The 46,914-nt window shown below is 61.8% G+C and carries 31 protein-coding genes and 1 pseudogene; 9 read left to right on the top strand and 23 right to left on the bottom strand.

All coding sequences use genetic code 11. The features are described from left to right. Positions 1–810: 810 nt before the first annotated feature. The 12 genes from ACR52_RS25545 to ACR52_RS25490 all read right to left on the bottom strand — a co-directional run bounded on the left by ACR52_RS25545 (position 811) and on the right by ACR52_RS25490 (position 17,349). On the bottom strand, positions 811–2,430 hold the full coding sequence (locus ACR52_RS25545) for a methyl-accepting chemotaxis protein (protein ID WP_048730693.1): 1,620 nt from the start codon (positions 2,428–2,430) through the stop codon (positions 811–813). Positions 2,431–2,499: 69 nt separating this feature from the next. Next, positions 2,500–3,195 carry an anaerobic ribonucleoside-triphosphate reductase activating protein gene (locus ACR52_RS25540; RefSeq protein WP_048730692.1) on the bottom strand — a complete coding sequence of 232 codons (696 nt, stop codon included), beginning with the start codon at positions 3,193–3,195 and terminating at the stop codon, positions 2,500–2,502. Continuing rightward, positions 3,192–3,347, bottom strand: coding sequence for an anaerobic ribonucleoside-triphosphate reductase (nrdD, locus tag ACR52_RS31540; protein WP_048730691.1), 156 nt, complete (start codon positions 3,345–3,347; stop codon positions 3,192–3,194). Before nrdD ends, ACR52_RS25540 begins: the two co-directional genes overlap by 4 nt. 31 nt (positions 3,348–3,378) lie before the next feature. Next, positions 3,379–5,379, bottom strand: coding sequence for a ribonucleoside triphosphate reductase (locus tag ACR52_RS25530; RefSeq protein WP_048730690.1), 2,001 nt, complete (start codon positions 5,377–5,379; stop codon positions 3,379–3,381). A gap of 615 nt (positions 5,380–5,994) precedes the next feature. Next, positions 5,995–6,981: a GTP 3',8-cyclase MoaA gene (moaA, locus tag ACR52_RS25525; RefSeq protein ID WP_048730689.1), complete on the bottom strand. Its 987-nt coding sequence runs from the start codon at positions 6,979–6,981 to the stop codon at positions 5,995–5,997. Position 6,982: 1 nt separating this feature from the next. Then, positions 6,983–7,894: a peptidylprolyl isomerase gene (locus ACR52_RS25520; RefSeq protein WP_048730688.1), complete on the bottom strand. Its 912-nt coding sequence runs from the start codon at positions 7,892–7,894 to the stop codon at positions 6,983–6,985. Between the two features lie 10 nt (positions 7,895–7,904). Beyond that, positions 7,905–8,585, bottom strand: coding sequence for a respiratory nitrate reductase subunit gamma (gene narI / locus ACR52_RS25515; RefSeq protein WP_048730687.1), 681 nt, complete (start codon positions 8,583–8,585; stop codon positions 7,905–7,907). After that, positions 8,578–9,333: a nitrate reductase molybdenum cofactor assembly chaperone gene (gene narJ / locus ACR52_RS25510; RefSeq protein ID WP_048730686.1), complete on the bottom strand. Its 756-nt coding sequence runs from the start codon at positions 9,331–9,333 to the stop codon at positions 8,578–8,580. Before narJ ends, narI begins: the two co-directional genes overlap by 8 nt. Before the next feature lie 3 nt (positions 9,334–9,336). Then, positions 9,337–10,875 (bottom strand): nitrate reductase subunit beta, encoded by a 1,539-nt coding sequence (gene narH / locus ACR52_RS25505; protein ID WP_048730685.1) that lies wholly within the window; start codon positions 10,873–10,875, stop codon positions 9,337–9,339. A 1-nt stretch (position 10,876) separates the two neighbouring features. Continuing rightward, the gene (locus ACR52_RS25500) at positions 10,877–14,650 is read right to left on the bottom strand and encodes a nitrate reductase subunit alpha (RefSeq protein WP_048730684.1); all 3,774 of its coding nucleotides are present in this window, start codon (positions 14,648–14,650) and stop codon (positions 10,877–10,879) included. A gap of 57 nt (positions 14,651–14,707) precedes the next feature. Beyond that, the gene (locus tag ACR52_RS25495) at positions 14,708–16,105 is read right to left on the bottom strand and encodes a NarK family nitrate/nitrite MFS transporter (RefSeq protein ID WP_048730683.1); all 1,398 of its coding nucleotides are present in this window, start codon (positions 16,103–16,105) and stop codon (positions 14,708–14,710) included. Between the two features lie 2 nt (positions 16,106–16,107). After that, entirely contained in the window at positions 16,108–17,349 is a 1,242-nt protein-coding gene (locus ACR52_RS25490; RefSeq protein WP_048730682.1) for an MFS transporter, read from the bottom strand. A gap of 326 nt (positions 17,350–17,675) precedes the next feature. On the opposite strand from ACR52_RS25490, the gene ACR52_RS25485 reads away from it, so the two are divergent. The 3 genes from ACR52_RS25485 to ACR52_RS25475 all read left to right on the top strand — a co-directional run bounded on the left by ACR52_RS25485 (position 17,676) and on the right by ACR52_RS25475 (position 21,583). Further along, positions 17,676–19,478 carry a HAMP domain-containing protein gene (locus ACR52_RS25485; RefSeq protein WP_048730681.1) on the top strand — a complete coding sequence of 601 codons (1,803 nt, stop codon included), beginning with the start codon at positions 17,676–17,678 and terminating at the stop codon, positions 19,476–19,478. Beyond that, complete coding sequence (gene narL / locus ACR52_RS25480; protein ID WP_048730680.1) at positions 19,475–20,122, top strand: two-component system response regulator NarL; 648 nt, start codon at positions 19,475–19,477, stop codon at positions 20,120–20,122. The genes ACR52_RS25485 and narL overlap by 4 nt, the downstream gene beginning before the upstream one ends. A 780-nt stretch (positions 20,123–20,902) precedes the next feature. Then, on the top strand, positions 20,903–21,583 hold the full coding sequence (locus ACR52_RS25475; RefSeq protein ID WP_048730679.1) for a Crp/Fnr family transcriptional regulator: 681 nt from the start codon (positions 20,903–20,905) through the stop codon (positions 21,581–21,583). 1 nt (position 21,584) lies between these two features. Here the strand turns inward: ACR52_RS25475 and ACR52_RS25470 are convergent, their stop codons facing one another. From ACR52_RS25470 to ACR52_RS25440, 7 genes are all read right to left on the bottom strand, one after another. After that, positions 21,585–22,100: a nitrous oxide reductase accessory protein NosL gene (locus ACR52_RS25470; protein WP_048730678.1), complete on the bottom strand. Its 516-nt coding sequence runs from the start codon at positions 22,098–22,100 to the stop codon at positions 21,585–21,587. 27 nt (positions 22,101–22,127) lie between these two features. After that, positions 22,128–22,958, bottom strand: a complete 831-nt coding sequence (locus tag ACR52_RS25465; protein WP_048730677.1) for an ABC transporter permease — start codon at positions 22,956–22,958, stop codon at positions 22,128–22,130. Continuing rightward, positions 22,955–23,878 carry an ABC transporter ATP-binding protein gene (locus ACR52_RS25460; RefSeq protein WP_048730676.1) on the bottom strand — a complete coding sequence of 308 codons (924 nt, stop codon included), beginning with the start codon at positions 23,876–23,878 and terminating at the stop codon, positions 22,955–22,957. Before ACR52_RS25460 ends, ACR52_RS25465 begins: the two co-directional genes overlap by 4 nt. After that, positions 23,875–25,122, bottom strand: coding sequence for a nitrous oxide reductase family maturation protein NosD (locus ACR52_RS25455; protein ID WP_048730675.1), 1,248 nt, complete (start codon positions 25,120–25,122; stop codon positions 23,875–23,877). Before ACR52_RS25455 ends, ACR52_RS25460 begins: the two co-directional genes overlap by 4 nt. A gap of 228 nt (positions 25,123–25,350) precedes the next feature. Then, positions 25,351–27,252, bottom strand: a complete 1,902-nt coding sequence (gene nosZ, locus ACR52_RS25450) for a TAT-dependent nitrous-oxide reductase (protein ID WP_048730673.1) — start codon at positions 27,250–27,252, stop codon at positions 25,351–25,353. Positions 27,253–27,263: 11 nt separating this feature from the next. Beyond that, positions 27,264–29,396, bottom strand: a complete 2,133-nt coding sequence (gene nosR / locus ACR52_RS25445) for a transcriptional regulator NosR (RefSeq protein ID WP_048730672.1) — start codon at positions 29,394–29,396, stop codon at positions 27,264–27,266. A gap of 300 nt (positions 29,397–29,696) precedes the next feature. Beyond that, positions 29,697–30,167 carry an Lrp/AsnC family transcriptional regulator gene (locus tag ACR52_RS25440; protein ID WP_048730671.1) on the bottom strand — a complete coding sequence of 157 codons (471 nt, stop codon included), beginning with the start codon at positions 30,165–30,167 and terminating at the stop codon, positions 29,697–29,699. A gap of 123 nt (positions 30,168–30,290) precedes the next feature. Here ACR52_RS25440 and ACR52_RS25435 point away from each other — a divergent pair, with 123 nt between their 5' ends. Continuing rightward, on the top strand, positions 30,291–31,535 hold the full coding sequence (locus tag ACR52_RS25435; protein ID WP_048730670.1) for a methionine gamma-lyase: 1,245 nt from the start codon (positions 30,291–30,293) through the stop codon (positions 31,533–31,535). 33 nt (positions 31,536–31,568) lie between these two features. Here ACR52_RS25435 and pvdP read toward each other — a convergent pair whose 3' ends face one another. Further along, positions 31,569–33,206, bottom strand: a complete 1,638-nt coding sequence (pvdP, locus tag ACR52_RS25430) for a pyoverdine maturation tyrosinase PvdP (protein ID WP_048730669.1) — start codon at positions 33,204–33,206, stop codon at positions 31,569–31,571. A gap of 142 nt (positions 33,207–33,348) precedes the next feature. Between pvdP and pvdM the strand changes: the two genes are divergently transcribed. The 3 genes from pvdM to pvdO are packed head-to-tail and all read left to right on the top strand — an operon-like array spanning position 33,349 to position 36,893. Continuing rightward, positions 33,349–34,698 (top strand): pyoverdine-tailoring dipeptidase-like protein PvdM, encoded by a 1,350-nt coding sequence (gene pvdM / locus ACR52_RS25425; RefSeq protein ID WP_048730668.1) that lies wholly within the window; start codon positions 33,349–33,351, stop codon positions 34,696–34,698. Positions 34,699–34,717: 19 nt separating this feature from the next. Then, positions 34,718–35,989 carry a pyoverdine-tailoring periplasmic protein PvdN gene (gene pvdN, locus ACR52_RS25420; protein ID WP_048730667.1) on the top strand — a complete coding sequence of 424 codons (1,272 nt, stop codon included), beginning with the start codon at positions 34,718–34,720 and terminating at the stop codon, positions 35,987–35,989. A gap of 31 nt (positions 35,990–36,020) precedes the next feature. Further along, positions 36,021–36,893, top strand: a complete 873-nt coding sequence (pvdO, locus tag ACR52_RS25415) for a dihydropyoverdine dehydrogenase (protein ID WP_048730666.1) — start codon at positions 36,021–36,023, stop codon at positions 36,891–36,893. 114 nt (positions 36,894–37,007) lie between these two features. On the opposite strand, the gene ACR52_RS25410 is transcribed toward pvdO, so the two are convergent. After that, positions 37,008–37,835, bottom strand: coding sequence for a N(5)-hydroxyornithine transformylase PvdF (locus ACR52_RS25410; protein ID WP_048730665.1), 828 nt, complete (start codon positions 37,833–37,835; stop codon positions 37,008–37,010). A gap of 200 nt (positions 37,836–38,035) precedes the next feature. Here ACR52_RS25410 and ACR52_RS25405 point away from each other — a divergent pair, with 200 nt between their 5' ends. Both ACR52_RS25405 and ACR52_RS25400 read left to right on the top strand, forming a co-directional pair. Beyond that, positions 38,036–39,688 (top strand): cyclic peptide export ABC transporter, encoded by a 1,653-nt coding sequence (locus ACR52_RS25405; protein ID WP_048730664.1) that lies wholly within the window; start codon positions 38,036–38,038, stop codon positions 39,686–39,688. 153 nt (positions 39,689–39,841) lie between these two features. Continuing rightward, a complete protein-coding gene (locus ACR52_RS25400) occupies positions 39,842–42,214 on the top strand; it encodes a TonB-dependent siderophore receptor (protein WP_048730663.1) in 2,373 nt (790 codons plus the stop codon). 66 nt (positions 42,215–42,280) lie between these two features. On the opposite strand, the pseudogene ACR52_RS25395 reads toward ACR52_RS25400, so the two are convergent. Both ACR52_RS25395 and ACR52_RS25390 read right to left on the bottom strand, forming a co-directional pair. Beyond that, positions 42,281–46,234, bottom strand: a pseudogene (locus ACR52_RS25395) (amino acid adenylation domain-containing protein); the annotation flags it as partial. 140 nt (positions 46,235–46,374) lie between these two features. Then, the coding region (locus ACR52_RS25390; RefSeq protein ID WP_048730659.1) for a phosphopantetheine-binding protein at positions 46,375–46,914 on the bottom strand (540 nt) is incomplete at its 5' end.

Below are 46,914 nucleotides of genomic sequence, written 5' to 3'. Positions count from 1 at the left end.
GGTGATGGGTGATGGTGTACATATCCGTTATTTGGGTAAGGGCTGATATGGGTTTCGCTCTTACAGCGACTCACTTTTGGAAGAGCCGGAATGCCGGCCCAGCCAAAAGTAAGCAAAAGGCTCTTGCCCCAACACTCGGTACCTCGCCTAGGCTCGGTATGCCCGAACGCAGGCTTGAATCCGTGGGCCGCCGTCATGGGCCATCCCCGGCCCAGGACGGCTAACCCGGCGTCCTGCCGGGTTACCCACGGATTCAAGCCTGCGTTCGGCCAGCGTGTTTAACGGGGCGCCTGAGATCAAAATCAAGAGCAAAAGCCAGAGCAAAAACAGGACGAGGTTTATCTGATCCATGGAGATCCAAATGTGGGAGGGGGCTTGCTCCCGATGGCAGTGGATCAGTCAACACATGTATCAACTGACACTGCCTCATCGGGAGCAAGCCCCATCCCACATTTCTAACCGAGTTCGGCACACACAAAACCGGTCGGCTCTAAGGCCGCCGTGCTTTGGCTTTGGCTTTGGCTTTTGATCTTCGGCGCCCCGTAAAACCACGCTGGCCGAACGCAGGCTTTGGAGCGTGGGCAACCCGGCAGGACGCCGGGTTAGCCGCCCTGGGCCAGGGATGGCCCATGGCGGCGGCCCACGCTCCAAAGCCGGAGTGAGGGCATGCCGAGCCTAGGCGAGGCACCAAGTGGTGGGGCGAAGACCTTTTGGTTACTTTTGGGTCTTTCCAAAAGTGACCCGCTGTAAGAGCGGAACCATAAGCAGCCGTTACCGCAGAAACGGATATGTACTCAAAAACCCTAAACCCTAAACCCTAAACCGCGCCACCGTCCCATGCAGCGCCCCCGCCATCCCCGCCAAATCATGCCCCGCCGTCTCCGTATGCATCGCCCCCTGCAACACCTGCTGCGACAAATTCCGAATCCCTACCAAATTCCGATCCACCTCCCGCGCCACCAACGCCTGTTCCTCGGTCGCACTGGCAATCATCAAATTGCGCTCATTGATCTGCGAAATCGACCGCGTGATCTCCTCCAGCGCCTCCCCCGACCGCTGCGCCACGCCCAAGGTCGCCTGCACCCGCTCACTGCTGCTGTGCATGGCCGCCACCGCGTGCTCAGTGTCCTGACGGATATTGCCAATCATCTGCTCGATCTCCTGGGTCGAGGACTGGGTGCGATGAGCCAGCGCACGCACTTCGTCCGCCACCACCGCAAACCCGCGGCCCGCATCGCCGGCACGGGCTGCTTCGATAGCCGCGTTCAACGCCAGCAAGTTGGTCTGGTCGGCAATGCTGCGGATCACTTCCAACACACTGCTGATGTCTTGCACCCGGCCGGCCAGTTGCTGGATACGCTCCGACGTTTCCACCACACCGGTGGCCAGGGCGTTGATCGACGCGACGGTTTCCTGCACCTGGGCACGCCCGTGCCGGGCCGACTGCTCCGAGAGGCGCGAGGCTTCGCTAGTGCTTACGGCGTTGCGCGCCACCTCGTCCACCGCAGCGGTCATTTCGTTCACTGCCGTGGCGGCCTGTTCGATTTCCTGGCCCTGCAGTTGCAGGCTGCTGCTGGTCTGGCTGCTGACCGCGCTTAACTCTTCCGACGAGCTGGCCACGCCATCCACCGACGCAGCGATATGTCGGACCATCTGGTTGAGGTTTTGCTGCATCTGGTGCAGGTTGCGCATTACGCTGCCGTCGGCACTGTTGCCCAGCGGTACCTCGATGGTCAGGTCGCCCTGGGCGATATGGCTGAGCACTCGCGCCACTTCATCCGGCTCGCCGCCCAATGGCCGGGTGACGCTGCGCGTGACGATCACCGCCGCCGCCACTACCAGGACCATGCACAGCAGGAACAGCCCGATCATCGTGCGGCGCGCGTCGTCGTAAAGCATTTGTGCAGCCTGTTGGCGCTCGGTAAACAGCCGCCCTTGCATGGCCATCAACGCATCCAGGCTCTTGAACACCTCAAGCTCGGCCGGCACCACTTGTTGCTTGAGCTGGGCCAGGCCCTGCTCGCGGGCGCCCTGCTTGATCAATGCCTGCACCTGGGTAAAGGCGGCGACATAGGCTTCACGATGGGTTTTCAAGGTGGCATACGCGGCCTTGCCCTCGGCGGTGTCGAACAGCGGCTCCAGGGTCGCAAACGCCTGAGTGATGCGCTGACGCGTGGTGCCGATGGCTTCCTGGGCCTGTTGGTTGTCCTGCTCGACCAGCAGGTCCCGGGTGTTGCGCCCGTTATCGCGTACGCCGGTGGCGATTACCATGATCGGCGCGATTTTCGGCCAGTCCTGTTGCACGATCTGCTCGGATTGTTGCTTAAGGGTTGCCAGGTTGTGCAAGGCGTAAAACACCAAGCCGACCAGGGCCAACGGCGCAATCGCGAAACCGATGACAATGCGTTGTGCCGTGGTTAACTGCTTCATTCTGATATTCCCTGATGAAAGCCTGCCCAACATGGGCAGCATCTATAAAAATTCCGTGGAGGGCGGACATCACCCTCGCAATACAAACGCGGGGAACAACTCCCGCAGGCGGTTCCATAACTCGGGCAGCAAAGCCTGTGCCGAAACGTCGGGGAGTTGTGGGTCGAGCATGGAGGCCGTGCGCACCATCTGCACGGCGAAGCGCTTGACTCCAGTTGCTTGCAAACGCTGGGCCAGCAGCAGCAGTCGGGCGGGGTCGATCAAATGCCAATGCACCGTGGTGCGGCATTCGTAATCCACACCACTGGCGAGCAAGGTCTCCAGGCTGCGCCAGTTGGCGGCGCCGCTGCCCCTGACCTGGGTGATCAAGTGGTAATCCTCGGCCAGGGCCTTCACGTCGAACCCCACCCAATCGGCATGGCGCAGCGCGTTGGCAAAGCCTGCGGGTTTGATCCCGGCGCTGTGCAGGCCGACGCGAAACCCCATCGCCCGTACTTCATCCATCGCCGCCGGCAAACCTTCCTGCAAGGTCGGCTCACCGCCGCTGAACACCACGGCGTCCAACAGGTCCTGGCGCCGCTGCAAAAACAGCAGGACCCGGCGCCAATCAATCTCCGCGCTACCACGCGGCGGGATCAGGTCCGGGTTGTGGCAGTAACGACAGCGCCAGGCGCAGCCCTGGCAGAACAGCACGCAGGCGAGCATGCCGGGGTAGTCGAGGGTGGTCAGGGGCACGAGGCCCCCGACCCGAAGTGCTCGACTCATTGACGCCCGGCCACGGCGGCCGATTCAGTAAAGTGCACACGCTCCTTGTGCTCGGACTGTTTGCCGGGGTTGAACGCCGACACCGGCCGGTGGTAACCCATCACCCGGGTCCAGACTTCGCAGCGCTGACGTTGTGGCTGGGATGCTTGCATGGTGAATCTCCTTGCGGGTTGGAAAATCGAATCAACGATGGGCAGCGAGTGCGAGGATTTCATCGCACTTGGGACAAAACTCATGCTCGCCGGCGAGGTAGCCGTGCACCGGGCAGATCGAGAATGTCGGGGTGATCGTCAGGTACGGCAGGCGGAAACGCCCCAAGGCTTTGCGCACCAGTTGCTTGCAGGCCTGGGCCGAGGAAATCTGCTCGGCCATGTACAGGTGCAGCACGGTGCCGCCGGTGTATTTGCATTGCAGTTCGTCTTGCAGTTCCAGGGCTTCGAAGGGGTCTTCGGTAAAGCCCACCGGCAACTGCGACGAGTTGGTGTAGTACGGTGCGTCCACGCTGCCGGCTTGCAGGATGTCGGGGTAGCGCTTGCGGTCTTCCTTGGCGAAGCGGTAAGTGGTGCCCTCCGCCGGCGTGGCTTCGAGGTTGTAGAGGTGGCCGGTTTCCTCCTGGAAACGCAGCAACGTGGCGCGCACATGGTCGAGCAGCCGCAGGGCGAACGCGCGGCCCTCTTCGGTGTGCGTGCCCTGCTCGTCCGCAGTGAAATTGCGCAGCATCTCGTGCATGCCGTTGAGGCCGATGGTGGAGAAGTGATTGCGCAAAGTGCCCAGGTAGCGCTTGGTGTACGGGTACAACCCGGCGTCCATATGGTGCTGGATCACCTTGCGCTTGACCTCCAGGCTTTCCATGGCCATTTCCATCAAGCTGTCCAGGCGCTGAAGCAAACCGCTGGTGTCGCCCTTGAACAGATAGCCCAGGCGCGCGCAGTTGATCGTCACCACCCCCAGGGAGCCGGTCTGCTCCGCCGAACCGAACAGGCCACCACCACGTTTGAGCAATTCGCGCACGTCCAGTTGCAGGCGGCAGCACATCGAACGCACCTGGTTGGGTTGCATATCGGAATTGAGGAAGTTCTGGAAATACGGCAAGCCGTAGCGTGCGGTCATCTCGAACAGCCGGTCGGCGTTCTCGCTGTCCCAGGGGAAATCGTGGGTGATGTTGTAGGTGGGAATCGGGAAGGTGAACACCCGGCCCTTGGCATCCCCGGCCTGCATCACTTCGATGTAGGCGCGGTTGATCAGCTCCATTTCGGTTTGCAGGTCGCCGTAGGCAAACGGCATTTCTTCACCGCCGATCACCGGGACCTGCTCGCGCAAGTCTTCCGGGCATACCCAGTCGAACGTCAGGTTGGTAAACGGCGTCTGGGTGCCCCAGCGCGACGGCACATTGAGGTTGTAGATGAACTCCTGCACCGCCTGGCGCACTTCGGGGTAACTCAGTTGGTCCTTGCGCACATAGGGCGCGAGGTAGGTATCGAACGAACTGAACGCCTGGGCGCCGGCCCATTCGTTTTGCAGGGTGCCAAGGAAGTTGACCATCTGCCCCAGCGCACTGCTCAAGTGCTTGGGCGGCCCCGCCTCAACGCGGCCGGGCACGCCATTGAGGCCTTCGTGCAGCAACGAGCGCAGCGACCAGCCGGCGCAATAGCCGGCGAGCATGTCCAGGTCGTGGATATGCAAATCCGCCTCACGGTGTGCGCGGCCGATCTGCTGGCTGTAGACCTCGTCGAGCCAGTAGTTGGCGGTGACCTTGCCTGACACGTTGAGCACCAGCCCGCCCAGGGAGTAGCCCTGGTTGGCGTTGGCCTGCACGCGCCAGTCTTCGCGGTCGAGGTATTCGTTCATGGAGGTGGCGACTTCCACCAGGGTCTTGCGGTCGCGACGCAGGCGGCCGTGTTGTTCGCGGTAGACGATGTAGGCGCGCATGGACAGGAAGTAGCCGGCGTCCATCAGCACGCGCTCGACGCTGTCCTGGATTTGCTCGACGTCCAACTGTTCGATGCCCCTAAGTCGGGCCAGGACGGCGCCCAGTAACAGGTCGACTTCGGCCTCTTGGTACTCGCCGGTTGCGGTGCCGGCGGCGATCAACGCTTGGTGGATTTTTTCGGCGTTGAAGGAGACTAGGCTGCCGTCGCGTTTGTGTAGGCGGGTACTGACCAGCGGGGTGAGCGTGTTTTGCATTTTCCGGGCTCCAGACACTACATATAGATGTTTTTAGATTTTCAAACACAAGATGCAGTGAGGTTACGGAGAATGGGGTGGGTTTCCCTTGATCGGGGTCAAGGTTTTTTGATTGGGGGGCATATCCGTTATTTAGGTAACGGCGACTTATGGTTCCGCTCTTACAGCGGGTCACTTTTGAAAAGCGCAAAAGTAACCAAAACGCTCTTGCCCCAACACTCGGCACCTCGCCTAGGCTCGGTGTGCCTGAGATCAAGATCAAAGGCCAGAGCAAAGCCAGAGCAAAAGCAGGCTGATACCTCCCTGATGTATGGAGATCAAACTGTGGGAGGGGGCTTGCCCCCGATAGCGCCGGGTCAGTTAACAAATAAGTGACTGACACTCCCTCATCGGGGGCAAGCCCCCTCCCACATTTTTTACCGAGTGCACCAGGCACAAAATCGGTCGGTTCTAAGGCCGTCGCGCTTTGGCTTTTGATCTCAAATCGCCCCGTCAACCATGTGTACGGTCCGTACAGGCCTTTCCAAAAGTGACCCGCTGTAAGAGCGGAACCCTAAGCCGCCGTTACCGAAGAAACGGATATGTACTCAGTACCACACCACACCACACCTCCCCTCACCCCCCACTCATATTCATAAACCGCACCACCTGCACCTCCCCCGCCCCACTGAAATCATGCCGCAACGGCTTCCCCCTCAACCCCCTCTGCAACGCCTCGACCAACGGCACATCCTCCAACGGATACCGCCGCAACAAAGCGCGAAAATCCACCGCGTCCTCCTGCCCCAAACACAACAACAACTGCCCCTCCACCGTCATCCGTACCCGATTACAACTCCCGCAAAAATTATGCGAATTAGGCGAAATAAACCCAATCCGCGTCCCCGGATGCCGCGCCAACCGCACATACCGCGCCGGGCCACCGCTGTTCTCGGTGCTGTCGATCAACCCATGCTCCCGGGCAATCACCGCGCGCACTTCATCACTGGCACAGAACGTCTCCCCTCGCGAACGCCCCACATCCCCGAGCGGCATTTCCTCGATAAAACTGATGTCGATGCCCTGGTCAATCGCGTACTGCACCAGCGCCGGCACTTCATCGAAATTGCGCCCTTTCATCACCACGCAATTGAGCTTGACCCGCTCGAACCCCGCATCCCGCGCCGCCTCGATGCCGTCCAGCACCTGACGCAAATCGCCGTTGCGGGTGATCGCGCGAAACCGCTCTGCATCCAGGCTGTCGAGGCTGATGTTCATGCGCTTGACCCCAGCGTCCACCAACGGCTGCGCCAGGCGTGCCAGCTGCGAGCCGTTGCTGGTCATCACCAGTTCGCGCAGGCCCGGCAGTGCTGCGATGTTGCGGCACAAACCGACGATGCCCGGACGAATCAGCGGCTCGCCGCCCGTGAGGCGGATCTTGCGCACGCCCTGGCCGACAAACAACGCAGCCAGGCGCTCCAGCTCCTCCAGGGTCAGCACCTGCTGGCGCGGCAGGAACGTCATGTTTTTCGCCATGCAGTACACACAGCGAAAATCACAGCGGTCGGTCACCGACAGGCGCAGGTAATCGATGGAGCGGCCCACACCATCCACCAGGCTCATGTCACTGCACCAACGGCGAGTCGGCGCCCTGCAGCGCGATACCGCGAATGTCCGCCGCGCCAATCAAGGTTTGCAGGTATTGCACCAACGCCTTCTGCCACACGCCCTGCTGCAACTGGGTGCGGATCGCGACCGCCACCGCTTCATACGGCAACGGTTGGCCTTCGATACGCTGGTCGACACTGATCACATGCCAGCCGTAACGGCTCTCCAGCGGTTTGCCGGCCAGGCCAGGGGCCAGGGTGAACAACTGGCGCTCCAGCTCGGGCACGGTCTGGCCCTTGCTCACTTGGCCCAACGAACCGCCCTGGGCCTTGGACGGGCACGCGGAATACTTCACCGCCAGCTCGGCAAAACGGCCGGGGTTTTCTTCCAGGCTCAGCAGCAGGACTTCCGCCTGGCCGTGCGCCTGATGGCGCGCCTCGGCATCGTCCGGCGCGCATTCGAGCAGAATGTGCCGCACCGCCAGCAGCGGCGCACTGTGGAAACGCCCACGGTTGTTTTCGAAGTAGCGCACACAGGTCGGCTCGTCACACTCCGGCACCTTGACCTCGCGCTCCAACAGCAGCCGTGTGGCGGCTTCCTCTTCGTTCTCCCCGGCGGCAATCTCCACCGCCAGGCCCAGCTCGGCAATCCGCTGCTGCAACAGCTCACGGATCACCAGCGCACGGGCGGCCAGGTACACCGCCTCCTCGCGGCTTTCGGCCGGGTGATATTGCAACTCCAGGGCCATCGACTCCGGCGTGACCGACACGCCATTGACGCTGATGATCGGCCATTCCTGTTCACTGCTGGCGATCAACTCGGGCTCCAGCGGCACCTCGACTTCGACTTCGATCACCGGCGCCTTGGCCGACGACCCGCAACCACCGCTACCGCCATTACCGCCGCCACATCCGCATCCAGTTGTCATGACGTTCTCCTCAATACTTCTGCCGCACGATTTGATAACGACGCCCCAGGTACCAGATCGGTGCGCTGATCATGTGCACCAAGCGAGTAAACGGGAACAACACGAACAGGGTCAGACCCAGCGCCACATGGGCCTTGTAGATCAGCGAAACCGGCTCGATCGACGCCGCCGCTTCCACCGGCCGCAACAGCACCACGTTCTGCGCCCAGTCAGCGAGCATCACCATCACCGAGCCGTCCATATGGCCGGTGGAGGCAACGATGGTCAGCAAGCCGAGCAGCAACTGCGCCAGCAGCACCAGCAGAATCAGGATGTCCGACGGGCTCGACGTGGCCCGCACGCGCGGGTCACCCAGGCGGCGCTTGACCAGCATCAGCAAGCCCACCAGGCACAGCAGGCCGAAAAACCCGCCGGAAACCATCGCCAGCAACTGTTTGTTTTCAGTGCTGATCACATGGTGGTAGATCGACGCCGGGGTGAGCAGGCCGACAAAATGCCCGGCGAGCACGAACAGCACGCCGATGTGGAAGAAGTTGCTCGCCACGCGCATGCCACGGTTGTTGAGCATCTGGCTGGAGCCGGCCTTCCAGGTGTATTGCGACAGGTCGAACCGCGCCCAACTGCCCAACAGGCAGATCGCCAGGGCGACATAGGGGTACACCCCGAATACCAGCAAATTCCACTTAGACATTACCCACCTCCCCGGCCGGCGCTGCGGCCCGGCCATCTTGCTGAAAATCCACCCAGTGCAACGGCACCGCGCTTTCTTCGCGGGCCTTGCCTGGTGAGCTGGGCATCGAGCTGCAACGGTCTTGCTGCTCGGCCTGCATAAAGTCCACGGCCTCCTCTTCCCAGATTTTGTCCAGGGCTTCGAGGGAGTCGTCACGCGGCTCGGCAGCGACCTGGGCACGCAGCTCGGCGACCGCCTGGTGCGGCTCGGCACCGGCAATCTGCAACAGCGCGCGGAAGCAACTGGCATAGCCGCTCTCACGCTCGTCCAGACGCGCAGCGAGCAAGGCCAACAGGTGCGCCACATCCGCCAGGCCCTCGCGGGCCTCGATGTCTTCGCGTGTGGAGAGGAACTCCAGGTACAACGGGATGTAGTCCGGCAGCTCCTTCACGCCGATGGCAAACCCGGCTTCTTCGTACTGGGCCATCATGTCGACCATGGCCTGGCCACGGTCTCGGGACTCGCCGTGCACGTGTTCGAACAGCAACAGCGACAACGAACGGCCCCGGCCGAACAGCGCGCCGTAGTGTTCCTGGCCGTCCATCAAGTCATTGGCGCAAATCAGCTCCAGCAACTCGAACAACGCACCGCGCTGCTTGGGGCTGATTTCCCGCGATTCGAGAATCGCCTGTTCCAGTTCGTCGCGGCCGTTCACCAGGGTCTCGGTGGGGTAGTCCAGCAGCAACGAAATCACTTTAAGAATGCGCATGGCTCAATCCTCCCAAATCTGTACGGTTTTCAGCACGTCGCGGCGGTTGGCCTTCTTGGCGCCAAACATGTTGGTGTCGGAACTGCCGCTGCAACCGCTGCCGAAGCTGAAACCACAGCCGGAACGCTCGGCAAACGCATCGCTCATCGCGTCTTCACGGTGGGCGCTCGGTACTACGAAACGGTCTTCGTAGTTGGCAATCGCCAGGTAGCGGTACATCTCTTCCACCTGTTCCACGCTCAGGCCGACGTCTTCGAGCACTTGCAGGTCCTGCACGCCATCCACTTGCTGGGAGCGTTTGTAGGCGCGCATCGCCAACAGGCGTTTGAGCGCACGCTTGACCGGTTTTTCATCGCCGGCGGTAAGCAGGTTGGCCAGGTAACGCAGCGGAATGCGCAGGCTGTCGACATCCGGGATGACCCCGTTCATGCCCACGGTGCCGGCCGCAGCAGCGTTCTGGATCGGTGACAGTGGCGGCACGTACCAGACCATCGGCAAGGTGCGGTATTCCGGGTGCAACGGCAGCGCGAGTTTCCAGTCGACGGCCATTTTGTACACCGGCGAACGCTGGGCCGAGTCGATCACCGACTGCGGCACGCCATCGGCCAGGGCTTGGCGAATCACGGCCGGGTCATTCGGGTCGAGGAAGATTTCCAGCTGCTTCTCGTACAGGTCTTGCTCGTTGGCGGTGCTGGCCACTTCGCTGATGCGGTCGGCGTCGTACAGCAGCACGCCGAGGTAGCGAATCCGGCCGACACAGGTTTCGGCACACACGGTGGGCATACCGGCTTCGATGCGCGGGTAGCAGAAAATGCACTTCTCGGACTTGCCGCTTTTCCAGTTGAAGTAGATTTTCTTGTACGGGCAGCCGCTGATGCACATGCGCCAGCCGCGGCATTTTTCCTGGTCGATCAGCACGATGCCGTCTTCTTCACGCTTGTAGATCGCACCGCTGGGGCACGACGCCGCGCACGCCGGGTTAAGGCAGTGCTCGCACAGGCGCGGCAGGTACATCATGAAGGTGTTTTCGTACTCGCCATAAATGTCGGCCTGGATCTGGTCGAAGTTCTTGTCCTTGCGGCGCTTGGCGAACTCGGTGCCGAGGATCTCCTCCCAGTTCGGGCCCCATTCGATTTTCTGCATACGTTTGCCAGAGATCAGCGAACGCGGGCGTGCGGTGGGCTGATGCTCGCCGAGCGGCGCGGTGTGCAGGTGCTGGTAGTCGAAGTCGAACGGCTCGTAGTAGTCGTCCAGGCTCGGCAGGTCGGGGTTGGCGAAGATGTTCGCCAGCACGCGGAACTTGCCGCCGATGCGCGGGTTGATCGAGCCGTTGGCGTTGCGTACCCAACCGCCCTTCCACTTGTCCTGGTTTTCCCATTCTTTCGGGTAGCCGATGCCCGGCTTGGACTCGACGTTGTTGAACCATGCGTATTCCATGCCTTCACGGCTGGTCCAGACATTTTTGCAGGTGATGGAACAGGTGTGGCAGCCGATGCATTTGTCCAGGTTGAGGACCATGCCGATCTGTGAGCGAATCTTCATCTCAGTTCTCCTCGATATCAGTCGGCAATGGGCGCGGCAAGTCATCACCGGTGGAGCCATCGAGCCAGTCGACCTTGGCCATTTTGCGCACCACGACAAACTCGTCGCGGTTGCAACCGACCGTGCCGTAGTAGTTGAAACCGTAGGCCTGCTGGGCATAGCCGCCGATCATGTGCGTCGGCTTGAGCACCACACGGGTCACCGAGTTGTGGTGGCCGCCACGGGTCTTGGTGGTTTCTGAACCTGGCACGTTCACGATGCGTTCCTGGGCGTGGTACATCATCACCATGCCTTCCTTGACGCGCTGGCTGACCACCGCACGGGCGGTCAGTGCGCCGTTGACGTTGAAGCACTCGATCCAGTCGTTGTCCTCGATCCCGGCGCGCTTGGCGTCGATTTCCGAGAGCCACACAATCGGGCCGCCACGGCTCAAGGTGAGCATCAGCAGGTTGTCGCTGTAGGTGCTGTGGATGCCCCATTTCTGGTGCGGGGTGATCCAGTTCAGCACGATCTCGGTCTCGCCATTGCTGCGCTTGCCCTTCACGCCTTCGATGGTCTTGGTGTTGACCGGTGGCCGGTAGCTCATCAGCTGCTCGCCGAACGCCTGCATCCACGGGTGATCCTGGTAGAACTGCTGGCGGCCGGTGATGGTGCGCCATGGGATGTTTTCATGGACGTTGGTGTAGCCGGCGTTGTAGCTCACGTGCTCGTCTTCCAGGCCTGACCAGGTCGGGCTGGAGATGATCTTGCGCGGCTGCGCCTGGATATCGCGGAAGCGAATCGCTTCGTGGGCCTTGGAAATCGCCAGGTGGCTGTGGTCGATGCCGGTGAATTCCGACAGCGCGGCCCAGGCTTTCAACGCGACCTTGCCGTTGGTTTCCGGCGCCAGGGACAGGATCACCTCGGCGGCGTCGATGGCGGTGTCGATCTTAGGCCGGCCGTGGCTGATGCCCGCATCACTTTCGTGATGGTTGAGCTCGCCGAGGAATTCGACTTCTTCATCGGTGTTCCAATTGATGCCCTTGCCGCCGTTGCCGAGTTTTTCCAGCATCGGGCCCAGCGACGAGAACTGCTTGTAGATGTTCGGGTAGTCGCGCTCCACCACGGCCATGTTCGGCGCGTTCTTGCCAGGTACAGGCGCCACGCCGGCGCTTTTCCAATCGGTGCCGCCGAACGGCTGGGCCAGTTCGCCGACGCTGTCGTGCATCAGGGGGACGGTGACCAGGTCTTGCTCGACGCCCAGGTGGCCGACCGACATGGCCGAGAAGGCCTTGGCGATGCCCTTGTAGATTTCCCAGTCGGAGCGCGACTCCCACGCCGGGTCGATGGCTGCCGACAACGGGTGAATGAACGGGTGCATGTCCGAGGTGTTCATGTCGTCTTTTTCGTACCAGGTAGCGGTCGGCAACACGATGTCGGAATAGACGCAGGTGGAGGACATGCGGAAGTCCAGGGTGGTCACCAGGTCGAGCTTGCCGATGGCGCCGTCCTCGACCCATTCGGCCTCGGTCGGTTTGCATTCGGTGCTGTGGCCGATGTCTTCGTTCATCACGCCGTTCTTGGTGCCCAACAGGTACTTGAGCATGTACTCATGGCCCTTGCCCGAGGAACCGAGCAGGTTGGAGCGCCAGATAAACATGTTGCGCGGGAAGTTCACCGGGCTGTCCGGCTGTTCGCAGGCAAAACGCAGGCTGCCGTCCTGCCAGGATTTGACCACGTAGTCCTTTGGCGTCATGCCGGCTGCAGCGGCGTCACGGCAGATGTGCAGCGGGTTGGTGTTGAGTTGCGGCGCGCTGGGCAACCAGCCGGCACGTTCGGCGCGGATGTTGTAGTCCAGCGCGTGTTCCGGGAATTGCGACTTGTCGGCGAGTGGCGAGAGCACGTCGTGCATGCTCATCTTCTCGTGGCGCCATTGCGAACTGTGGCCGTAGAAGAAGCTGGTGCCGTTCATCTGGCGTGGCGGGCGGTTCCAGTCGAGGCCGAAGGCCAGGGGTAGCCAGCCGCATTGCGGGCGCAGTTTTTCCTGGCCCACATAGTGGGCCCAACCGCCGCCGGTCTGGCCGACGCAACCGCAGAGCATGAGCATGTTGATCAGCCCGCGGTAGTTCATGTCCATGTGGTACCAGTGGTTCATCGCCGCGCCGACGATGATCATCGAGCGACCCTTGGTCTTGTCGGCGTTGTCGGCGAACTCACGGGCGATCTGGATGGCTTTCTCGCGGCTGACGCCGGTAATCGCTTCCTGCCACGCCGGGGTGCCCGGCACGGTGGCGTCGTCGTAGTCCTTGGCCACGTTATTGCCGCCCAGGCCACGGTCGATGGCCAGGTTGGCGGCCGACAAGTCGAACACAGTGGCAACCTTGGCCACGCTGCCGTCGGCCAGGGTCACGTTGTGCACCGGCACGCGGCGGTACTGCACCGCCTCGCCGGCCACGTGCTGGAAGTGCTCCTGGACTTCGCCGGCAAAATACGGGAACGCCACTTCGGCGACGTCGTCACCGATCAGGCTGAGTTTCAGGTCGATCGCGCGGCCTTCACCGCCCTCTTTGGCGAGGATGTTCCACTTGCCCTTCTCGCCCCAGCGGTAGCCGATGGAACCTTGCGGGGAAACCAGCTCGCCGCTCTCGTCGAGGGCGATGGTTTTCCATTCCGGGTTGTTGTCCTGGCCGAGGTTGCCGACGAGGTCCGATGCGCGCAGGAAGCGGTCGGGCTGGTAGCCTGCACCCGGCGCGAAACCGGTCATGGGCTTGAGCATCACCAGCACCGGCAAGTCGGTAAAGCGCTTGGCGTAGTCGGTGAAGTAGGCGCTCGGTTTGTCCAGGTGAAATTCTTTGAAAATCACATGGTTGAAGGCCTGGGCCAGTGCGGCATCAGTGCCCTGCTTGGGGTTGAGCCACAGGTCGGTGAGCTTGGCCACTTCCGAATAGTCGGGGGTAATGGCCACGGTCTTGGTGCCCTTGTAGCGCACCTCGGTGAAGAAGTGTGCGTCCGGGGTACGGGTCTGCGGGACGTTGGAACCCCAGGCGATGATGTAGTTGGAGTTGTACCAGTCGGCCGATTCCGGCACGTCGGTCTGCTCGCCCCACACCATCGGCGAGGCCGGTGGCAGGTCGCAGTACCAGTCGTAGAAGCTCAGGCACACGCCGCCGATCAGCGACAGGTAACGCGAGCCGGCCGCGTAGCTGACCATCGACATGGCCGGGATCGGCGAGAAGCCGACGATGCGGTCCGGACCGTATTGCTTGATGGTGTAGACGTTGGAAGCGGCGATGATCTCGTTCACCTCCTCCCAGTTCGAGCGAATAAAGCCGCCCATGCCGCGTTTGCTCTTGTAGGAGTCGGCCTTGGCTTTGTCCTCGACGATGCTCGCCCAGGCTTCCACCGGCGCCATGGTCTGGCGCGCGTCACGCCACAGCTTGAGCAGCGGCTTGCGGATTTTCGGGTACTTGAGCCGGTTGGCGCTGTAGATGTACCAGCTGTAGCTGGCACCGCGCGGGCAGCCACGGGGTTCATGGTTGGGCAGGTCGTTACGGGTGCGCGGGTAGTCGGTCTGCTGGGTTTCCCAGGTGATCAGGCCGTTCTTCACGTAGATCTTCCACGAACAGGAGCCGGTGCAGTTCACGCCGTGGGTCGACCGTACAATCTTGTCGTACTGCCAGCGGGAACGGTACACGTTCTCCCAGTCACGGGACTCCTTGCGGGTCTCGCCGTGGCCCTCGGAGAATTCGTTTTGTTTGCGGTTGAAGAACCGCAGTTGATCCAGCAAGTGACTCATGATGTTTTCCTCATCAGGCGTGCTGCGGGGTACGTTGCCCCGCGAATTCGGGGTCGATCAGCAGGGCGTGGCGCAGCCTTTGCGGGCGTACCACCACCAGGTCACGACGATGCAGCTCAGGTAGAAACCGACAAACATGTAGAAGGCCATCGCCGGGCTGCCAGTAGCGGCCATGGACGTGCCGAAAGACTTGGGAATGAAGAACGCACCGAAGGCGCCCATGGCCGAGCTGAAGCCCAGCACCGCGGCGGATTCCTTGCCGGCGTTCTTGAGTGCCTGTTCGCGCTCGGCGGCGGGTTTGCCGGCGCTGGCTTTCTCGTGCTGGGTACGGAAGATCACCGGGATCATGCGGAAGGTGGAGCCGTTGCCCACACCGGTGGTGATGAACAGCAACATGAACATCCCGAGGAAGCCGTAGAAGCTGCCGCCCTGCCCGTTCTGCGGCAGGAAGTGCAACACGCCGAACACCATCACGATCATCAGCACGAAGTTCCACAAGGTCACTCGCGCACCGCCCAGCTTGTCTGCCAACCAGCCGCCGAGTGGGCGTACCAGGGCACCGACCAGGGGGCCGAGGAAGGCGAATTTCAGCGCGACCACGTCCGGAAACGAGGTTTTGATCAGCAGCGGGAACGCCGCCGAGAAGCCGATGAACGAACCGAAGGTCGCCAGGTACAACCAGCACATCAGCCAGTTGTGCTTGCGCTTGAAGATCACCGCTTGCTCGCTGAACGAGGCACGGGCGCTGGACAGGTCATTCATGCCGAACCAGGCCGCCACGGTGACGGTGATAATGAACGGCACCCAGATGAAGCCGGCGTTCTGCAGCCACAGTTGGCTGCCGTCAGGCAGGGTCTGTGCTTGCCCGCCCATCAGGCCGAACACGCCAAAGGTGATCACCAGCGGCACACAAAATTGCATCACCGACACACCCAGGTTACCCAGGCCGGCGTTCAGGCCCAGGGCCGTGCCTTGCTGGGATTTAGGGTAGAAGAAGCTGATGTTGGACATGCTGGAAGCAAAGTTGCCGCCGCCAAACCCGCACAGCAGTGCGATCAGCACAAACACGCTGTAGGGGGTGTTGGGGTCTTGCACCGCAAAGCCCATCCACAGCGACGGCAGCAGCAGCGACGCGGTGCTGAGGGCGGTCCAGCGGCGCCCGCCGAAGATCGGCACCATGAACGAATAGAACACACGCAAGGTGGCGCCGGACAAGCCCGGCAAGGCCGCGAGCCAGAACAGCTGGTCGGTGGTGAAGGTGAAGCCAATGGCGTTGAGGCGCACGATCACCGTGCTCCAGACCATCCATACGGCGAAGGCCAGCAACAGCGCGGGGATAGAGATCCACAGGTTGCGGGTGGCGGTCTTTTTGCCGCTGGCGCCCCAGAACGCGGGGTCCTCAGGGCGCCAGTCGTGAATCACCGGGCCCGAACCAGGCTTTTGCGCGATGGACATGTTCATTCTCCTTGGAGACGTTGGGCGGTGTTGCCCAAAAGCGGTTGCTTGCGAATTTCGCTGAAGTACATCCAGGTCAGGGACACCCAGACCACGCCGTACATCAACATGAAGCAGGACGAGCGCACGCCGGTGAGGTCCACCAGGGCGCCAAACAGGATCGGCAGCACAAAGCCCCCCAGGCCACCGGCCAGGCCGACGATGCCCGACACCGCGCCCATGTTTTTTGGATAGTCATTGGCGATGTACTTGAACACCGAGGCCTTGCCGAACGCGAAGGCGATGCCCATCACGAACAGCAGCACGGTGAACAGGGTGGCGTTGAGGCCGATATGGAAATCCAGGGGCCCGCTGACGGTCGTCACTTGCAGTTGGGTCTGCGGGTAGCTGAGCAGGAACAAGCAGATCCAGCTCACCCACAACACCCACCAGGTCACGCTCTGGGCGCCCCAGCGATCGGACATCCAACCGCCCACCGCGCGCAGCACGCCACCGGGCAGGGAGAAACACGCGGCGAGCAGCGCGGCGCTTTGCAGGCTGAAACCGTATTCCTGCACGTAGTACTTGGTCATCCACAGCGCCAGGGCCACATAGCCGCCGAAGACAATCGAGTAGTACTGGCAGTAGCGCCACACCGCCGGGTCCTTCAGGCACAGCAGTTGCTCGCGCAACGTGGCGCCACCGGCACTGCGGTGGGCCTTGTTCTCAGTGGTGAGAAACCAAAACAACAGCGCGGTAATAAACAGGATGGCGCTGAACACCTTGGGCACCAGGTGCCAGGTGCCGAGGGCGATCAAGGCCGGGGCGAGAAACTTGGTGACCGCGGCCCCGGCGTTGCCGGCGCCGAACACGCCCATGGCAAAGCCCTGGTTCTCTTTGTCGAACCACTTGGCGACGTAGGCGATGCCCACCGAGAACGAACCGCCGGCCAGGCCCACAAACAGGCCCAGCACGAGGAACTGCCAATAGGCGGTGGCGTAGGTGATCAGGTACAGCGGCAGGACGCAGGCGAGCATCAACAGGAAGAACACGATGCGCCCGCCGAAGCGGTCGGTGAGCAGGCCCAGCGGCAGGCGCACCAGGGAACCGGTCAACACCGGCGTGGCGGCCAGCAGGCCGAACTGGGTTTCGTTGAGTTGCAACAGCTCTTTGATGGGTACGCCCAACACGGCGAACATCATCCACACCATAAAGCAGACGGTGAAGGCCAGGGTGCTCATGCCCAGCACCAGGCCCTGTCTCATACGGGGTTGAGTCACGGTATGCGCTCCAGAAAGTGATTCCATGAGCGCAGGTTAGGGGCGGCACCTCCGTGGAACTTGACTTGGATCAACGTCCGCCCGGGGGGTATAGAGCTATGCTGGCCCCACATACCTCTAAGGAGGTAGTTCCAATAACAAGAGAAAGTCTTTATTTATCAATGGATTGATCTCTTGTGCCGGTGTTTTCCCGTGGGAGGGTTTGCCGGCAACTCTTTAGAGGTAGTGCGCCAGGGATTGCAGTTTTTCAGCCCTTTTTCCCTTTTCTGGTGCCACCATGCAGGCTTTCTCCCCCCTTCGATTACGCCGCGATGTTTAAGTGGCTGCGCAGCTCCCTGCCTGCTCGGGCCGGCCTGGCAGTGATCCTGATCGCCATCCTGGCCCTCGCCAGCTCGTTGAGCGCCGGGCTGATCGCCTGGTTCAGCCAGGGCGACGCCGCTGCGATCAACACCGCAGGTTCGGTGCGCATGGAGACCTACCACCTCAGCTGGAAACTCGCCGCCGAGGCGCCGGCTGACGAGATCGACGCCATCGCCCAGAGCCTGCAAGGCCGTCTCGATAGCCAGTCGCTAAAGGCGGTGCTGGAAGACGGCCCGCGCAGCGCCCTGTTGCAGAGCTACCAACGCATTCAACAGCGCTGGAACAACGATTTGCACCCGGCCGTGGTGCGCGGCGATGCCGCGTTGTTCCAGGCCAGCGCGCCGGAGTTCGTCGAGCAACTGAACCAGTTCGTCAGCCTGTTGCAGCAACAGAGCGAACAGAAACAGGGCTGGCAGCAAGGGATCCAGGGGCTGGCGTTGTTCAGCACGCTGATCATCCTGCTGATCGGCCTGTACGAATTGCAGTACGGGGTGGTCAACCCGCTGGAAGAACTGGTGCACGCCACTCGAAAGTTTCGTGACGGCGACTTCAAGACCCGGGTCAACCACCGCTCCGAAGACGAGCTGGGACAACTGGCCCTGAGCTTCAACGCCATGGCCGAAACCATCGAAGCGTCCCACCACACCCTGGAAAGCCAGGTGCGCCTCAAGACGCTTAACCTGCAACAAGCCAACGCTGCCCTCGAACTGCTCTACCAAAGCAGCCGCAGCCTGGCCACGCGCCTGGCCAATGCCGAGGGCTTGGATGAATTGATCCGGCGCTTCCAGAAACGCCTGCCGGGGCTGCGTTTGTCGCTGTGCCTGCAGGGCCATTTCCTCGCACCGGCCCAACAGATGCTCGCCCTGCATGGGGGTGACAGCCGCAACGTCTGCGCCATCGGCGATTGCGCGACCTGCCAGAAACACAAAGTGGCGCTCCCTCAGGTATTCAGCATCAGCAACCAGGGCTCGGAACTGGGTGAACTCAAGGCCCACTTCGACGACGGCCATCCCCCCCAGGACTGGGAGAAACAGCTGATCCAGGCCCTGGCCAACCTGATCGGCACCTCGTTGTCGCTCAAACGCCAGCGCGAACAGGACCATCGGCTGTTGCTGCTCGACGAACGCACCATCATCGCCCGCGAACTGCACGACTCCCTGGCCCAGGCGCTGTCGTACATGAAGCTGCAAGTGAGCCGCATGCAAACCCTGATCCGCCGTGGCGAGCCGGTGGAAACCCTGGCCACCGTCACCGCCGAACTGCGCGACGGGCTGAACAACGCGTACCGGCAACTGCGTGAACTGCTCACCACCTTCCGCCTGCAAATCCACGACGCAGGGCTGGTGCACGAACTGCAGGACACCGCCGAAGAGTTTTCCCGGCGTGGCGAATTCCAGGTGCACCTGCACGTCGACGCCCTGGCCTTCCAGCTGTCGGCCAGTGAGCAGATCCACTTGCTGCAAGTGACCCGCGAAGCCCTGTCCAACTGCCTGCGCCATGCCCATGCACAGAACGCCTGGCTGCAACTGCGCCAGGAAGGCGAGACCGTGAGCCTGAGCATCGAGGACGACGGCCGTGGGTTTTGCGGCGCCGTCGACCAACGCGAACACCACGGCCTGACCATCATGGACGAGCGCGCACGCAGCCTGCACGGCCAACTCGACATCAGCCCCCGCGAGCCCCAGGGCACGCGCGTGCAATTACGCTTTCACCCGGAATTTCTCGGGCAACCTCTACAAGGCACCCTCCCATGAACACCCTCACCCGCCACCGCATTTTGCTCGTCGACGACCACCCGATGATGCGCCACGGCATGCGCCAGATGCTCGAACTGGAAGACGATTTGCAGGTGGTCGGCGAAGCCGGCAATGGCCAGGAAGCGCTGGACCAGATCGACGGGCTGCAACCGGACCTGGTGCTGCTGGACAACAACATGCCGCACATGAACGGCCTGGAAACCCTGCGCCGCCTGCGGGCGATGAACTACGCGGGCAAGGTGCTGCTGTTTACCGTGTCCGATGCCGAGGATGACATTCGTGATGCGTTGCGCCTGGATGCCAACGGGTACCTGCTCAAGGACATGGAGCCGGAATTGTTGATCCAGTACATCCGCGATGCGGTGCATGGGGCGCTGGTGATCAGCCCTGGGTTGACGCGGGTGTTGGCCCAGGCGTTGCGTTCGCCGCAACCCCATGCGGCGGTGGAATTGACCGAGCGGGAGCGGCAGGTGTTGCGCACGATTGCCAGTGGGCACAGTAACAAGGTGATTGGGCATAAGTTGGGGATTACCGAGGGGACGGTGAAGGTGCATGTGAAGAATTTGCTGCATAAGTTGGGGTTGAGGTCGCGGGTGGAGGCGGCGGTTTGGGCGATGGAGCATTTGCGGCAGGCGGGGTGAGGCTTTTGGGGGTTGGGGGTTGGGTACATATCCGTTATTTGGGTAATGGCTGATATTGGTTTCGCTCTTACAGCGACTCACTTTTGAAAAGCCCAAAAGTAAGCAAAAGGCTCTTGCCCCAACACTCGGCACCTCGCCTAGGCTCGGTGTGCCCTCACTCCGGCCAGCGTGTTTAACGGGGCGCCTGAGATCAAGATCAAGAGCAAAAGCAGAGCAAAAACAGGACGAGGTTTATCTGATCCATGGAGATCCAAATGTGGGAGGGGGCTTGCTCCCGATGGCAATGGATCAGCCAACACATGTATCAACTGACACTGCCTCATCGGGAGCAAGCCCCCTCCCACATTTCTAACCGAGTTCGGCACACACAAAACCGGTCGGCTATAAGGCCGCCGCGCCTTTGCTTTTGATCTGGGGCGCCCCGTAAAACCACGCTGGCCGAACGCAGGCTTTGGAGCGTGGGCAACCCGGCAGGACGCCGGGTTAGCCGCCCTGGGCCAGGGATGGCCCATGGCGGCGGCCCACGCTCCAAAGCCGGAGTGAGGGCACACCGAGCCCAAGCGAGGTGCCGAGTGGTGGGGCGAGAGCCTTTTGGTTACTTTTGGCTGGGCCGGCATTCCGGCTCTTCCAAAAGTGACCCGCTGTAAGAGCGGAACCATAGGTGGCCATTACCGCAGGAATGGATATGTACACCGAAAACTATCCACAAGAGGTACCCCAATAGAGGCATATCCCCCAACCCCTGGCCCCCCCTACCCTAACCACCCGCGGAGGCCCCCAATGCTAACCCACCCCCAAATCGTCCTAACCCTGCGCAGGCACCACCTGTTCAGCCAACTCCCCGAAAAAACCTTCGAGGACGTCTGCACCCTGGCCAATCTCAAGCGCCTGCCCAACCACGCACCGTTGATGCACCAGGGCGACCCCGCCGACCGTTTCTTCCTGCTGGTCAGCGGCCAGATCAAACTGCACCGCGTCACCGGCGAAGGCCAGGAACACCTGGTGGAAGTCATCCAACCCGGCCAGACCTTCGCCGAAGCCCTGCTGTTCACCCAAGCCAAGGCCTACCCGGTCAGCGCCACCGCGCTCAAGGATTGCGTGCTGGTCAGCATCGAAGGCCAACACTACCGCCGTGCCCTGGAAGACCAGCCAAAAATCTGCCTGGCGATCCTGGCCAGCATGAGCATCCACCTGCATCAACGCCTCAAGGACATCGACACCCTGACCCTGGCCAACGCCAGCCGCCGGGTGATCAATTTCCTGTTCCAGGAGCGCGATACGTTGAGTGGAGAGGTGGTGCTGCAAGTGCCCAAGCGCCTGGTGGCGTCGAAGCTGGGGATCCAGCCGGAGACCTTTTCAAGGATTCTGCACCGGCTGGTGGAAGGCGGGTTGATCGAGGTGCAACGGCGCACCATTCGGATCTTGTGCGAAGAGCAATTGATGGGGTATCAGGCCGGCTGATTCAATGCCCGCTGTGCATCATCCCCATGGGTTGCTGCAACACCGCCAAATCGATCTGATCAAACCGCAACACCCGACCGTCGCTGTCCGTCGCCACTTTCTGCGCCTTCGCCTCATCGGCAAACGACGCCAGCACCACCCCCATCGCGCCCTTGAGCCCGGTGCCGATCACGTAGAACGCGGTGCGAGCGTCGATCAGGTGCCTGTCATCCGGCGTGTCCCAATGGCTGCGGCCCATGTCGTGCACGTAGAGCTTGGCGCTGTCGTGGTGGTTTTCCGGTTGCAGCCACCAGCCGAGCATCTCGGCGGTGGAGCAGAATTTCTTCACCCCGCCCCGCTCCACCACTTGCCCCTTGGGTCCGGGGAATTCGTTGATGACCATGCCGCACACATGGCATTCATCGTTGGGATGAAACGCCACCGGCGCGTCGCTGAAGCTCGACTTCACCGCCTTGTCGCACGCTGTCAGCAGCAGACAGGCAAGCAACGTGGCCACAACCCGTGTTTTGAAACCCATATCGATCACTCCAACAGTCATAAAAATTCACGCCGCTCGGCGCCTGAACAGCGCGTAGGCCAGCGCCAGTGGCAAGGCCACCCAACCCAGCAGGCACGCCCACAGCAGGTGGGGCGGCAGGTCGAGGTCAGTGCCCAGGGCCATGACGCCGATAGAGGGGGTGCCGGTGTCGAAACCGGACAGGTTGATCAGCCGGTACACGTCGGTGGGGTTGAGCAGCAACAGCCAGGGCAACCCCTGCGGGTTGAATTGGCCCTTGCCGACGACCAGCAGGGCCAGCAGCGCCAGGTCGAACACCAGCACAAAAAAGAACCAGACGCCCAGCGCCAGGCCTGCCGCCGTGGACTTTTCCGCGCACAGGCTGCTCAGGCCATACGCCAGCCCCAGAAACACCCAGCCCAGCAACGTCGAGGTCAGCATGAAGCGGCCAAAGGCCCAGAGCAGCACACCCAGTTCAACATCATCGACCAGCAGCGCAATGGCGAGCATCGCGCAGCCGAACCCGATCACCGTGGCCAGCGCTAGAATCAGCCCGTGGCCGACAAACTTGCCCAACAGGATTTGCCCACGCCCCAGGGGATAGGTGAGCAGCAGCAACAACGTGCCGCTTTCGTCTTCGCCGACTATCGCGTCATAGGCCAGCAACAGCGCAATCAACGGCATCAGGAAGGTCGCCAGGCTGGCCAGGCTGGCGATGGTCGCCGGTATCGAGGTGAAGCCCAGTTGCCCGGCGGCCGCAGCGCCCAACCAGGCAATGCCGATGGCCAGCACTGCGAATAACAGGCTGATCGCGAGCAGCCAACGGTTACGCAGGCCATCGCAGAACTCCTTGCGCGCCATGTTCCAGATCGGGTTCATAACAGGGCCTCCTTGGCCGTGACCACGCCGCTGTTCACGTAGTGACGGTAAATGTCTTCCAGGGACGGCGGCAGGATGTCCACCTCGCTGGGGCTGTCTTCGGCCAGCAGTTGGCGCAGCAGTTCAAGCGTGTTGCCGCTGCTTGCCGCCACTTGCAGCCCGTCCACGCCCCAGCGCTGGGTGACATGGCCGGCGGCGCTCCAGCGTTGCTGCAATACCTCGCTATGCTGCAGGCCACAGGTGCGGATCAGCGTCGGCAGCCCGGCCTGCGCGCGCAACTGCGCAAGGCTGCCCAGCGCCAGCAGTCGGCCCTGGGTGAGGATCGCCGCGCGGTTGATATGCGCCTCGACGCCGGGCAATACGTGGGAGCACAGGATGATGCTGGTGCCTCCCGCGCGCAGGCGGTCGAGCAGGCGATACAGGTCCTGGGTGGCAATCGGGTCGAGGCCCACGGTGGGCTCGTCCAATAGCAACAACTGCGGTTCGCCGAGCAGCGCCTGGGCCAGGCCGAGGCGCTGGCGCATGCCCTTGGAGTAGGTCTTGACCCGCCGTCCCGCCGCAACGGTCAGGCCGACATCGTCCAGCAGGCGGTCCACCTGGTTCGCCGGCGCGCCCTTGAGCCGGGCGAAGTGGCGCAGGGTTTCGACGCCGCTCAATTGGGGGTAGAACGTGACGTTTTCCGGCAAATAGCCCAGCCTCTGCCGCACCTGCGCGTCACTGGGCGAGCGACCAAACACGCGGACCTGCCCAGCACTGGCCTGGAGCAACCCGAGCACCAGCTTCATGCTGGTGGTCTTGCCCGCGCCGTTATGCCCGAACAGCCCCAGCACCTCGCCAGGCGCCACACTCAGGTTCAACTCATGCAGCACGGTGGCCTGCCCGTAGTGCTGGGTGACCCCGTTGATCTCGACCACATTCATGATGCGGATTCCTTATGCGTGGGGGCTTGCATCAGCGGGTGACTGTCCATCACCCCCGGCGATTTCATCACGGGGAACGCCCGTTGCACCCAGCGCAGCAACTCGATGCCGGGGCTGTTCATCAACAGGCGGACCTGGGGGTAGAGCCACAGCAAGCGGTCGACGTTGTCGTTGGGCTCGTAGGCCACATCGCCCAGGCCGTCGCCATTGCGGTCCCAGCCCAGGTAGTCGCTCCAGTAGTTGCCCTGGCCGTCCGCCGACCATTCCTGCAAGCGGCTGGCGACGTACTTGACCTGGCGCTGGTTGTCGACAAAAGCGTTGCCGGCAATGCGATTGTCTTCAGAGCCTGCCGTGAGGTGAATGCCCACGGCGCTGCGCGCAAACCGGTTGCGCTCGATGCGGTTGAACAGCGAGTTGTAGATAAACAGCGCCTTGCCTTCGCCACCCGCGATCATCGTGTCGCCGGTGGCGCCGTCGCGCACGTCGGTGACGACGTTGTCCTGCAAGGTGGAATAGGTGATGTAGTTCATCAGGATGCCGTAGTTCTGGTCCTGCTCGGAGCGATTGCCGATCACCGTCAGCTTGCGGCTTTGCATCAAGGCGTAGCCGGTGCGCGTGCGGCGTGTGGTATTGCCCAGCACCTGGTTGTCGTTGGCGAACATGTAGTGGATGCCGTAGCGCAGGTCTTCCAGGGTATTGCCTTGCAGCAGGTTGCCGTTGGAGGTATCGATGTAGATGCCGTCGCGGGTGTCGCGCACCTGGTTATCGATCACGCGGGCACCGTGCACGGCGTACAGGTGAATGCCGTTGCCACGGTCCTGGGAACGGATCGAGGCATCGCCCTGGATACGGTTGCCGATCAGGCTCACGCCCTCGGTGCCGTCGACCCAGATGCCAAAGCCCGGGCCTTGCAGGCGGTTACCGAGCAATTGCGTGCGCTGGGCCTGGGGCTGGATAAAGACACCGGCGTTCATCGCCGTAAGGTCGCGACCCCAATCGAGAAAGGTGCAGCCCTGGACGCTGACGTCCGGGGCGCTGATAAGCAGGCCATTGCCCTGCCCCTCGGCCTGGAAAATGGCGCCGGGGTCGCAGGTCAATTGCAGGGGATGGTCGATACTGAACGAGCCCCGGTACTCGCCGGCGCGGAGGCGCCATTGGTTGGGCCCGTCGGCTTGCAGGGGCAAGTCGGTGACCGGGCGTACGGCGGCGTTCAACCCGAACGAAAGCAGTGCGAGCCCTATCATGGTGATGAGTGATCGAGCCACAGTGATGTCCTTGAGCGAATACGGTCCGGTGTGAGCCACAATGCTGTTCACTTAATGGGGAACTGTGGCGAGGGAGCTTGCTCCCGTTGGACTGCGTAGCAGTCCCCGTCTGTTTAAACAAAGCGCGGGGCCGCTGCGCGGCCCAACGGGAGCAAGCGCCCTCGCCACAAAAGCCCCCTCCCACATGTGCCCTGCGGTGTGCTTTCGTCAGGCGCGCTCGACCTTCATCCGCCCCACCATTTCCATGTGCAGGGCGTGGCAGAACCAGCTGCAGTAGTACCAATGCAGTCCAGGTTTATCGGCAATGAATGTGATGGATGAGGTCTGCTGCGGGCTGATTTCCATGCTCACGCCGTGGTTGACCATGACAAAGCCGTGGGTCACGTCCTCGATCATGTCGATGTTGGTGATGGTCACGGTGACTTCATCGCCCTGTTTGACGGTGAACTCCGTGAGCCCGTAGGCCGGGGCCATGGAGGTCATGTACACGCGTACTTTCTTGCCGTCGCGGATCACCTTGCTGTCGGTTTCCAGGTTGATCCCGTCCTTCTTGGCAATGGCCACCGTCTCGGCAAAAAACGGGTCGTTGCGCTCCCAGATTTTCTTGGTCTTGATCTGGTCGCGGCGCGCCATTACGCAGTCATGGGGTTCGGCAAAAGCCGGGCCGTCGTGCACCAGTTTCATCTCGTCGCCGGAGATGTCGATCAACTGGTCGTTCTCCGGGTGCAACGGGCCGGTGGGCAGGAAGCGGTCCTTGGAGAATTTGCTCAGCACCATCAGCCACTGGCCGTCGGCGTCGCGGGTTTCGGTCAGCGACGCATGGTTGTGGCCCGGTTGGTACTGCACATCGAGTTTCTGCTTGATGTAGTTGACCTTCTCGCCGCCATACGCGCGGATAGCCTCGGCGATGTTCCACTTGACCACCTGGCTGTCGATAAACAGCGTGGTGTAGGCAAAGCCGCGCCCGTCGTAGGTGGTGTGCAGCGGGCCCAGGCCCAGTTCCGGTTCGCCGACCACTACACCGCGCGGGTCAGGAATCTTGCCGCTGAACAGGTCGTCGAGCTTGTCGATGGCGATGATGGTGCAGGTGGGCGAGAGCTTGCCGTTGGCGATGAAGTACTTGCCATCGGGCGAGGTGTTGCAGCCGTGGGGGTTCTTCGGCACGGGGATGTAGCGGGTGAACTCGCTGTCCTTGCCGTCCTCGGATTTGCGCCCGTCCACCACCGGCACCTTGGCCCCGTCCACACTGATGAACTTGCCGGCCTTGATCGCCGCTTCGATGCGCGGGATGTTGAACACCACCACCCAGTCGCGCTCGTTGCGCATCATGCCGGCAAGGTCGGTGGCCTTTTCCGAGTTGTAGCAAGTGGCGGCCGCGTATTTGCCGGTGTAGTCCATGTCGGCGTTGTCGAGGTTGCCGTCGACGATCACCTGGAACGCCATTTCCATTTTCTCGGCGTCGATGGCGTTAAACATCGTGAAGGCGTTGCGGTCCTGCAGGTCGAAATTCTTGCCGTCATTGGGGTGCGGAATGATGAATTCGGCGTTGCAGAACACGTACTTGGTATAGGGCACTTTTTGCAGACGCAGACCGTGGATAGCCTGGGCGTTGGGCACGGTGAGGATCTTGTCGCACTTCATGATGTCCAGGCGGATACGCGCCACCCGGGTGTTGGCCTTGTCATTGATGAACAGGTATTTGCCGTCGTAGCGGCCGTCGGTGGTGGACAGGTGCGGGTGGTGGCAATCGCCGTTGGCGTACTTGGCGCCCTCCCCCAAAATGCGCTTGCTCTCGTTGGTCAGGCCCCAGCCGGTGGCCGAGTCGATGTTGAACACCGGGATGCGCATCAGCTCGCGCATCGACGGGATGCCCAACACGCGCACTTCGCCCTGGTGGCCGCCGCTCCAGAAGCCGTAGTAGTCGTCGAGCTGGCCGGGTTCGACATGGATCTTCGACTTGGCGTCCTTGGCCGCAGCAGCAAAGGACTCGCGTGTAAACACCGCGCCGCCGAGGGCCGAAGCCCCGGCCAGCACGACGCCGGTGACTGCTCCCGTACCAAGGAAACTGCGCCGAGTCAGGCCGTCATGTTTTTCGTCTGTATCGTTCATGGGTAGCTCCTTCAAGCGTTGGGATTCAGTTGCACCACGGGAATCTGTGCCGGTGCCGCCTTGTTGCGCTTCTTGCGCTTGTTGATCAGCGGCGGGCATTTGTTTTCGTTGTGCCAGGTCATCTGGCAATCGAGGCAGTAGTGGCATTCATTGGCGTTGATATGGCCGTCCGGGTGGATCGCCTGGATCTCGCATTCCCTGGCGCACAGCTGGCAGGGGTTGCCGCATTCCTGGCGACGCTTGAGCCAGTCGAACAGGCGGAACTTGCTCGGGATCGCCAGGGCGGCGCCCAGCGGGCACAGGTAGCGGCAGTAGACTTTGCGGGTGAACAGGTTGATCACCAGCAGCGCCACGGCGTAGAGCACGAACCACCACTGGCGGTCGAACTTGAGGGTGATGGCGGTCTTGAACGGCTCCACTTCGGCAAAGCGTTCAGCGGTGGCCATGGATTCCAGCGAGAGGCCGAACAGCCCCAGCAGGATCAAATACTTGATCGCCCACAGCCGCTCGTGCAGCGCGAACGGCAATTCGAACTGGCGGATTTTCAGGCGGCGTGCGGCTTCGTTGAGCAACTCCTGCAAGGCCCCGAACGGGCACAGCCAGCCGCAGAACACGCCTCGGCCCCACAGCAAAATACTGGCGGCGGTGAACACCCAGAGCATGAAGATCAGCGGGTCGGTGAGGAACAGTTCCCAGCGAAAATCCTGGAACAACGCGTGCACAAAGGTCAGCACGTTAACCACCGACAACTGCCCCAACGCATACCAGCCGATGAACCCCACGGTGAACACCAGGTAGCCTCTGCGTAGCCAGTGCAGGAACCGTGGGCGACGGGCCAGGCTGTCCTGCAGGAACAGAATCGCGGTGAGCAGCACCAGCGCGGCGCCGAGCACCAGCACCTGGGCCTGCTTCTGGTACCAGATGCTCAGCCACAGCGGGCGGTTGGCTTCATCGATTGCGGCTTGTTCTGCGGGCGTGGGCAGCGGGCGTTCCAGGTACTCTTCCGGCATCTGGTAGGGCAATTCGAAGCTGCTGAAAGTGCCGCTGACCGGGCCGGTCTGGCGCCGCACCAGCAGCTCTAGGGTCCAGGCCGAACCGGGATCAAAACCGGCCTGGGGGCGCACGATAAACACTGACATCTCGTCGAAAGTCGGTATGCCCTCGGCGTAGGCATCGTCGATGCGCTGGTGGTCGAGGTCACGAAAGCTGATCACGTTGCCGAACTGACGCAGTTGCACCCGGTCGAAAATCCCGCCGCGCACATAGCCCGAGCCCTTGAACGAAAACAGCCCCCGTCCCAACACCGCAATGGCCTGCTCGCCGGGTTTGAGCGCCTGCATCAAGCTGGCGTAATGCGCCTCGCCCAACAGGTTGCGACCAATACTTGGCGGGTTGATATCGGCCACATAGAGGTCGATGAAGGTCTCATCGGCCGCGCCGCCCGCTTCGGCAGCGGTGTCCTTGAACGCCGCGTCCACCTGGCCACGGGTCAAGTGCAGACGGCGAATCGCACCATTGCCGGTCAACTGCTCCCAGGTGGCGGAGGCAAAATTGTCGGTGCGGATCAGCGCAACTTTCTGCGCCGTGGCCGCCTTGCCGTCGATCAGTTTGAGCGACACCGCGACTTCATGGGCCGCGCGCATCACGCCTTCGTTGACCACCATCGCGGTCACCGTGGCGCCGGCAATCGCATCCACCGTTACCGCCTTCGGGTCACTGGAACGCCCCACCACCACGCGCTGGCGCACATCGACGCCGGCATAGTGGGCGGTAAATTCGTGCAGCTTCACTTCGGGAATGCCGATCAACAGGATCGGTTCGTGGTGCTCCAGCACATACGCGTCGCGGATGACGCCGGCGGTGTCGAGAATGACTTGGGTGTTGATCGGCTTGCCCGAATACGCCGGGATCGCCATCACGTCCAGGCTCTGGAATACGTAGCCGACGGGCTTGCCGGCTTGGGTAATCGTGCGCACCTTGAATTTGCCACCGGGTGCGGAGACCGCATCGTGCTGGGGGAAGGTGTTGTCGATGCGTTGTTGCTCGATGTCGCCGTAGGGCTTGGCTTGGGCGGCCGTGCAGGTGATCAGCAACAGCACCAGCAGGGCAAGCCAGCGATGTATCGGGCGCGTGGAGCGGGTCATGAGATCCCTTCGCTTGTGGCGGTGAAGATGGGATCGATGGTAGGGGCGGTGATGGCGGGAGGCCCTTGATCAGGATCAAGTCGGGCCCGTGCGATGGAGATTGCAGGTGTGGCGTTTGAGCGCGGGGTGGGTTGGGTAGCTATCGATCGTTCCCACGCGCAGCAAAGGAATGCATCCCGTGACGCTCCGCGTCACCTAGCGCAAGGCTTGAGATAGGTGCTGAGATCGGGACGCGGAGCGTCCGGGGCGGCATTCCTTTGCTGCGCGTGGGAACGATCAACAGTCTCAGCACACCGAGGATCACCCCGACAGCGGAATCACCCGCAACGGCCGTACCGACTTGTAGGAAAAACTCGAATAGATCTCCTTGACGCACGGCAACGTCTGCAACACCTCCCGCGCAAACTCCCCAAACGACTCGAGATCCTTCGCCACCACCTCCAGCAAAAAGTCATAGCGCCCCGACACGTTATGGCACGCCACAATCTCTGGAATCTCCAACAGCCGCTGCTCAAAGGCCCGGGCGATTTCCTGGGTGTGGCTTTCCATCATGATGCTGACAAACGCCGTCACCCCATACCCCAGCGCCTTGGGCGACAGGATCGCCTGGTAACCACTGATCACCCCGCTCTCTTCCAGGTTCCTGACACGCCGCCAGCACGGCGAGGTGGTCAGTGAGACGCGGTCGGCCAGTTCGGCCACGGTCAGGCGGGCATTGCCTTGCAGCGCGTTTAAAAGGGCTTTGTCGGTACGATCCAGACTGACGGGCATAGCTTGCCTCTAATCATTATTTTTATGGACGTTTCATCCCATAACACAGGATTTTTCAGCAAACTTTGCAAAGTTCAGCTGTGGTTATGAGCATAGCATTGTAGGAAATAAGGAGCGTCCGACATGAACAATAAACACAATGCATTCGGCTTTTCCACCCGCGCCATCCACCACGGTTATGACCCACAAGACCACCACGGTGCCCTCGTCCCGCCGATCTACCTGTCGGCCACGTTTGCTTTTCCTACCGTCGAATACGGCGCGGCCTGTTTTGCCGGTGAAGAAAACGGCCATTTCTATACACGCATTTCCAACCCAACCCTGGCCCTGCTCGAATCGCGCATGGCCACCCTGGAAAACGGTGAAGCCGCAATTGCGTTCAGCTCCGGCATGGGCGCGATTGCTGCAACGTTCTGGACCCTGTTGCGCCCGGGCGATGAGGTGATCGTCAGCCAGACCCTCTACGGCTGCACCTTCGCCCTGTTGCACCACGGCATTGGCGAATTCGGTATCAAGGTGCGCCATGTCGACCTTACCGACCTGGCCGCCCTGCGTGATGCGCTCTCACCCGCCACCCGCATGATCTACTTCGAGACCCCGGCCAACCCCAACCTGCAACTGGTGGACATCGCCGCCGTGGCTGCAATCGCGCACCAGCAGCCCAATGTCACGGTGGTAGTCGACAACACCTACTGCACGCCCTACCTGCAACGCCCCCTGGACCTGGGCGCCGATGTAGTAGTGCACTCAGCCACCAAGTACCTCAGCGGGCATGGCGATATCACCGCCGGCATCGCAGTGAGTAATCAGGCCCTGGCGCAACGCATTCGGTTGCAAGGGCTCAAGGACCTGACCGGCGCAGTAATGTCGCCCCAGGACGCGTCACTGCTGATGCGCGGCCTCAAGACCTTGGCCCTGCGCATGGACCGCCATTGCAGCAACGCCCAGGCCGTGGCCGAAGCCTTGCAGGCGCACCCGGCCGTGGTGCGAGTGACCTACCCAGGCCTGCGTTCTTTCCCACAATACGAATTGGCAGCGCGGCAAATGCGCATGGCCGGCGGCATGATTGCCTTCGAGCTCAAGGGCGGGATCGAGACCGGTCGGCGCTTCATGAATGCACTCAAGCTGTTCAGCCGTGCAGTGAGCCTGGGCGATGCCGAATCCCTGGCCCAGCACCCGGCGAGCATGACCCACTCCACCTACACCCCGGAGGAGCGCGCGCGGCACGGGATCAGCGAGGGGCTGGTGCGCTTGTCGGTCGGGCTCGAGGACGTCGCCGACTTGCTGGCGGATGTGCAGCAGGCGCTGGCCAAGTGCATGCGCGCGGTTCCACGTCACGCCGCGATGGCTGAACAGGCTGTGAGATAACCCTGACGCGCGGAGTTATTCGTTCCCACACGGTCATGTGGGAACGGTTCCGGAGCTCTTCAGTTTCAAATGCCGCGCATACCAAGGCCGCTTCGGCACCCGCTTGAACAACCCCTGCAACAGCTCATCCTCCGCACCAAAGGTGATCCGCAACGCGAGCTTCATCGTCTCCGGGTCCATCTCCATCGACCGCCCCATCTGCAACCCCGGCGTGGTGCTGCAGCCATGGGTATCCGGCCCCAACCACGGGTCTCCCACTTCCACCCAACGGCCCGGCGCAAACCAGGCCACGCCGTTGACTTCACGCCGGCTGACTTCGCCGGGATTGAACCGCTCGTGGGCGCGAAACCAGTCTTCGACGCGGTCATCGATCCAACCGTGGAAGTGCCAGAACACCGGGTTTACGTGGGAGGAAAACGGGTCGCCGAGGAAGTCGTTTTCCGCCGCATACCAGCGTGCAGCAAAGTCCGCCGGGTCGCGGGCAAAAGGTACGGGGGCGCCATTGGAGGGGTCGCGGGGCACGGAGGCCCAGCGCATGTGCAGCCAGTCATGCAGGCCCAATTCCATCTCCGAACCCAATTGCCCCAGGCTCAGTTTGGCCAGGTAACGCGGGTCGCGGTATTGGGATTCCCAGACCTGGAAATTGCTGTGATAGGTCTCGGCCGCCTTGATATCGCTGACCCACTGGGTGTAGTCGCTGTCATCCGGCGCTGACCAGGTGGGCGGGAGGGCAAACCCATCGTGGTTGTCGAAGTAACGCAGGAAGCCCAGGCGATCGCGTTCCAGGGCCGGTTGTGGCTCGGGGAATTGCGGCCATGACGGCAGGTCCTGCAGCGAGCGTGCAGTGCCGAGCATGTGCCGGTGCATGAAGAAGAAGTCGATGCCCGAGCCGTTGCGGTCTTTGAGTTTGCCACGGGCGTCGCGCTCCTTGCCACGCGGGCCGGGCTGCCAGCCAATGCCGCGCAGGGCGTCGCGTTTTTCTTCGGACAGCTTGTGCCACTGGTCGCGGGTGGCGTGCCAGAGTTGGTGAAACAGGCGGTGCTCCGGGGAGATCAGCCAGGCCAACAGGGCCGGGTTGAGGCCGATGCGCTCGCGGGCTTCGGGAAACAGCTGCTTGTGGGCGATGAAGCGGTTGTCGCGCTCGGTCAAGGCCAGAGGGCGTTCGAGGTTGAGGATCTGCCCGCTCAGCGTGCTGCTGCCAGCGTTGGCGAACACGCCCCAGACTTCATCGACGGTCATCTTGAATTCATAGGCCGGGGCGCCGCCGGCCGAGTCGCGATCGATCAGGCGCCAATAGAGCAACGCGCCCTCCCCGGTCAGCAAATCACCCAATACGCGATAGCGAGGCTCGCCATTGGCGCGCAGGTTTTCAGCGGTGTCGAGGTAGCCGCGCAGGCCCCGGCCGCGCGGGGCGATGTCGAGCAGCAGTTCGAGGCCTTGCAAGGGCAGGCCCTTGAGACCGGCGTCATGACCTTCCAGGCGCAGGCTCCACACGCCGCGCAAGGTGTTCGCCAGGTGCTGACCGGCGGTGTCGGCCAAATCCACCGTGGCTTCGCCGGGGGTGATGGGAAATTCTTCACGCGTCAACTCGCGATGGGCATAAAAGGCCGCCGGCACGGCCGCGCCGGTCAGCGCCAGGCCTGCGATGAACCCACGTCGAGAGATGGTCATTGTCTACCTTAGGAAACGGCTTTATCAGAGCTAGAACGTTTGCACGCCCGGGAAATTTACCGCCGCGCCGCCGGGGCCTAAATTTCCTCGCCCATCACTCGTTCTTCCCTGATAGCAAAGGCCTCAACTGACTGAGATGGCAATGACAAAACCACGTTCGAAAAAGGCGCTGTATATCGGCCTGCCGCTGGCACTGGCCATCGGTGCCGGGGCCGGTTTCCTGGCCTGGGATCACTGGTTCAGGGGCAATGCCGGTTACCCGCTGGAGGTGATCAAGCAGGCCAACGAAATGCAGGACCGCTTGTTGTCGTTCGACAGCCATATCACCGTGCCCCTGGATTTCGGCACCGCCGGCAACGAGGCCGACAAGGATGGCAGCGGCCAGTTCGACCTGGCCAAGGCGGCACGCGGGCGCTTGTCCGGCGCAGCCCTGACGATATTCGGCTGGCCGGAAATCTGGAACGGCCCCAACGCGCCGCACAAGCCCACCGACGGTTTTGTCGAGGAGACCCGCCACGAGCAAGAGGTGCGCTACAAGATCATCTCCGGCATGGTGCGCGACTTCCCCAATCAAGTCGGCATTGCCTACACCCCGGACGACTTCCGGCGCCTGCATGGCGAAGGCAAGTTCGCGATCTTTATCAGCATGCTCAACGCCTACCCGCTGGGCAATGACTTGAACCAGTTGGACCTGTGGACCGCGCGCGGCATGCGCATGTTCGGCTTCAGCTACATCGGCAACAACGCCTGGTCCGACTCGTCGCGCCCGCTGCCGTTTTTCAATGATTCCACCGACGCCCTTGAAGGTCTGTCGGAGATCGGCCAGCAAGCGGTGCACCGCCTGAATGACTTGGGCGTGATCATCGACGTGTCGCAGATGTCGACCAAGGCCCTGGAGCAAGTCGCGCACCTGAGCCGTACGCCGATGGTCGCCTCCCACTCGGCGCCGCGTGCGTCGGTGGATATCCCGCGCAACCTCAGCGACAAGGAACTGCAACTGATCAAGAACAGTGGTGGTGTGGTGCAGGTGGTGGGCTTCCCCGCCTATTTGCGCCCGCTGAGCCAGCCGACCCAGGACAAGCTCAACGCCCTGCGCGCGCGCTTTGATTTACCGCCCCTGCCCAACCTGGCGATGGCGCTGATGCCAGGCGACGCCATCATTGCGGCGTGGCCCGAGCAGAAGTTCGGTCAGTATGCCCAGGGGCTGTACGGCATTCTTGAAGAAGAACCCAAGGCTTCACTCAAGGATTGGGGCGACGCCATCGATTACACCGTGCGCAAGATCGGTATCGATCACGTCGGCATCTCGTCGGACTTCAACGACGGCGGCGGCATCGAGGGCTGGGAGAACGTCGGCGATGTGCGCAACGTCACCGCCGAGCTGATCCAGCGCGGTTATTCCGAAGCCGATATCGCCAAACTGTGGGGAGGCAACTTCCTGCGGGTGTGGGACCAGGTACAAAAAGCCGCCAAGCCCTTGGCCAACCGCTAATCACCCATGAAGTAAGTCCATGACCGACCGCCGTACGTTTCTCAAGCAGGCTGGCGTTTTCGCGGCCGGCCTGCCACTGGGCGCTGCACTACTCCCCCAGGCAATGGCTGCCGACGCAACGAATGACCCATGGACGGGCCTCAAGCAGCTGTTCAACCAGGACCCCAGCTACCTGCACTTCTCCAACTTCCTGGTGGCCTCGCATCCCAGACCGGTGCGCGAGGCCATCGAGCGCTATCGCCTGCAGATCGACCGCAACCCGGGCCTGGCAATGGACTGGGGCCTCGAGGAAGCCTGGAAGCGTGAAGGCCAGGTGCGCGAATGGGCCGGCCGCTACCTGAAGGCCACACCGCCTCAGATCGCACTGACGGGTAGCACATCCGAAGGCCTGGCGATGATCTACGGCGGGATCAAACTGCGGCCCGACCAGGAAATCCTCACCACGGTTCACGAGCACTACGCCACGCAGAACAGCCTGGATTATCGCGTTGCCAAGCAAGGCACCCAGGTGCGCCGGATCAAGCTTTTCGAAAACGCCCACCGGGTATCCGTCGACGAAGTGCTCGGCAACATCCAGCGCGCCATACGCCCCACTACCCGCGTGCTGGGCATGACGTGGGTGCAATCAGGCAGCGGTGTGAAATTGCCCATCGGCGCGATCGGCAAGCTGGTGGCGGAGCACAACCGCAACCGCGACGACAGGGACCGCATCCTCTATGTGGTCGATGGGGTGCACGGCTTCGGCGTGGAAAACCTCGACTTCCCGGACATGCACTGCGATTTCTTCATCGCCGGCACGCATAAATGGATGTTCGGCCCGCGCGGCACCGGGCTGGTTTGCGCTCGCGACCCCGAGAACAAATACGTAACGCCGATGGTGCCGACCTTCTCCGAAGACACCAATTTCGCCACCCGCATGACGCCCGGCGGCTACCACGCCTTCGAGCATCGCTGGGCTGCCGATGAAGCCTTCAAGCTGCATCTGCAACTGGGCAAGGCGCCGGTGCAGGCGCGCATTCACGCGCTGAACACCGAGTTGAAAAACCAGTTGCTGGCCCACCCGCAGATCGAGCTGGTGACGCCGCGCAGCCCCGAACTGTCGGCGGGTTTTACCTTCTTCCGGGTCAAGGGCCAGGACAGCGACGCCGTGGCGGCCTACATGATGAAAAACCGCGTAGTGATCGACGCGGTGGACCGCGACGCTGGCCCGGTCATCCGCACCGCCCCAGGCCTGCTCAACAGTCCGGACGAGATCCAACGCTTCATGACCTTACTGAGCCAACGGTTATGACGCTCATTTTTCCTTTGAACGAGATGCCCTTATGACTCCATCCCGCCTCAAACCCCTGGCCGCCCTGGCACTCACCGCCCTGTGCGGCGCGCTGCTGCCAGGCCTGGCCCAGGCCGCAACGCCGCAGCCGGGCAAAGTGTTCAAGGACTGCAAGGACTGCCCGGAAATGGTCGTACTGCCGGCCGGCACGTTCACCATGGGCACGCCGGAAGACGAAGTCGGCCGCGAGCCGGATGAAGGTCCGATGCATGAAGTAACCTTCGCCAAGCCGTTCGCCATGAGCCGTTTCCACGTCACCGCCGGCGAGTGGGACAGTTATGTGCGCCAGACCGGCGTCAAGATCGCCAACGGCGATACGCGCTCAGGCCGCGAATGCGTCGCCAGCAAGCCGCGCTACCCCCAGGGCCCGCGTCAACCGGCGGTGTGCATGGACATGGACGACATCAAAAACTACGTGACCTGGCTGTCGAAAAAAACCGGACAGCAGTACCACCTGGTCAGCGAAGCCCAGCGTGAATACGCCGCGCGCGCCGGCTCACCCGGCCCGTTCCCCTTCCCGTTCGATGAAGGCAAGGGCTACAGCATCGCCGAGCATGCCAACACCTACGGCCCAGCGGATGGGTACAGCTATTCGTCACCGGTGGGCAGCTACCCGCCGAATGCATTTGGCATGTATGACATGCACGGTAATGTCTACGAGCGGGTTGCCGATTGCGAACACCCCAACTACATCGGCGCGCCCACTGACGGCAGTGCGTGGATGGAGCCGAACTGCGAGGGCTACATGATTCGCGGCAACGACTGGGGTGAGGCGCCGGTATTTTCGCGCTCAGGCAACCGCAACACTATCTACCCGCAGACGCGCGGGGACTGGATCGGCTTGCGGGTAGTGCGCGACCTGTAACGCAGGAGCGAGCGTGCTCGCGAAAATCGCTAACGCTAACGCGCTCATCCTGGATGGGCGCGGTGCCCAGGCGTTCTTCGCGAGCAAGCTCGCGCCTACAGGGGGAGGTGGTGTTTAGCCTTTCCGGGCCAGCAGTGCCAACCCTTCATGCAGCGCCGGGAACAGGCTGTTGTTGAAGTTGTTCCAGCGCAATTCGAGGATGGTGTCGTCCGGCGAGATCTCGGTCTTGAGCACGTCGTGGAACACTTCGCCCGAATCAATGCCGTTGTCCACGTAATGGAACGAGGCGCCGGTGAGGTACAGCGGCTCGGACGGGGTGGTGGCATTGGTCGCCCAATCCGTGACAGTCAGCCCACGCGCACCGTACAGGGCGTTCCAGGTCGCATAAGCGCCACGGCGCTCGTAAGGTGACTCGATACGGGTAATGCCTGGGTGGATGTTCATGATGCGTCGAGCAAACGGCGCCCCGGGACGCACCAGCTCATCGAGGATCACCAGCAAACCGTCCAGCACCACGATATCGGCCTTCAGTTCCACCAGCGTGTCGTGCAGGCGGCGTTCGAAGTCCTGCTTGCCGGTGATGTGTTCCGCGCTGCCCCGTGGCAGGCGCCGATAGGTGGAGGGCACGCTCAGCAGCAAATCATTGACCAGGCGCCCCTGCACGCGCAGGTCGGCCGGGTACAGCCACTGGCGGCCAGGCGTGTAGGCGAAACCGTAATCGCTGACCACCTGCTGGTCGCGCGGGTTCTGCTCGTCGTCGTCATACACCACACCCACCAGGTTGTAGGCCTCGCCCAACGGTGTGTCGTTCAGCGCACCCGCCAGGGATTCCAGCACCGACATCATGTAGCGCTCGTGGTCCTTGTAGGCCACCGGCTGCCCGGCCTTGTCGGCGGCGGCATTTCTCAGGGACCAGACATACACCAGGTTCTTTTTCGTCATTGTTTCGCTCTCGCTGGATAGATCAGGCACGCGCCGATACGCGTGCGCCTACACCACAAGAACGAACCAGGCCCCGCCCAATTTATCCTTCACCGCCACCGCCGGGCACACCGAGCTAAATAGTCGCGCCAATCCTTCGTTTGTCATGGGTAAGGGTCTGTGTGCCCAGCCCCCTCTTTTTTACTTTCCGGGAAGTATTTATGACCGACCCCAAGCGCGGCGCCTTCAAAGGTTTGCTCGCATTGCTCAGGCCCTTTCGCACCATCGTGATTGTCTCCGTCGCCCTGGGCATGGCCGGCGGCCTGGCCATCACGTTGCTGCTGGCGACCATCAATAACGCTCTGCACTCTTCCACCGGGATGACGCAGGGGGTGATCCTGACGTTTGCGGCGTTGTGCGTGCTGGCGCTGGTCAGTTCGATCGTCTCCGATATTGGCACCAACTATGTAGGCCAGCGGATCATTGCAGCACTGCGCAAGGAACTGGGCGAGAAGGTCCTGTCAGCGCCTATTGAGCAGATCGAGCGCTACCGCACCCACAAGCTGATCCCGGTGCTGACTCATGACGTCGATACCATCAGCGATTTTTCGTTCTCCTTCACGCCACTGGCCATCGCCACCACGGTGACGCTGGGCTGCCTGGGCTACCTGGCGTACCTGTCGGTGCCGATGTTCCTGATGATGGTCGTGGCGATTGTGATCGGTACTGCCGTGCAATACATGGCTCGCTCTGCAGGTATCAAGGGCTTTGAAGCGGCTCGCGACCAGGAAGATGAACTGCAGCGCTACTACACCGCCATCGCCTCCGGCGCAAAGGAACTGCGCATCCACCGGCCACGCCGCTACCGCATGAACACCCACCGGATCCAGGCCACTGCCGACCGGATCGGCGATATCCAGATCCGCTCAGTGAACATCTTCATCGTTGCCAAGACCTTCGGCTCCATGCTGTTCTTCGTGGTGATCGGCCTGGCGCTGGCCTTCCAGGCCTATAACCCCAACCCCGACCCCGCCGTGATCACCGGTTTTGTACTGGTGTTGCTGTACATGAAAGGTCCCCTGGAGCACGTAGTGACCGCGCTGCCGATCGTCAGCCGGGCGCAGATCGCGTTCTCGCGCATCGCCGAACTGTCCGAACGTTTCTCGTCTCCCGAGCCGCATTTGCTGCTGGAAGACAGCGAAGCCCCAAAACCGGTCGTGCACAGCCTGGAGCTGCGGGGCGTGAGCTACAGTCCGCCGCCGGTGGAAGGCAGCGAGCCGTTCCACCTGGGGCCGATCAACCTGAGCATCAAACAGGGCGATATCGTGTTTATCGTCGGCGAGAACGGCTGCGGCAAGACCACGCTGATCAAGCTGCTATTGGGTCTTTACCAACCGCACGCCGGTGAAATCCACCTCAATGGGGAAGCCGTGATCGCCCCGACACGCGATGATTACCGCCAATTATTTACCACTGTATTTGCCGACTACTACCTGTTCGATGACTTGGTCCAGGGCGGCGGCCAACAGTCGCTGGACAGCGCGGCCGAGTACCTGGAACGCCTGGAAATCGCACACAAAGTCACGATCAAGGACGGCGCATTCAGCACCACCGACCTCTCCACCGGCCAGCGCAAGCGCCTGGCCCTGGTCAATGCCTGGTTGGAAGAACGCCCGGTGCTGGTGTTCGACGAATGGGCCGCCGACCAGGACCCGGCCTTCCGCAGGATCTTCTACACAGAGCTGCTACCGGACCTCAAGCGTCTGGGTAAAACCATCATTGTCATCAGTCACGACGACCGTTATTTCGACATCGCCGACCAGTTGGTACGCCTGCGTGCCGGCAAGGTCGTGCACGAGATGGAACCTGCGTGAAATTTCTTTTCCGGTTTCTCCAGGTAGGAACGTCTCACTAGTGGTAATGAGAACTAACCTCATAAACAACTAAAATCTGCCCAACTAAACATAGAAGAGAAAGCATCCATGTCGGTACGACTCGGTCTAAGCCCCCTGAGCAAGGCGCTATCCATGCGCCGGGCCTTGCACGTCAACCTTAAGCCATGCGCCCTTGCCCTGGCGGTGTCCTTGCCGCTGTCGGGCTATGTGCAGGCTCAAGAGATCGAGATCGATATTCCTGCGCAGCCGTTGGGGACGGCACTGCAGGAATTTGGACGCCAGACCAACCTGCAGGTGCTGTATAGCCCGACGGATGTGCAAAACAAAAGCAGTAATGCGGTGAAGGGCAAGCTTGCCCCCGAACAGGCCATTGCTGCCCTGCTCAAAGGTTCAGGCATCAACTACGGCTTGCAAGGCAACGCCGTCACCATCAGCGCCGCCGGTGGCTCCAGCGCCCTGGAGCTGGGTGCGACCCAAGTCACCGCGAACCAGTTGGGTACGGTCACCGAAGGCACCGGTTCCTATACCCCAGGCACCATTGCAACCGCTACGCGCATGGTCTTGACGCCACGACAGACACCGCAATCGATCTCGGTGATCACCCGCCAGGCCATGGATGACTTCGGCCTGACCGGCATCGATGACGTGATGCGCCACACTCCGGGCATCACCGTCTCCACCTACGACAGTGAACGTACCAACTATTATTCTCGCGGCTTCGCCATCCAGAACTTCCAGTACGATGGCATCCCGATGACCCGCAACGCCCCCTACTCGGCCGGGCAGACGCTGACTGACATGGCGATCTACGATCGTGTCGAAGTACTCAAAGGCGCGACCGGCCTATTGACCGGTGCCGGTGGCCCTGGGGGCACCATCAACCTGGTGCGCAAGAAGCCCACATCCGAGTTCAAGGGCCATGTCGAACTCGGCGCGGGCTCTTGGGACAACTACCGCTCGGAAATCGACGTCAGCGGTCCGTTGACGGAGACCGGCAACGTGCGTGGCCGTGCGGTCGCTGCCTATCAGGACAAGCATTCGTTCATGGATCACTATGAGCGCAAGACCAGCGTGTTCTACGGCATTCTCGAATTCGACCTGGATGAAGACACCCTCCTCACCGTCGGTGCGGACTATCAGGATAACGATCCAAAAGGCTCAGGCTGGTCGGGCAGCCGTCCGGTATATGACTCCGCGGGCAATCCGATCAGTTTGCCGCGCTCCTTCAACAATGGCGCGAAGTGGAGCAAGTGGGAGCAGTATTCGCGTACCGCTTTCGCGACCTTGGAGCACACGTTCAACAACGGCTGGGTGGCCAAAGGGCAATACAACCACCAGATCAATGGCTACAACGCCCCGCTGGGCTCACTGGCCGAACCGAACCCGACCACCGGTCTGTCCTCCATCTACGCCAACAAGTACACCGGTGAAACCGTCAGCGACAGTGGCGATTTCTACCTAACCGGCCCGTTCAGCATGCTCGGTCGCGAACATGAGCTGGTCATCGGCTCGTCGATCTCCTCTTCGCACTGGGTGGGCAAGGACTACTACAGCCCGACCTACACCAACAACGTCATCGACTTCTACAACTGGAACGGTGGCAGCATCGAGCCGGACTGGGGCGATGTCGGCTTCAAGAACGACGAGACCACCCGCCAATCGGGCGTGTACATGACTGGGCGTTTCAGCCTGATGGATGACTTGCACCTGTTGCTGGGCACGCGTATCGCCAACTATCAGGTAACCGGTACCAGCGACACCAAGGACACTGGCAAGGTCATTCCTTACGCCGGCCTGGTCTATGATCTCAACGACAACTACTCGCTCTATGCCAGCTACACCGAAATCTACTTGCCGCAAACCGCGTATCGAGACAGCAGCAACAAAATGCTGGAGCCGGATGAAGGCACCAACTACGAGATCGGCCTCAAGGGTGAATTCTACGACGGGCGCCTGAACACCAGCCTGGCCTACTTCGAGGTTCATGAGGAAAACCGCGCAGAATTCGACTCGACCGCAGACACCTCGCTGGTTGCCAACCCTTACAAGGGCATCACCGCCAAGACCAAGGGCTATGAAGCGGAAATCTCCGGCGAACTGGCGCCCGGCTGGCAGTTGCAAGCGGGTTATACCCACAAGATCATTCGCGATCAGAGCGGCACGAAGGTCTCCACCTGGGAACCGGAAGACCAGATCAACTTCTACACAACCTACAAACTCACCGGCCCTTGGGACCGACTCACTCTGGGCGGCGGCGCTCGCTGGCAGGGCGAGGGATGGCAGCTACTGAACAACCGCCCGAAGAACACCACCGACAAGTTCTCGCAAGACCCTTACTGGCTGGTCGACGTGATGGCGCGTTATCAAGTGACTGACAACGTTTCCGCCACCCTCAACGTCAACAACGTTTTCGACAAGAAGTACTACACCAACATCGGGTTCTATAACTCGTCGTACTACGGCGATCCACGCAACGTGATGCTCACGACACGCTGGAACTTCTAAGACTCCAGGCCTGAAAAAAAGCCCCTGGTCACTCACATGACCAGGGGCTTTTTCATGGGTAAGGCCCTAGCCCATGAGGGCGACGAAACTGCTGACAAACTCCGGGTTATCGATGATCCGATCATGAGTGGTGTCCACCACCGTGGACGTCTGGATACCGGCGTCTCCAATCACCGCGCGCATGCTCGACTCGATCAGCTCCCGGTGCTGCCCCCCCTTGCTCAGGCCCGCCCACCAGCACAGTACTGGCGCGCTGATCGGTTGGTATTCGGCTTCTTGCAAACGCAGGTCCAGCAGACGCTTCACTTCCCAGGAAATCTGCGCCTCACTGCCTTCCAACAGCGCATCCTTGAGCGCGTCATACGCAGCACCCAGCGTGTGTTCCGCCCAAGCATTCACCCTTTCCCATCGTTGCGTATCGTCACCCTGGCTATCCAGCCACACGCAGTGGATCTGTTCGGCATACTCGGGAAAAATAACGCCCAGCAACTCGGCGCGTTGTTCACTGGCTGAAACCAGCCGTTCATCCACGACGCCAGCCTCACCCCAAAATGCTGCCTCTCGGTACGGTGGCGGTGCGTCGATCCAACCCACGCATTCCACCTCACGACCCGCCTGCTCCAGGCGATAGGCAACGTCCATGGCCAGATTGCCGCCCAGCGACCAGCCAGCCAGGCGGAAGGAACCATGGGGCTGTGCAATCAATAGCTGCTCGGTGTAATCCTCGACCATGCTCGTCCAGGAGGGGACGTCCCCACCCTCTTCCACCAGCGCGCGGCAGACGACCCCCATCACTGGGCGCCGCTCACGCAATGCCAGGGCGAGCGCCTTGTAGCAATGTACCGAGCCGTAGCTGGGGTGAAACAGGAACAGTGGCGTGCCCGATTCCTGGCTGTTGAGCCGTACAATCAGGTTGCTGCGTGTAACGCCTTGCAGGCTGCTGGCCTGACCTTGCACCGTCGGGTTGAGCATCAGTTGCGTCACCGACAAGCTGACTCCCGTGGCAGCGCGGATTCGTTCCTTGATCATCAACACCAGCAGCGAATGGCCGCCCAGCTCGAAGAAGTTGTCGCGCAGGCCCACTTGTTCGACGCCTAGGATATCGGACCAGATTCCCGCCAGCTGTTTTTCCAGCGCACTCTGCGGCGCCAGGTATACCTGGGCCTGCTGGGCTGCATCCGGTTTGGGCAGGGCCTTGCGGTCCAACTTGCCATTGGGGCTCAATGGCATCTGATCGAGCACCACCCACTGAGCGGGCACCATATAGTCCGGTAAGTGTTGGGCCAGATGCGTACTGAGCAAGTCGCGCCAGCCCTCGACAGCGCCATGCAACACCAGGTAACCCACCAGGTGCTTGCCATCCAGCACTTGCACGGTCGCTTCGCGCACTCGCTCGTGCGCCAGCAGGCGGGCCTCGATTTCACCCAGTTCGATACGCAAGCCACGCAACTTGACCTGATGATCCAGCCGTCCGAGGTACTCGATCACTCCATCGGCTCGCTGGCGCACCCGGTCACCGGTGCGGTACAGGCGCGCCCCGGCCTGGAATGGGCAGGGTACAAACCGTTCGGCGGTCAATGCGGGCCTTTGATGATAGCTACGCGCCAGGCCGACGCCGCCCAGGTACAGCTCGCCTGGCACGCCAGTCGCAACTGGCAAAAACTGCGCATCGAGTACATAAGTGCCCAGGTTGGCAATCGGCTGACCGATAGGTACCGTGTCGCAGCCTTCTGCGACACAGGTCCAGTGGGTTACGTCGATAGCCGCTTCAGTCGGGCCGTACAGGTTGTAGAGAGCGGCCCGAGGCAGCTTGGCGAACACCTGTTGCTGGGCATCGACCGGCAACGCCTCGCCACTGCAGACGATACGACGCAGGCTGTGGCAACTGGCAACATCAGGGTCTTGCACAAAGGCCTGCAACATCGACGGCACAAAGTGCAACGTAGTGACTTGGTGTTGATTGATCAGCTCGATCAAGCGGGCGGGATCACGATGCTCACCGGGCGCCGCAACCACCAAGCGCGCGCCGGTCATCAACGGCCAGAAAAATTCCCACACAGACACGTCGAAGCTGAACGGCGTCTTTTGCAAGACCGTGTCGCCGTCATCCAAACCATAGGCATCCTGCATCCAGCACAAGCGGTTGGTCAGCGCCGAGTGACGGTTGCCTGCCCCCTTGGGTTTGCCGGTTGAGCCAGAGGTGTAGATCACATACGCCAGGTTCTCGCCGTCCAGGGTGATAGTCGGATTGGCTTCGCTGTAAGCGTCAAATCCTTCCTCACCCAACACCAAAACATCCAGCCCAGGGGGGATCGGCAGCGGCCCCAGCCAATGTCGCTGGGTCAGCAGCAACTTCACGCCACTGTCTTCCAGCATGTAGGCCAAACGCTCACGCGGGTATTGCGGGTCAAGCGGTACATAGGCGCCGCCAGCCTTGAGCACCGCCAGCAAGCCCACCACCATCTCGATGGACCGCTCCACCGCCAGGCCTACAAGAACGTCCGGGCCTACCCCCGCAGCCATCAGGCGGTGCGCCAGGCGGTTGGCAGAACGATTGAGCTCAGCGTAACTCAAGGACTTTCCGGCAAAACCCAGGGCCTGTGCGTCGGGGGTTCGTACCACCTGTGCCTCGATCATCTGGTGCACGCAGGATTGCAGCGGGTAATCCTTGGCTGTCGCGTTCCACGTGTGGACGATCCGATGTTGCTCATCCCTATCGAGCAAGATCAGTCGACCAATGGGTTGTTGTGCGTCCCCGGCCATGCCTTGCAACAGGTTTTGCCAGTGTCGTGCCATGCGCTCAAGGGTTGGCGCGTCGAACAGGTCGGTGGCGTAGGTCAGTGCAGCCAAGATGCCGTCGGCAGACTCGCGGGTGTCCAGGCTCAGGTCGAACTGCGCGGTACGACTCTGCCACTCAAGGCTCTGCACCTGCAGCGGCCCCACCGACTGTGCACTGCTGGCTTTGCGGATGTCGGACTGGTGATTGAACATCACCTGGAACAACGGGTTATAGCTCAGGTTACGCTCCGGCTGCAGCGCCACAACCAGCTGTTCGAAGGGCAAATCCTGATGCGCCTGGGCTTCCAGGGCACGTGTGCGGACTTGCTGCAACAGCGCGTACACCGACATCTGCCCGTCGAGATCCGCTCTGATCACCTGAGTGTTCACGAAAAATCCGATCAAACGTTCGGTTTCGACACGATTACGGTTGGCCGTCGGCACACCGATACGGATGTCAGCCTGGCCGCTGTAGCGATGCATCAGCAGTTGGAACGACGCTAGCAGCAACATGAACATCGTTACACCTTCGCGCTGGGCCAGATCGCGCAGCGCAGCCACCAGGGTCGGCGGCAACGCGATGTCCAGGCTCGCGCCACGGTGGCTTTGCGTCGGTGGACGCTGGCGATCAAAGGGTAATTCCAAGACAGGCTGCTCGCCCCCCAGCCGAGCACGCCAATAGTCCATTTGACGATCTTGCTCGCCGGCTTCCATCCAGGCACGCTGCCACAAGGCGTAATCGGCGTACTGGATCGGCAGGGCCGGCAACTGCCCCTCGCGCCCGTGGCTGAAGGCGGCATATAACTGCACCAACTCGTCCACCATTACCTGCATCGAGCCGCCATCCGACACGATGTGATGCTGAACCAGCACCAGCACATGTTCATCTTCGCCAAGGCGCATCAACGTGACACGCAGCAAAGGCCCGCGCTCCAGATCAAACGGCTGTGCGATCAGCTCTTCAACCTGCGCGGCAACCTGGGTTTCGTCAGTATCCAGACGTTGAATCTGAACAACGGCCTGCGCACTGACCACCTGCACACGTCGCTCGCCGTCCTGACGCAAGCAGGTCCGCAGGCTTTCATGGCGCGCGACCAGGCTATCGAAGCTGCGCTGCAACGCGGCAATGTCCAGCTGCCCCTTCAAGCGCAATGCAGTAGGCAGGTGGTAGGCCGCGCTGTCGGGATCCAGTTGCCAGATAAACCATTGGCGCTCCTGAGCGTAGGACAGCAGCAACTCTGGCGCCTCGTCGCGCGTCACGGGGATCGGCAAGTTAGCGAGCGACACATCCTCGGCGAGCATTTTCTGCAGATAGAGCCTGCGCTGTTCCAGCGGCAAGCCCATAAACCGCTTAACGATACGTTGTGCAACCTGGCTGTCCATCAAAACGCCCCAATGTCATCGAATAGCGCGTCAAGACGGCTCAATTTATCTTCAGTGATCGCACTACCTTGACCTTCGAGGTGTGACGCCAGGCGGCCCACATCCGGATGCTGGAAAATATCCTGCGGTGCCGGTCTCAGGCCCAGTTCAAGTTGCATACGCGAGATCACGTTAATCACCAGCAAGGAATGTCCGCCCATTTCAAAGAAGTTGTCGTTGCGCCCCACGCGCTCCACCTCCAGCACTTGCGACCAGATGTCTGCGATCTGTTGTTCCAGCTCGCTGCGCGGAGCCTCGTAAGCCTGGGATTGCTGCAGGGCATCGGGTTTTGGCAGCGCCTTGCGGTCCAGTTTTCCGTTGGGGCTCAGGGGCATTTGCTCCAGCAGCACCCACTGGGCCGGGACCATGTAGTCCGGCAGATGCTGACCCAGGTGGGCGCCCAGCACATCACGCCAGTCATCGCCGGCGTTGTGCAGTACCAGGTAGCCCACCAGGTATTTGCCATCGACCGCCAGCACGGCAGTCTCACGTACCCACTC

Origin of the sequence: Pseudomonas fildesensis, assembly GCF_001050345.1 — a bacterium.
GTDB classification, from domain to species: domain Bacteria; phylum Pseudomonadota; class Gammaproteobacteria; order Pseudomonadales; family Pseudomonadaceae; genus Aquipseudomonas; species Aquipseudomonas fildesensis.
This window is presented reverse-complemented; position numbering and strand designations above follow the sequence as displayed.

What these genes read in the sequence shown, in the direction of transcription:
- ACR52_RS25545 (WP_048730693.1), bottom strand. Translation starts at nt 2,430, where the DNA reads ATGAAGCAGTTAACCACGGCACAACGCATTGTCATCGGTTTCGCGATT.
- ACR52_RS25540 (WP_048730692.1), bottom strand. Translation starts at nt 3,195, where the DNA reads ATGAGTCGAGCACTTCGGGTCGGGGGCCTCGTGCCCCTGACCACCCTC.
- nrdD (WP_048730691.1), bottom strand. Translation starts at nt 3,347, where the DNA reads ATGCAAGCATCCCAGCCACAACGTCAGCGCTGCGAAGTCTGGACCCGG.
- ACR52_RS25530 (WP_048730690.1), bottom strand. Translation starts at nt 5,379, where the DNA reads ATGCAAAACACGCTCACCCCGCTGGTCAGTACCCGCCTACACAAACGC.
- moaA (WP_048730689.1), bottom strand. Translation starts at nt 6,981, where the DNA reads ATGAGCCTGGTGGATGGTGTGGGCCGCTCCATCGATTACCTGCGCCTG.
- ACR52_RS25520 (WP_048730688.1), bottom strand. Translation starts at nt 7,894, where the DNA reads ATGACAACTGGATGCGGATGTGGCGGCGGTAATGGCGGTAGCGGTGGT.
- narI (WP_048730687.1), bottom strand. Translation starts at nt 8,585, where the DNA reads ATGTCTAAGTGGAATTTGCTGGTATTCGGGGTGTACCCCTATGTCGCC.
- narJ (WP_048730686.1), bottom strand. Translation starts at nt 9,333, where the DNA reads ATGCGCATTCTTAAAGTGATTTCGTTGCTGCTGGACTACCCCACCGAG.
- narH (WP_048730685.1), bottom strand. Translation starts at nt 10,875, where the DNA reads ATGAAGATTCGCTCACAGATCGGCATGGTCCTCAACCTGGACAAATGC.
- ACR52_RS25500 (WP_048730684.1), bottom strand. Translation starts at nt 14,650, where the DNA reads ATGAGTCACTTGCTGGATCAACTGCGGTTCTTCAACCGCAAACAAAAC.
- ACR52_RS25495 (WP_048730683.1), bottom strand. Translation starts at nt 16,105, where the DNA reads ATGTCCATCGCGCAAAAGCCTGGTTCGGGCCCGGTGATTCACGACTGG.
- ACR52_RS25490 (WP_048730682.1), bottom strand. Translation starts at nt 17,349, where the DNA reads ATGAGACAGGGCCTGGTGCTGGGCATGAGCACCCTGGCCTTCACCGTC.
- ACR52_RS25485 (WP_048730681.1), top strand. Translation starts at nt 17,676, where the DNA reads ATGTTTAAGTGGCTGCGCAGCTCCCTGCCTGCTCGGGCCGGCCTGGCA.
- narL (WP_048730680.1), top strand. Translation starts at nt 19,475, where the DNA reads ATGAACACCCTCACCCGCCACCGCATTTTGCTCGTCGACGACCACCCG.
- ACR52_RS25475 (WP_048730679.1), top strand. Translation starts at nt 20,903, where the DNA reads ATGCTAACCCACCCCCAAATCGTCCTAACCCTGCGCAGGCACCACCTG.
- ACR52_RS25470 (WP_048730678.1), bottom strand. Translation starts at nt 22,100, where the DNA reads ATGGGTTTCAAAACACGGGTTGTGGCCACGTTGCTTGCCTGTCTGCTG.
- ACR52_RS25465 (WP_048730677.1), bottom strand. Translation starts at nt 22,958, where the DNA reads ATGAACCCGATCTGGAACATGGCGCGCAAGGAGTTCTGCGATGGCCTG.
- ACR52_RS25460 (WP_048730676.1), bottom strand. Translation starts at nt 23,878, where the DNA reads ATGAATGTGGTCGAGATCAACGGGGTCACCCAGCACTACGGGCAGGCC.
- ACR52_RS25455 (WP_048730675.1), bottom strand. Translation starts at nt 25,122, where the DNA reads ATGATAGGGCTCGCACTGCTTTCGTTCGGGTTGAACGCCGCCGTACGC.
- nosZ (WP_048730673.1), bottom strand. Translation starts at nt 27,252, where the DNA reads ATGAACGATACAGACGAAAAACATGACGGCCTGACTCGGCGCAGTTTC.
- nosR (WP_048730672.1), bottom strand. Translation starts at nt 29,396, where the DNA reads ATGACCCGCTCCACGCGCCCGATACATCGCTGGCTTGCCCTGCTGGTG.
- ACR52_RS25440 (WP_048730671.1), bottom strand. Translation starts at nt 30,167, where the DNA reads ATGCCCGTCAGTCTGGATCGTACCGACAAAGCCCTTTTAAACGCGCTG.
- ACR52_RS25435 (WP_048730670.1), top strand. Translation starts at nt 30,291, where the DNA reads ATGAACAATAAACACAATGCATTCGGCTTTTCCACCCGCGCCATCCAC.
- pvdP (WP_048730669.1), bottom strand. Translation starts at nt 33,206, where the DNA reads ATGACCATCTCTCGACGTGGGTTCATCGCAGGCCTGGCGCTGACCGGC.
- pvdM (WP_048730668.1), top strand. Translation starts at nt 33,349, where the DNA reads ATGACAAAACCACGTTCGAAAAAGGCGCTGTATATCGGCCTGCCGCTG.
- pvdN (WP_048730667.1), top strand. Translation starts at nt 34,718, where the DNA reads ATGACCGACCGCCGTACGTTTCTCAAGCAGGCTGGCGTTTTCGCGGCC.
- pvdO (WP_048730666.1), top strand. Translation starts at nt 36,021, where the DNA reads ATGACTCCATCCCGCCTCAAACCCCTGGCCGCCCTGGCACTCACCGCC.
- ACR52_RS25410 (WP_048730665.1), bottom strand. Translation starts at nt 37,835, where the DNA reads ATGACGAAAAAGAACCTGGTGTATGTCTGGTCCCTGAGAAATGCCGCC.
- ACR52_RS25405 (WP_048730664.1), top strand. Translation starts at nt 38,036, where the DNA reads ATGACCGACCCCAAGCGCGGCGCCTTCAAAGGTTTGCTCGCATTGCTC.
- ACR52_RS25400 (WP_048730663.1), top strand. Translation starts at nt 39,842, where the DNA reads ATGCGCCGGGCCTTGCACGTCAACCTTAAGCCATGCGCCCTTGCCCTG.